Raw genomic sequence first — 54,956 nt, 5'->3', positions numbered from 1 at the left:
AGACGCGTGAGCACATCCTGCTTGCCCGTCAGGTTGGTGTTCCTGCTCTGGTAGTGTTCCTGAACAAAGTTGATCAGGTTGATGACGAAGAGCTGCTTGAGCTTGTTGAAATGGAAGTTCGCGAACTGCTGGATTCTTACGAGTTCCCAGGCGACGATATTCCTATCGTAAAAGGTTCTGCTCTTGCTGCTGTTGAGAACCGTGACGCTGCAATCGGCCGTGAAGCAATCATGGAACTGATGGCTGCTGTTGACGATTATATCCCAACTCCAGAGCGTCCAAAGGATCTGCCATTCCTGCTGCCTATCGAAGATGTATTCTCCATCTCTGGTCGTGGTACTGTGGTAACCGGTCGTGTTGAGCGTGGCGTGATCAATGTTGGTGACGAGATTGAGATCGTCGGTATCAAAGACACCCAGAAAACCACCTGTACCGGTGTTGAAATGTTCCGCAAGCTGCTTGATAGCGGTGAAGCTGGTGACAATGTTGGTGTTCTCCTGCGTGGTACCAAGCGTGAAGATGTCGAGCGTGGCCAGGTTCTGTGTGCACCAGCTTCCGTTACTCCACACACCAAGTTCAAAGCAGAAGCTTACATCCTGACGAAAGAAGAAGGCGGTCGTCATACTCCGTTCTTCACCAACTATCGTCCACAATTCTATTTCCGTACCACTGACGTGACGGGTGTTGTTACCCTGAACGAAGGTACCGAGATGGTTATGCCTGGCGATAACGTCGAGATGAATGTTGAGCTGATCGTGCCAATCGCTATGGAAGAAAAGCTGCGCTTCGCTATCCGCGAAGGTGGCCGTACCGTAGGTGCCGGCATCGTCGGTTCTATCGTCGAGTAATCATTAGGGCAGGGGTGCATAAGGATGCATCCAGATGCACCCCGGTCTTTTGAGGATTAAATTATGAACGGTCAGAATATTCGAATCCGCCTCAAGGCATTCGACCACCGCATTCTTGATACTTCGGCTAAGGAAATTGTTTCCACTGCGAAACGTACCGGCGCCAATGTTCGCGGCCCGGTTCCGCTGCCAACACGGATCGAGAAGTTCACTGTCAACCGTTCGCCGCACGTAAATAAGAAAAGCCGTGAGCAGTTCGAGATCCGCACGCATAAGCGTCTTCTCGATATTATCGACCCGACCCCGCAGACGGTTGATGCCCTCATGAAGCTTGATCTTGCGGCCGGTGTGGACGTTGAAATTAAGCTCTAACTTGAGCGAAAGGCGAGAGTAGCCATGCGTTCTGGTGTGATCGCACAGAAGTTGGGAATGACCCGCATTTATACCGAAACTGGTGAACATGTACCAGTGACGGTTCTCAAAGTTGAGAATTGCCAGGTTGTTGCTCAGCGAACTGTAGAAAAAAATGGTTATACTGCACTTCAGTTGGGTGTAGGTAAAGCCAAAGTTAAAAACGTTTCGAAGCAGATGCGCGGCCACTTTGCAGTGGCTAAAGTTGAGCCGAAACGTAAAGTGGCTGAGTTCCGTGTAAGCGAAGACAACCTCATTGAGGTTGGTTCCGAGCTGACTGCGGATCATTATGTAGCTGGTCAGCATGTGGATGTTGTTGGTACTTCTATCGGTAAAGGTTTTGCCGGTTCCATGAAGCGTCACAACTTTGGTGGTGGTCGTGCAACGCACGGTAACTCCATCTCCCACCGTGCTCACGGTTCTACCGGTCAGTGTCAGGATCCTGGTAAGGTCTTCAAAGGTAAGAAGATGGCCGGTCACATGGGTGCTACCCGTGTCACCACCCAGAACCTGAAGGTCGTCAAGACCGACGCTGAGCGTGGTCTGGTTTTGGTTCAGGGCGCTGTTCCTGGTTCCAAAGGCGGCTGGATCCTGATCAAGGATGCGGTAAAACGTGCGCGTCCTGCCGAGGCACCTGTTCCTGGCGCTGTCCGTGCAGCTGAAGCTGCTGCTAAGGAGGGCGAAGAATAATGGAACTGCAAGTTAAAACCCTCGATGGTAAGGATGCGGGTTCTGTATCCGTTTCTGATGAAGTCTTTGGTCTTGAGCCACGTGCCGATATTCTGGCCCGTATGGTTCGTTATCAACAGATGAAACGGATGTCCGGCACCCATAAGACCAAGACACGTGCTGAAATCACTGGCACCACCAAGAAGTACCTTCGCCAGAAGGGCTCCGGTGGCGCTCGTCACGGCAACAAGAAAGTGCCTCAGTTCCGTGGTGGTGGTCGTGCCTTTGGTCCAGTTGTTCGCGATCATGCGATTGCGCTGCCAAAGAAAGTTCGTGCGCTGGCGCTGAAACATGCTCTGTCTTCCAAGTTGAAGAATGAATCTCTGATCATTCTTGATGATGTGAAGGCTGATGCACCTAAGACTGCTGCAGTTTCTGCACAGGTTAAAGGTCTTGGCATCGAGAACGCATTGTTCATTGCTGGTCAGGAAGTCGATAGCAACTTTGCTAAAGCTGCTCGCAATATCGTCGGTATCGATGTGTTGCCAGTTCAGGGCATCAATGTTCTTGATGTTCTGCGTCGCGACACTCTGGTTCTGACCAAGGCCGCAGTCGATGCTCTGGAGGAACGGTTCAAATGACCAACCTTCGTCATTACGATATCATCCGCAGCCCAGTGATTACTGAGAAGGCAACCATTCAGTCCGAACAGGACAAGGTTGTTTTCAATGTATCCCAGGATGCGACTAAACCAGAAATCAAGGCCGCTGTTGAAGCGCTGTTTTCTGTCAAAGTCAAAAGCGTTAACACTTTGGTCCGTAAGGGTAAAGTGAAGCGTTTCAAAGGCATTGTCGGCAAGCAGGTAGACGTGAAAAAAGCGATTGTGACCCTCGAAGATGGTCAGTCAATCGACGTCACGACTGGTCTTTAAGGAATTTTGGGATAGGCTGAAGTCATGGCACTCAAGACCTTTAAACCCACTAGCCCTGGACAGCGCCAATTGGTGATTGTTGATCGTTCTGGCCTTTGGAAGGGCAAGCCGGTCAAGAAACTCACTGAAGGTTTGACCAAGTCTGGTGGCCGCAACAACACAGGTCGTATTACGTCCCGCCGCCGCGGCGGTGGTCATAAACGTACCTACCGCATGATCGACTTCAAGCGTCGCAAGTTTGACGTAGAAGGCACGATTGAGCGTCTGGAATATGATCCTAACCGTTCTGCATTCATCGCACTGGTGAATTATGCAGATGGTGAGCAGGCATACATTCTGGCTCCACAGCGTATTGCTGCAGGGGACAAGGTGATTGCCAGCGAATCTGCTGACATCAAGCCGGGCAACGCAATGCCTTTGGCGAACATGCCAGTTGGCACGATCATCCACAATGTCGAGCTGAAGCCTGGTAAAGGTGGTCAGATCGCCCGTTCTGCCGGGGCTTATGCACAGTTGGTGGGTCGTGATCAGGGTTATGCGATCATTCGTTTGAACTCCGGGGAGACAAGATTGGTACTTGGCACTTGCATGGCAAGCGTCGGTGCTGTATCCAACCCCGAGCATTCGAACATTAATCACGGTAAAGCTGGTCGTTCCCGCTGGTTGGGTAAACGTCCAGAGGTGCGTGGTGTTGCTATGAACCCAGTAGATCACCCACATGGTGGTGGTGAAGGCCGTACTTCTGGTGGCCGTCATCCTGTTTCTCCATGGGGTAAGCCTACCAAGGGTAAGCGTACTCGCAGCAACAAGACGACCGACAAGTTTATTGTTCGTAGTCGTCATCAGCGCAAGAAATAAGGGTTAACCGATGGCACGTTCTGTTTGGAAAGGTCCGTTTGTAGACGGATACCTTCTGAAGAAGGCAGACAAGGTTCGCGCTTCCGGCCGCAACGAAGTGATCAAAACGTGGAGCCGTCGCTCTACCATTTTGCCTCACTTCGTTGGACTCACCTTTGGTGTGTATAACGGCCAGAAACATGTACCTGTCCTCATCTCTGAAGAGATGGTGGGACACAAGTTCGGTGAATTTTCTCCATCCCGCACCTACTACGGTCATGGTGCTGATAAAAAGGCTCGGAGGAAATAATGGGTAAGGCAAAACGCGCACGCGTATTGAAAGACAATGAAGCAAAGGCAGTAAGCCGTATGCTTCGTGTTTCTCCCCAGAAACTGAACCTTGTCGCTGCAATGATTCGCGGTAAGAAAGTCGATACAGCTCTGGCTGATTTGACTTTCTCATCCAAGCGCATTGCTCGTGATGTTAAGAAATGTTTGGAATCTGCGATTGCTAATGCTGAAAACAACCACGAGTTGGATGTTGATGCATTGGTTGTTGCAGAAGCCTATGTTGGTAAGGCTTTGGTCATGAAACGCTGGCAGCCACGTGCTCGTGGTCGTGTTGGCAAGATCCTCAAGCCTTTCTCCAACCTGACGATCGTTGTTCGTGAAGTCGAGGAGACAGCCTGATGGGTCATAAGGTAAATCCGATTGGTCTTCGTCTGGGCATCAACCGGACTTGGGATTCTCGCTGGTATGCTGGTAAAACCGAATATGGTGCTCTTCTTCATGAAGATTACGCTATTCGGAACATGCTGTCCGAGCTTCTCAAGCAGGCTGCTGTTTCCAAGATCGTGATCGAACGCCCACATAAGAAGTGCCGTGTGACCATTCACTCTGCACGTCCGGGCATCGTTATCGGCCGTAAAGGCGCTGATATTGAGAAACTTCGTCGCAAGGTTGGCAAACTGACGGACTCTGATGTGCATATCAACATTGTTGAAGTGCGCAAGCCAGAGACCGATGCAAACCTGGTTGCTCAGTCTATTGCTCAGCAGCTGGAGCGTCGTGTCGCATTCCGTCGTGCTATGAAGCGTGCCGTTCAGTCTGCAATGCGTATGGGTGCCGAAGGCATTCGTATCAATTGCGCTGGCCGTTTGGGTGGAGCAGAAATCGCTCGTACCGAATGGTATCGTGAAGGCCGCGTACCGCTTCATACTCTGCGTGCCGATATCGATTACGGTACTGCAGAAGCTCTGACGGCTTACGGCATTTCCGGCATTAAAGTGTGGATCTACAAAGGCGAAATCATGGAACACGATCCCATGGCGTCTGAGAAGCGTGCACTTGCGGGCCAGGAAGGTGGCAACAACAACCAGCGTCGGCGTAATAAGCCCGCTGCTTGATTTGTACCAGCTGAGGTAAGAGAGAAAATCAATGCTGCAACCAAAGCGCACAAAATATCGCAAGCAGCACAAGGGCCGCATTCATGGCGTTGCAAAAGGGGGCTTCGAGCTCAATTTTGGCGCCTACGGCCTGAAGGCTCAAGAGCCTGCGCGTATCACCGCTCGTCAGATCGAGGCTGCGCGTCGTGCTATGACCCGTCACATGAAACGTGCCGGTCGCGTGTGGATCCGCATCTTCCCTGATGTGCCTGTATCCAAGAAACCTACCGAAGTCCGCATGGGTAAAGGTAAAGGTTCTCCTGAATATTGGGCAGCTCGTGTGAAGCCGGGCCGCATTATGTTTGAAATTGATGGCGTACCGAACGATGTTGCTCGGGAAGCCATGCGGCTTGCTGCTGCGAAGTTGCCTATCAAGACACGCTTCGTACAGCGCATCGCCGACTAAGGTGTGAAGGGATAAACCCATGAAAGCATCAGATGTCCGCGCGATGACGTCGGACCAGATCGCTGATGAGTTGGTAAAGCTGAAGAAAGAGCAGTTCAATCTGCGCTTTCAGGCTGCAACCGGTCAGTTGGAAAACACCGTGCGTGTACGACAGGTTCGTCGTGACATTGCACGCCTGATGACCATTGCACGTGAGAAGCGTGCAGCGGCAGCAGAATAAGGAGGACGAGATGCCTAAACGAGTATTGCAAGGTCTCGTCGTCAGCGACAAGCAGGATAAGACCGTTGTTGTGAAGGTAGAGCGCCGTTTTACGCACCCGCTTCTGAAGAAGACTGTGCGTCGCTCCAAGCGCTACCAGGCTCATGACGAAGGTAATTCCTTCAAAGTAGGTGACCAGATTTTCATTCAGGAAACTGCACCTATTTCTAAGTCGAAACGCTGGATTGTAGTTGGCAAGGACGCTCCTGCCTCTTAATCCCTCTTGAATTTGGACGTAAGCCCGTCGCAGTGATGCGGTCGGGAAAATAAAAAAGGCGGCCAGTCATGATTCAGATGCAAACAAACCTTGACGTCGCGGATAACTCCGGCGCACGTCGTGTCATGTGCATCAAAGTGCTCGGCGGCTCCAAGCGGAAATATGCTGGCGTAGGCGACATCATTGTCGTTTCCGTCAAGGAAGCTATTCCTCGTGGACGCGTGAAAAAGGGCGATGTGATGAAAGCTGTTGTGGTTCGTACCGCAAAAGCAATCCGTCGTCCGGATGGCTCTGTCATCCGTTTTGATCGTAATGCTGCTGTTCTGGTGAACAACAATAAGGAACCCGTAGGTACTCGTATCTTCGGCCCGGTTCCTCGTGAGCTGCGTGCTCACAACCATATGAAAATCATTTCCCTTGCTCCGGAGGTGCTGTAATGGCTGCGAAACTCAAGAAGGGTGATCGCGTCATTGTTCTTGCCGGTAAAGACAAGGGCAAGAGCGGTGAGATCGTTCAGGTCTTGCCTGCTGAAGAGCGGGCAATCGTTCGAGGCGTTAATTTGGTCAAGCGTCATCAGCGTCAGACCCAGGGACAAGAGGGTGGCATCATTACCAAGGAAGCCGCTATTCATCTGTCCAATCTGGCTCTGGCCGATCCAAAGGATAACAAGCCAACTCGCGTTGGTTTCAAAATCCAGGAAGACGGTGCCAAAGTACGCGTGGCAAAACGTTCAGGAGATGTGATTGATGGCTGAGGCTGCTTACACTCCGCGTCTGAAGACGCAGTACGAAGACGTTATCCGCGCCAAGATGCAGGAAAAATTCCAGTACAGCAATCCTATGCGGATGCCTAAACTGGAAAAGATCGTTCTTAACATGGGCGTTGGCGAAGCCGTCGGCGATTCCAAGAAGATCAAATCTGCACTGGGTGATTTGGAACAGATCGCTGGTCAGAAACCAGTAATCACCAAAGCTCGTAAGTCTATTGCGACTTTCAAGCTGCGTGAAGGCATGCCAATCGGTGTGAAGGTTACCCTTCGTGGCGAGCGCATGTATGAATTTCTTGATCGTCTGATCACGATTGCACTGCCTCGTGTACGTGACTTCCGTGGTTTGAATGGGAAAAGCTTCGACGGCAATGGCAACTTCGCCATGGGCCTGAAAGAGCATATCGTTTTCCCTGAAATCGATTATGATAAAGTTGATCAGATCTGGGGCATGGATATCATCGTTTGCACCTCTGCAAACAATGATGATGAAGCACGCGCCCTGCTGACCGAATTCAACTTCCCGTTCAGCCGTTAAGGCCCTGCGGAAAGTACGAGGAAAGAACAATGGCTAAAAAGAGCGCTGTTGAGAAGAACAAAGCTCGTGACCGCCTGGTTTCAAAGTACGCTGCAAAGCGTGCAACATTGAAAGCAATGGCGAAAGATGAGTCTCTGTCGCTTGAAGAGCGGTTTAAGGCTCGCTTGAAGCTTGCCGAGCTTCCGCGCAACTCCGCATCGATCCGCGTCCGCAACCGCTGTGAAGTAACTGGCCGTCCACGCGGTTACTATCGCAAGTTGAAGATGTCACGTATTTCTCTTCGTGAACTGGGTAATCAGGGCAAGATCCCTGGCCTGGTAAAATCGAGCTGGTAAGGAGCGCGGTATCATGGTAATGACTGATCCTCTTGGGGATATGCTCACCCGTATCCGCAATGCGCAGATGCGTAGCAAAGTAAAAGTTTCCACTCCTGCTTCCAAATTGCGTCAACGTGTACTTGACGTTTTGGCTTCAGAAGGGTACATCCGCGGCTACACCACCGTCGAATTCGAAGGCGGCAAGTCCGAGCTCGAGATCGAGCTGAAATACTTCGATGGAGAGCCGGTGATCCGTGAAATCCAGCGTGTATCCAAGCCTGGTCGTCGTGTGTATGCGTCTGTGAAGAATATTCCACGCGTCAACAATGGTCTTGGTATTTCGATCGTCTCCACACCAAAAGGTGTGATGGCCGATCATGATGCACGTGAGAACAACGTGGGTGGTGAGGTTCTGTGCCGCGTCTTCTGACGCGGCCTCCTTGTTGCTCTAGATCCGGACAGGTTAGTCTTATGTCAAGAATTGGCAAAAAGCCTGTTGCAGTGCCTGCGGGCGTTACTGCGACAATCGATGGCAAGACCGTCAAAGTAAAAGGCCCAAAGGGTGAACTCTCTTTCGTGCTTTCTGACGATGTCGATGCTAAAATGACGGATGATGGTATTCTGGTAGAGCCACGCGGTAAATCCAAGACCGCTCGCTCATTGTGGGGTATGTCTCGCACCCAGATTCTCAACATCCTTACCGGTGTTTCTGCCGGATTTGAGAAGAAGCTGGCTATCAACGGTGTTGGTTACCGCGCGCAAATGAAGGGCACAGACCTTCAACTTGCACTTGGTTTCTCGCACGATGTTGTTTATGAAGTGCCTGCAGGTGTTACTGTTGCTTGTCCAAAGCCAACAGAGATCACTGTAAGCGGCATTGATAAGCAAGCTGTTGGCCAGGTTGCTGCTGAAATCCGCAAGTACCGCCCACCCGAGCCTTACAAAGGCAAAGGTGTTAAATATGTTGACGAATATATCTTCCGCAAGGAAGGTAAGAAGAAGTAACGGAAAAAAACTATGGCGAAGGCATTATCTCAGTTTGAGCGTCGTCGTGCTCGTGTACGGCGCGCGCTGAAAAAGACTGCCAACGGCCGTCCGCGTTTGAGTATAAACCGGTCTTCCAAGCATATTTACGCACAGATCATCGATGACGTGCAGGGTGTGACCCTGGCTTCTGCGTCTTCTATCGAGAAATCTCTGCGTGATACGCTGAAAACCGGCGCGGATGTAGCCGCCGCTTCTGAAGTTGGCAAGCTCATTGCTGAACGAGCTGTTGCTGCTGGCGTGAAGGACGTGGTCTTTGATCGTGGTGGATATATCTACCATGGACGCATCAAATCACTCGCAGATGCTGCGCGTGAAGGCGGATTGAATTTCTAATGCGTCGGGCAACCGATTGCTCAGACGAGAGAAAAATATATCATGACCAAGAAAAATGATCGTGAAGAGCGCGAAAGCGAATTCGTCGACCGACTAGTCCATATTAACCGCGTCGCTAAAGTGGTTAAGGGTGGTCGTCGCTTCGGTTTTGCAGCGCTTGTAGTAATTGGTGACCAAAAGGGCCGTGTAGGCTTTGGTCACGGTAAAGCTCGTGAGGTTCCAGAAGCCATTCGCAAGGCTTCTGAAGCTGCCAAACGCAACATGATCCGTGTTCCTCTGCGTGAGGGTCGCACTTTGCATCATGACGTTGCTGGTCGTCACGGCGCTGGTAAAGTTGTATTGCGTGCGGCGCCTCCAGGTACTGGTATCATTGCCGGTGGTCCAATGCGTGCAGTATTTGAGACCCTTGGTGTGCAGGACGTTGTTGCCAAGTCCATCGGGACTTCCAACCCTTACAACATGATCCGTGCAACTTTTGATGCTCTGAAAGCAGAAGACAGCCCACGTGGTGTTGCTGCTCGTCGTGGCCTCAAGGTTTCCACGCTTCAGGCTCGTCGTCGCGTATCTGACGGAGGCCGCGCTGAAGCTTAAGGCTTGAAGCGCAGTCTTGTCATACCTAGATAAGAGGAGCCCGACATGGCTAATAAGGAACAGGGCACTGTTACTGTAGAACAGATCGGCAGCCCACTTCGTCGGCCGAAAGATCAGCGTGCTACGCTGGTTGGTCTTGGCCTCAACAAGTTGCATCGTCGTCGTACGCTGAAGGATACTCCTGAAGTTCGCGGCATGATCCGTAAAGTCTCTCATCTCGTTCGCGTAGTGGACGAAGCTTAAGGGGCGAGGAAGAGTATTATGAAGCTCAACGAAATTCGCGATAACGACGGCGCTACGCATTCTCGCAAGCGCGTTGGTCGCGGCATCGGTTCGGGCATCGGTAAAACCGGTGGCCGTGGTGTCAAAGGTCAGAAATCCCGCTCTGGTGTTGCTATCAAAGGCTTTGAAGGCGGTCAGATGCCCTTGCATCGTCGTCTTCCAAAGCGTGGCTTTAACAACATCTTTGCGAAGAATTTCAACGCAGTATCTGTTGGTCGCATTCAGCAGGCCATCGATGCCGGTAAACTGGATGCTTCCGCGACAGTTACTGTAGCTTCCCTGAAAGAGGCTGGCGTGGTTCGTCGCATTCTGGATGGTGTTCGTCTGCTGAGCGATGGTGAAATTTCTGCCAAGGTTTCCTTCGAGATTGAAGGTGCTTCCAAAGCAGCAATTGAAGCCGTTGAAAAAGCCGGTGGTACCGTCAAGATTGTTGGTGAAGAGTAAGCCAAAAAGATTATAAGAGTGAGGGCTCCCGAGCCCTCCTTTTTTGATTCCAGTAGATGGGGTAGAAGATGGCATCGGCAGCTGAACAACTCGCGGCCAATATTAATTTTGGTGCTTTTGCCAAGGCAGAAGAGCTTAAGAAACGCATCTGGTTCACGCTGGGTGCTTTGTTGGTTTATCGCCTAGGTACTTACATTCCATTGCCTGGAATCAATCCAGAAGCTCTGGCACAGGCCTTCAACCAGGCGCAGACCGGTATCATCGGTCTGTTCAATATGTTCTCCGGTGGTGCGGTAGGACGTATGGCCATCTTCGCTCTGGGCATCATGCCCTATATTTCCGCCTCCATTATCATTCAGCTTATGACTACAGTGTCTCCAACACTGGAACAGCTGAAGAAGGATGGTGAGCGTGGCCGTAAGGTTATCAACCAATATACTCGCTATGGTACGGTTTTCCTCGCTACCTTGCAGGCATATGGTATTTCGGTCGGGCTGGAAGGCTCTACCGATATTGTGACCGATCCGGGCCTGTTTTTCCGTTTCTCCGCCGTTCTGACCTTGGTTGGTGGCACCATGTTCCTGATGTGGCTTGGCGAGCAGATCACTGCGCGTGGCATCGGTAACGGTATTTCCCTGATCATCTTCGCAGGCATCGTTGCAGAGTTGCCGACAGCTATCGCGGGTACCCTTGAACTTGGTCGTCAGGGCGCTTTGTCCACACCTCTGATTCTCGGTGTGATCATTCTTGCCATCGTTGTGATTGCGTTCATTGTCTTCATGGAGCGTGCTCAACGTCGTCTGATCATTCAATATCCGAAGCGTCAGGTAGGGAACAAAATGTTCCAGGGTGATTCGTCCCATCTGCCGTTGAAGCTGAATACCGCCGGTGTTATTCCGCCGATCTTTGCCTCATCGCTTCTTCTCCTCCCGGTAACTGTGGCTAACTTTGCCTCAGGGCAGGGGCCTGAATGGCTGACCACTGTGACTGCGCTGCTTGGTCACGGGCAACCTCTGTATATGATTCTTTATGCTGCCTTGATTGTCTTCTTTGTTTTCTTCTACACAGCTATTGTGTTCAATCCGCAAGAGACTGCGGATAACCTGAAGAAGCATGGTGGTTTCATTCCCGGTATCAGACCTGGGCAGCGGACTGCAGAATATATTGATCGTATCCTGACCCGAATTTCTGTTCTTGGTGCGATTTATCTTGTTCTTGTTTGCCTTTTGCCTGAGTTTCTTATTTCTGCAACCGGTGTACCATTCTATTTTGGGGGCACATCCTTGCTGATCGTTGTATCAGTAACCATGGATACTGTGTCTCAAATTCAGGGACATCTGCTTGCCCATCAGTATGAAGGGCTGGTCAAGAAATCGAAACTGAGGGGGAAACGTCGGTGAGATTGATTCTGTTAGGGCCTCCGGGTGCAGGGAAGGGTACCCAGGCTGAACGCTTGGTCAATGACTTCAAGATTACTCAGCTTTCCACTGGTGATATGTTACGTGCGGCTGTTGCTGCCAAGACACCGGTTGGGTTGAAAGCGAAAGAGATCATGGAACGAGGTGAACTCGTTTCTGATGAGATTGTTTGTGCGATTATTTCTGATCGCATTGACGAGCCAGATTGTGCGAATGGTTTTATCCTTGATGGTTTTCCGCGTACAATCGCACAGGCCGAAGCTCTGACTGAGTTGCTGGCTGTTAAAAATCTGGAACTGGATGGCGTTGTCGAGATTCGTGTCGATGAAGGCATTCTGCTCTCCAGAATCGAAAAACGTGCTTTGGAAACTGTTGGAGGCCCCAGAGCCGACGACAACGCGGATGCCCTTAAAAAGCGTCTTGAAGTTTACAATGCACAGACCGCTCCATTGATCGATTTTTATGGCAAATCCGGCCAACTGAAGACAGTTGACGGCATGCAGGATATCGAAGCTGTGGCTGCGTCAATCAAAGAGGTCTTGTCCAAGTAATCTCGTTCCGTCGATTTTGGCTTGACTTTCCTTTGAAGAATCCGGTACTAACCGGCGCTAATTGCGGTTTTCCGTGATCGGTGTTCGGAGGCTTTGCCCTCGGACATCGTTTTTTGCGTTCTTTTGAAGAACAAAACATCTCTTTCCCTGTGTAATTCGTTACCGTGGAGGGGAGGGAGATTAAACGAGACAGGCAGAGGGCAGGATTGTCCATCTGTAAAAGGAGACACGAGCGTGGCACGTATTGCTGGCGTCAATATTCCGACGAATAAGCGCGTAGTTATTGCGCTTCAATATATCCATGGCATTGGTGCAAAATTTGCCCAGGATATTATTGAACAAGTCAATATCGCTCCAGAGCGTCGTGTGAATGAGCTGTCTGATGCCGAAGTCCTGAAAATCCGCGAAGTCATCGATGCTGGCTTTACGGTTGAAGGTGACCTTCGTCGTCAAACCGCAATGAACATCAAGCGTCTGATGGACCTTGGCTGCTACCGCGGCCTGCGTCATCGTCGTGGCTTGCCTGTTCGCGGTCAGCGCACTCATACGAATGCCCGCACCCGCAAGGGTCCGGCTAAAGCGATTGCTGGTAAGAAGAAATAATCCACGGTTTATCCGGTGGAGCCGCTGGTACTACGGCGGTGTAGAGATCGAGGTTATAAAATGGCAAAAGATGCCTCACGCGTTAAACGTCGCGAACGTAAGAATATTACGTCTGGCGTAGCGCATGTGAATTCGACCTTCAACAATACCATGATCACCATCTCTGACGCGCAGGGGAACACCATCTCCTGGTCTTCAGCAGGTGCTATGGGTTTCAAGGGCTCTCGTAAGTCCACCCCATTCGCTGCACAGATGGCTGGTGAAGATGCAGGTAAAAAAGCTGCAGAACATGGTATGAAGACTTTGGAAGTTGAAGTTCGCGGTCCTGGTTCAGGTCGTGAATCTGCCCTGCGTGCTTTGCAGGCAATCGGCTTCACCATCACTTCTATCCGTGATGTATCCCCAATTCCACATAATGGCTGTCGTCCGCGCAAGCGCCGTCGCGTCTAATTGGAAAATTGTCACCTGCTAGATCGTTCACTGCGATCTTTCTGGGTAATCATCCCGATAAAACGAAAGGGTTGAGACGTGATTCAAAAAAACTGGCAGGAACTTATCAAGCCAACCAAGCTCGAAATCACTCCGGGCGACGACGAGTTGCGTCTCGCTACAGTGGTTGCCGAGCCGCTTGAACGTGGTTTTGGTATGACACTGGGCAACGCCCTGCGTCGCGTTCTGCTGTCGTCTCTGCAGGGTGCTGCAGTGACTGCAATTCAGATTGAAGGCGTTCTGCACGAATTCTCTTCTATTTCCGGTGTTCGCGAAGATGTGACGGACTTGATCCTGAACGTCAAGGAAATCGCGTTGCGTATGGAAGGTGAAGGTCCAAAACGCATGGTTCTTCGTAAAGAAGGTCCAGGTGTCGTGCGTGCCGGCGACATTCAGGCTGTTGGCGATGTTGAAATTCTGAACCCGGAATTGCCTTTGTGCACTTTGGATGTTGGTGCAGAGTTGCGCATGGAATTTACCGTTGATAGCGGTAAGGGCTATGTGACTGCTACGCAAAATCGTCCTGAAGATGCTCCAATCGGCCTTATTCCGGTTGATAGCCTTTACTCTCCGGTCAAGCGTGTTGCTTACAAGGTTGAGAACACCCGTGAGGGTCAGGTTCTCGACTATGACAAGCTTATCATGAACATTGAGACTGATGGTTCCATCAAGCCTGATGATGCGGTGGCTTTTGCTGCTCGTATTTTGCAGGATCAGTTGTCCATCTTTGTCAATTTCGAAGAGCCAGAGAAAGAGGTTGTTCAGGAGCAGACACAGGAATTGGCATTCAACCCGGCACTGCTGAAGAAAGTAGACGAGCTGGAATTGTCTGTCCGTTCTGCGAACTGTTTGAAGAACGACAATATTGTTTACATCGGTGATCTTATTCAGAAGACGGAAGCGGAAATGCTTCGCACTCCGAACTTCGGTCGCAAGTCGCTCAACGAGATCAAAGAAGTCCTTGCTCAGATGGGTTTGCATCTAGGCATGGAAGTTCAGGCATGGCCGCCTGAGAACATTGATGATCTCGCCAAGCGCTACGAAGATCAGTATTAAGAAATTCACGCCAGCGGTGGGACGCCGCCGGATAGAATAAAGGAGAGGGCAATGCGTCACGGTAAGTCAGGTCGCAAGCTCAATCGTACAGCATCTCATCGCAAAGCAATGTTTGCCAACATGGCTGCTGCTTTGATCAAGCATGAGCAGATTGTTACCACTCTGCCTAAGGCGAAGGAACTTCGCCCGATTGCAGACAAACTCATCACTCTGGCCAAAAAAGGCGACCTTCACGCTCGCCGTCAGGCAATTTCCAAGATCCGTGACAAAGACATGGTGAAGAAGTTGTTTGAAGTTCTTGGTTCACGCTACGCAGAACGTAATGGTGGTTATACCCGTGTTCTGAAAGCTGGCTTCCGCTATGGCGATAATGCGCCAATGGCTGTGATCGAATTGGTTGACCGCGATGTTGAAGCTCGCGGTAAAGATTCTGGTCCTACCCAGGAAGTAGAGAGCGAAGAAGAAGCAGCATAAGCGCTTCTTGTCGCACGAAATCAAAAGGGGTGGCCTTCATTGGCTGCCCCTTTTTTCATTGGTAGATATGTTTTTGAGTTTGGGATGTTGTTGTGTGCAGATCACAGCTTGTCGGTTTATGTCTTCGCATTGCAGGGTTTTATCTCATCTTGTCTGTTTGGACGACTATTGGCCTTGATGAATATCAGCGTCATTGATGTAAGTATGTTGGACGCTGCCACATTTGTTGAAGTTATTGTTGGTGGCTCCAAACTTGGTCTGGGACTGTATCTCGTGCTATTGCCGATGCATGCAGTCAAGGTGCTTACCTCTGGGGCTCTTTGGGAGAAAGATCTGGAGGTGGGATTGGCTTATAATGATCTGCAGGCTTTGGCATTTGTCTGTCTTGGGTTATTCTTTTTGGTGCCGTCGGCGCTATCACTCACAAGTTCGCTTTACACATTCACTGCTCAGGGTTTGGAACTGAGTGGCTTCAGTGATTTGCAGAATTTGTTCTATCTGCTTTTGCATCCGCTCATCATGACGCTAATTGGAATCTGGTTGATTTTCGGCGGCAAGGGCCTGATGAATCCTGTGAGAAGATTGCGCACCATCGCTCAAAGTTCCTAATTTTGCCCCGACTTGGTTTATGATGCTCAAAGAAAGATTGTTTTGAAAGGTTCGTCATGCGCGTTCGAGAGCTAATGTTCGCTGCCATTCTGGTACTTTGTGCGATGTCAAATGGGCAGGCACAAGACAGAGTTCCAACCAGTAAGACAGAGATGCAACTGAGCTTTGCCCCCTTGGTGGAGGCGACAGCTCCGTCTGTAGTGAATGTTTACGCTACAAAGACGGTTCAAAGCCGATCACGCTCACCTTTCTTTGATGATCCTTTTTTTCAACGTTTCTTTGGTGGCAATGGATTTGGTGCGCCTAGCAAGCGCATTGAGCGCTCTCTTGGTTCTGGCGTGATTGTTGCTGAAAGTGGTGTCGTGGTGACCAATCATCATGTGATTGCTGGTGCAACGGAAGTCCGGGTAGCGCTTGCCAATAGGCAGGAGTTTGACGCCAAAGTCATTCTGACTGATGAAAAGACGGATCTGGCCATCCTAAAGATCAATGAAAAACGAAAGTTTCCCGCGCTTACTTTTGCCAATAGCGATGACTTGAAAGTTGGTGATCTGGTTCTGGCGATCGGAAATCCGTTTGGTGTCGGTCAGACAGTGACCAGTGGTATTGTTTCTGCGCTTGCCCGCACACAAGTTGGTATTTCAGACTATCAGTTCTTCATTCAAACTGATGCAGCGATTAATCCGGGCAATTCCGGTGGTGCTTTGGTGAATATGCGTGGTGAACTGGTTGGTGTGAATACAGCCATATTTTCGCGTTCAGGCGGTTCCAATGGTATTGGCTTTGCTATTCCAGCCAATATGGTTCGTCTGGTAGCGGAAGGTGCGATCTCGGGAAAAGGGGTACAGCGGGCTTGGTTGGGGGCTCAGCTGCAAGCCGTTACTTCCGATATAGCAGAGGGACTGGGATTGGAGCGACCGCAAGGTGTTCTGGTGACCGATGTGGTAGAAAAGGGACCGGCTGCCGCAGCCGGTCTGAAGGTTGGTGATTTGATTTTGAATGTTGGGCGGCATCCAGTGGATAGCCCTGACGGCTTTGGCTATCGTCTGGCGACCATTGGCCTTGGTAAGAGCGTGGATCTGACCTTGATACGGCGTGGCAAGCAGATCAGGTTGACCTTGCAAGCTACCGTTGCACCGGAAACGGTTCCTCGTGACCAGCGGAGAATTGAAGGCTATTCGCCATTCTCAGGGACAAATGTTCTCAACCTTTCTCCTGCTGTTGCACAAGAACTTGGTTTGCCAACGGATCTGACCGGTGTTGTAATTTTTAAGGTGGTGCCAGGAAGCCGGGCAGCGCGCTTTGGTGTTCGTCGTGGTGATATCGTACGTGAGATCAATGGCGAGGCTATTACTTCGACCAAGGTGCTGGAAATTCTGTCCAAACAGGATTTCCGTATATGGCGCCTGAAAATTGAACGTGATGGTCAGTTAATTCGAACGGCGATAAGCGGCTGAAGCGGATGATTGGGGCGCAATGACAAGTTTGTTTGAAAGTGCTGGTCTCGAAGAACCAGAAGGAGAGGGTGGTATCGGTCGTCCTCTCGCAGATCAATTGAGGCCTGCACATTTGAATGAGGTGGTAGGGCAGGATCATCTGGTTGGAGCAGATGGCACATTGACCCGCATGTTGAATTCCGGCTCGCTCGGTTGCCTTATTCTTTGGGGGCCGCCAGGAACAGGTAAAACCACCATAGCAAGATTGCTTGCGGATGGAACTGATCTGCATTTCGAACAGATATCGGCGATTTTTTCCGGTGTTGCCGATCTGAAGAAGGTTTTTGAAGCTGCCCGTACCCGTCGTCGCACCGGCAAGACGACTTTGTTGTTTGTCGATGAGATCCATCGCTTCAATCGTGCTCAACAGGATAGCTTTCTTCCTGTCATGGAAGATGGTACCGTCGTGCTTGTTGGGGCGACAACCGAGAATCCATCCTTTGAGCTCAATGCCGCTTTGTTATCACGCTCTCAGGTTCTGACTTTGAAGAGCCTTGATGAAGAGGCGATCAAGGAGCTGTTGCAGCGTGCCGAGATTGCTCTGGGTCGAAATTTGCCTTTGGACGAGGAAGCAAGACAAGCTCTTATTCGCATGGCGGATGGGGATGGTCGGTCATCGCTCACTTTGGCTCAAGAAGTCTGGCGAGCGGCCCATGAAGGCGAAATTTTCACGGCCGAGCAGTTGGGTGATATTCTCCAGCGTCGTGCTCCAATTTATGATAAATCCAAGGACGGTCACTACAATCTGATCTCAGCCTTGCATAAATCTATTCGCGGTTCGGATCCGGATGCGGCGCTTTATTATTTGTGCCGAATGCTGGATGCAGGTGAAGATCCAATGTTCTTGCTGCGTCGGATGACGGTTATCGCATCTGAGGATATTGGACTGGCTGATCCCAATGCACTGGTTCAAGCAAATGCTGCAAGACAAGCCTATGAGCTGATTGGCATGCCCGAAGCGATGTTTGCCTTATCACAATGCACGATCTATTTGGCGACAGCCCCCAAGTCCAATTCTGCGAAGATGGCATATATGGCAGCCATGAGATCTGCGAAAAAGGGCGGATCCCTCTCTCCACCAAAACATATCCTGAATGCGCCAACCAAGTTGATGGCCAATGAAGGCTATGGGGATGGCTATCTCTATGATCATGATCAGCCAGATGCTTTTTCCGGGCAGGACTATTTTCCGACGGATCTTGGTCGGCAGACCTATTATGAGCCGGTTGAACGCGGATTTGAACGTGACTTGCGCAAGAGATTGGATTATTGGTCGCGACTAAGGATGGAACGGAACAAATGAACCATTTTCTCTTGGTAGCGATTGGTGGTGCAGCTGGGGCCAGCTTACGCCATCTGGTTGGGCTTATGGCCTTGCGCGCGTTTGGCAGCGGATTTCCCTATGGAACGCTGATTTGCAATATTGGCGGCTCTTTTTTGATGGGATTGCTGATCGAATTGATGGCTTTGCGCTTTAATATGGGCACGGAGTTGCGCTTGCTCTTGACAACAGGCCTGCTTGGGGGCTTTACCACCTTTTCCACATTTTCGCTGGATGTGGTGTCGTTGACGGAGCGCGGGCAAAGCGGCCTTGCTCTGTTCTATATTGCGGTCTCACTGGCTGGCGCCATCGTTGCGCTCTTTGCCGGGCTGGCTGCTGCACGGGCGCTGGCATAGGGCACACTAGACATGGCTACAATTCAATTTCGCGAAGTAACCGGTGAAGAAGACGGCATGCGTCTGGATCGCTGGTTCAAGGAACATTATCCGGGCCTGTCTTTTGGTCAATTGCAAAAGCTTATGCGCACCGGACAGGTGCGTGTCGATGGCAAACGTGCGAAGACCAATAGCCGCGTGATCAAGGGCCAACAGGTTCGTATTCCACCATTGGCGACGGATGAGAAAAGCCAGAGTGCAGCGCCAAAGCGTGCCATGCCGCGCGTGGATGAGAATGACGCTGATTTCCTGCGCTCCATCCTGTTATATGAAGACAAGGATATCTATGTCTTCAACAAGCCTGCCGGTTTGGCTGTGCAGGCTGGTTCCGGACTGACACGTCACATGGATGGCATGCTGGAAGCACTGACAGACAAACACGGACAGAAACCGCGTTTGGTGCATCGTCTGGACCGCGATACGTCTGGCGTGCTTGTCGTGGCTCGTAAACGCTCTATAGCGACTGCGCTGACCAAGGCTTTCCGTGAACGCTCGACGCAGAAGACATATTGGGCACTGGTGCGTGGGGTTCCAAAACCAAAGCAGGCGCGTGTCTCGACTTATCTGGCCAAATATCAGGCGGAAGATGGGGATCGCATGCGCATTGCCCGTCACGGTGATAATGGTGCGCAGCATGCTGTAACCCATTATAGCGTGGTTGATCAGGTGGGGCAGAAACTCTCCTGGCTGACACTGAAGCCAGTGACAGGGCGAACCCATCAGTTACGCGTTCATACCGCTTATATGGAATGCCCGATCCTGGGCGATCCGAAATATTTCAATGTCGAGAATTGGGAGTTCCCAGGCGGCATTCAAAAGAAGTTGCATCTGCATGCGCGCCGAATTCGCATTCCCCATCCAAAGGGTGGCATTCTGGATGTTACAGCGCCGCTGCCACAACATATGCAACAGAGCTGGAACCTGCTTGGCTTTGATGTCAGCAATTATGATCCGGACATCGAAGAGGAATTGGGGGAGGAGTAATCCTCCTTCTTTATTTCATGGATCAATTGCTTGATTGGTCTTTTCTCATTTCATATGAAAGAAATCTTCATGACACCAAAGTTGTTCATCTTTGACTGTGATGGCACCATTGTTGATAGTCAGCATACCATTGTTGAATCCATGGATCATGCCTTTCGGGTGAATGATTTGACACCTCCCGGTAATGAAGCAACGCGCTCTATTATAGGATTGTCTCTTGCGCCGGCAGTCGCGAAATTGGATAAAACCCTTTCCAATGAAATGATTGATAAGGTTGTCGAGGACTACAAATCCTTCTGCATCGCAAAGCGCGAAAATGGTGAGGATGATGAGGCGCTCTATGATGGTGCCAAGCATGTGATTGAGAGTCTTGCCAAGGAAGATGATATCCTGCTGGGTATTGCAACAGGCAAGGCCTATCGCGGTGTTGTTCATCTTTTCAATTGTCATGATTGGCATGACCATTTCGTTACCGTGCAAACGGCTGATCGTGCACCCTCCAAGCCGCACCCGGGAATGATCTTGCAGGCCATGGGGGAGACTGGTGCGGAGCGCGAGGCAACCGTCATGATTGGCGATACCACTTATGACATGGACATGGCAGTGAATGCTGGGGTGATGGCCATTGGCGTGAGCTGGGGCTATCACAGCAAAGACATGCTTCACGCATCTGGTGCCCACCATATCGTTGATGATTATACCGCGCTGCATCAGCTGCTGAAAGAATTGTAAGGGAAGGGCCTGACCAATGGCAGATAACGACAAGAAAAACGGTATCGAGACTGAGGCTCTGTTTGGTGATTTTGTTCCTGGTAAACAAGACAGCACCGAGACGCCCATGATGCGTGCCAAGGAAATGATGAAGAATGATCTTCCCAAACGCTTCTATAAGGAAGTGAGCATTGGCGAAGAGGGCGGCTCTTTTCAGGTGTTGCTTGATGGTCGTTCTATCAAAAGTCCGGCCAAGAAGGTTGTTTCGGTGCCAAAGCGTGCCATTGCTGAAGTCTTGGTGGCGGAATGGGCGGCGCAGATTGACAAGATCGATCCGGCTACCATGCCGCTGACCCGTCTAGTCAATTCCATCATTGATGGCGTGGAAGATGCGCGTGAAGCAATGCTTGATGAAATTGTCTCTTATATGGGGAACGATTTTATCTGCTATCCGGCAAGTCACCCTGAGCGTCTGCTGGACCGTCAGAAAGAACATTGGCAACCTGTGCTGGATTGGGCGGGGGAGCTTTTGGGTGGCAAGTTCGTGCAAGCCAGTGGCATTTTGGCTGTCGAGCAAAGCCCGGTATTGGGTGAGAATTTGCGAAAAATTTGGTCTGATCTTGATATCTTCCAGCTTGGTGCAGTTCATTCTCTGATGACGCTGACGGGATCTGCTCTATTGCCGCTTGCTTATTGGAAGGGCTATCTGTCCCGAGATGCCATGTGGGCGGCTGCCATGGTGGATGAAGACTGGAATGTGGAGATGTGGGGCGAGGATGAAGAGGCGACCAAGCGCCGTGTCTATCGCCGAGCAGATTGTGATGCTGCTGGCTCAATCATTGATGCATTCTCTGCCAAATAAGAGTTTTGAGTGGACTTAACGCTCTTTTGAGATCGAAAAATTCAAAAAGTCGGGATATTTATCCCCGACTTAGCCTTTTCTCCCATAGGGTCCGTCCATCGACCAACTTTGTCGCCAGCCCGATCCGTGCTAACCAGCGTATCAACGATAAATCTATGAAGAAGGCTCTACCATGTCCAAAATCCTAGATGAGCTTGAAGAACGCCGGGCTCAAGCCCGTATCGGCGGTGGTCAGAAGCGTATTGATGCTCAGCACGCCAAAGGCAAATTGACGGCTCGTGAACGTATTGAAGCATTTCTCGACGAAGATTCTTTTGAAGAATTCGATATGTTCGTGCAGCATGGCTGTACTGATTTTGGTATGGAAAAGGTCAAGATGCCGGGTGATGGTGTTGTCACCGGTTGGGGTACCGTCAATGGCCGTACCGTCTATATCTTTGCCAAGGACTTCACGGTACTTGGTGGTTCCCTTTCCTGGACACACGCTCAGAAGATCATCAAAATCCAGGATATGGCGCTGAAAAATCGTGCGCCGATCATCGGTCTCTTTGATGCTGGTGGTGCTCGTATTCAGGAAGGTGTTGCAGCGCTTGGCGGTTATGGTGAAGTGTTCCAGCGCAATGTGTTGGCATCCGGTGTAATACCGCAGATCTCGGTGATCATGGGCCCATGTGCTGGTGGTGATGTTTATTCTCCTGCGATGACTGACTTCATCTTCATGGTTCGTGATCGTTCCTACATGTTCGTGACCGGTCCTGACGTTGTGAAAACCGTGACCAATGAAGAAGTGACTGCGGAAGAATTGGGTGGTGCTTCCATTCATACCACTAAATCTTCCATTGCTGATGGTGCTTATGACGATGATGTCGAAGCTCTGCTTCAGATGCGTCGTCTGATTGACTTCCTACCATCTTCCAATGTTGGCGAAGTGCCGGAAATCGAGACCTATGATCCGTGGGATCGTATTGAAGATTCTCTCGATACCTTGGTGCCGGAAAATCCGAACAAGCCATATGATATGAAAGAGTTGATCCTGAAGACTGTCGATGAAGGTGACTTCTTCGAAATTCAGGAATCCTTTGCTCAGAACATCATTACCGGTTTTGGTCGCATTGAAGGTCGTACAGTTGGTTTTGTCGCCAACCAGCCGATGGTTCTGGCGGGGGTGCTGGACTCTGATGCGTCCCGCAAAGCTGCTCGTTTTGTTCGTTTCTGCGATGCCTTTGATATTCCGGTTGTCACTTATGTTGATGTTCCTGGCTTTCTGCCTGGAACTGATCAGGAATATGGCGGCTTGATCAAGCATGGCGCGAAGCTTTTGTTTGCTTATGCTGAAGCGACTGTTCCAAAGGTGACCGTGATTACCCGTAAAGCCTATGGTGGTGCATATGATGTGATGGCGTCCAAGCATCTGCGTGGTGACGTAAACTATGCATGGCCTTCTGCGCAAATTGCGGTGATGGGTGCCAAGGGTGCTGTTGAGATTATCTTCCGTAAAGATATGGATGATCCAGAGAAGATTGCACAGCACACCGCTGATTATGAAGATCGCTTCCTGTCGCCTTTCGTGGCAGCAGAGCGTGGCTTTATTGATGAAGTGATCATGCCAAAATCCACACGTCGCCGTTTGGCACGCGCTCTTCGCATGCTGCGCAACAAACAGCTGGAGAATCCTTGGAAGAAGCACGACAATATTCCGCTCTAAGAAGAATAGTTTTGATCTTTTGAGATTTTGTCAGATTTTAAGAAAATCGCGCTTTGTTAACTGAAGCGCGATTTTTTTTGTCTAGGCTCATCTATGTAGGTGGTGAGTGAGGATATCGCGCCAGACAGATAGGGTGCTGATGGCTTTGGAAGATGGACGTATGTTATGTTATTGAGCTTGATCGTTGGCAGCTGTGTGATCGCCGTCTGCGTCTTCATACAGATTTTTGGTGTGATTGAGCTGAGTGTGCGGGTCAAAGCATTGGCACGCTTTGGTGCAAATATCACCATTCATTACAAGAAAATCTGGCTGATGGTAGCAACGGTTCTGGGTATTTTCGGGATCCATGCGTTTCAGATCTGGGTTTGGGCTTTTACCTATTGGTTGATCGGGGCACTGCCGGATTTTCAGATGTCGCTCTATTTCTCAACCGTCACTTTTTCCACGCTCGGCTATGGTGATGTCATTCTCGAGGAGAAATGGCGTATTCTGGGAGCGTTGGAAGGGATTGCGGGCTTCATTCATATCGGTTGGTCAACGGCCTATCTGATTACCGCCAGCACTCGTTATGGTCCCTTTACCGAAGGGGATCATTTCTGATCCCCTCTCATTTTGATTTCAAAGGCGCTTGATATCGCTGATATCGAGATGTGTCAGAGCCTGATCAATGCTCTGTCCCTTCATTGTGAATTCTGGAGCGATGTCCTTTAGTGGCACCAGTACGAAAGCGCGTTCCATCATGTAGGGGTGAGGAACAGAGAGGTTATCTTGCTGAATTCTTTCATCCCCATAGGTCAGGATATCGATGTCGATGATCCGAGGTCCCCAATGTTCAATTCGTTCTCGACCCATGTCATGCTCTGTTTGCAAACATTGAACCAAAAGCTCTTCCGCAGGCAGGGATGTTTCCACTTCTGCGCAAGCATTGACGAAAGGGGCCTGATTTTCATTTCCCCAGGGCGGAGTTTTATAGAAACCTGATAGAGCGGTCAGCTTGATATTCGGGTGCTCGTCCAATCGATCGACGGCATTGCGGATATTCTGGGCTGCGTCACCGATATTGCCGCCAAGGCTCAGAAAGGCGCGGATCATAGATTGTAATCCTTGCGTGCGCGGGTGATCTCCACCGCAATATCTTTGACAATTGCCGGGATTGGTGCTTCGGGCTTTCTTACCTTCAAGCGCAAGCTTTGCAGCTTGTCCATATTGCTCAGCAAATCCCTGGCCACCGCTTCTGCCAGAGCTTCGATCAGGTTGAACCGCTGCTTGGTGACGATTGTTTCCACGCGTTTGGCGATATGGTCATAGCGTACGGTCTGATGCTCATCGTCTGTCTCACCTGCCGGGCGTAGATCCAGATAGCAGTCGAGATCGAAGTAAAAGCGCTGGCCGAGATTGGCCTCTTCCTGATAAACGCCGTGATAGGCGAAGAAAGCCAGATCGCGCAGAATGATTCTATCCATTATGAGTCCTTTATTCGGCTTCTTGTTGCAGCTTCATTTGGCTTGTTGAATGGCTCGGGTGATTTTCAAGGCGTCCAGATGTGCTTCAACGTCATGCACACGGAAGATATGCGCGCCTTTCATCTGGGCAATCACGTTGGATGCTATGGTGCCGAAGAGGCGATCCTGAGGCTCTTTGTCCAACAGCTTGCCAATGAAACTCTTGCGAGAGGTGCCCATCAGCAACGGGTATCCCCAAGCGGCGATCTCTTCCAGACGATTGAGGATGACCAGATTATCCTCAAAGCTTTTGCCAAAGCCGATGCCGGGATCAAGGATGATATGACTATCATTCAAACCTGCCTTTAGGGCGATCTCGATTGAGCGATCGAAAAAACGTTTCATGGCCTCCAGCAGATCGACGTCGGCGGGAATGCTCTTTTCCCAATGATTGACGATGACCGGCGCCTGATGATCAGCCGCTGCTTTTGCAATATCCGGTTCACGCTGTAAACCCCAAACATCATTGACGATATGGGCACCAGATTTGAGGGCTGCATCCGCGACCTTGGCTTTGTAAGTGTCGATTGAGACGGCCGTACCAAGCTTTGCAGTTGCAATGGCTTCAATTGCGGGTTTGATACGGCTCAGTTCTTCGTCCAGTCCGACGACCTGTGCGCCCGGGCGAGTTGATTCGCCGCCAATATCGAGAATATGCGCACCTTCCCGGGCTAGTTGTCTGGCGTGGGAAAGAGCTTTGTCTTCTTCGTCAAACAAACCACCGTCGGAGAAAGAATCGGGTGTGACATTGATGATGCCCATGATCAAAGGCATGCTATCCGGTTGCCACTCAATTGGTCCCAATGGTCGGGGGGCAAGAGATTTGCTCACGATCACAACTCCTGTCGGTTTTGTTCAGATTGGACAGCGCTCCGGCTGTGTGTTTATCGCTTCTTTTTTGGGCTACCTATCGCCCTAAGATCAAGTGAAAGGCATCAAAAGCGACATCTGGGCTTAGTTATCCTCAAGCTGGGGCGGTCAAATGGTCCATTTTGACCCATAAAGGCTTAAACCAAAGGCGAATTTTTGCCCTTCCGTGCACAGATTTGCCTGTTTTTTGGCTACGTCCGCCGTTCGTCCGAGTTGTTTATCTGTTTGGCTCGTCCTACAACATGGGACCAGAAGAAAAACCAAACGCATGTGCAGGATTGTCATGTTCAAAAAGATTTTGATTGCTAACCGCGGGGAAATCGCCTGCCGCGTGATTAAGTCAGCTCAGCGGATGGGTATTAAAACCGTCGCTGTCTATTCCGACGCGGACCAGGACGCTCTGCATGTGAAAATGGCCGATGAAGCTGTTCATCTCGGCCCACCAGCAGCGGCAGAATCCTACCTGCTGGGTGACAAGATCATTCAGGCTTGTAAAGATACCGGTGCAGAAGCTGTTCACCCGGGTTATGGGTTCCTCTCCGAGAATGCTGATTTCTGTAAGGCGCTGGCAGAAGCCGGCATTGAATTCATTGGTCCACCTACTGGCGCGATCAAGGCCATGGGCGACAAGATTGAATCGAAGAAGTTCGCCAATGAAGCCGAAGTTTCCACCGTTCCCGGCCATATGGACGTGATCGAAGATGCCGAGCACGCGGTGCGCATCGCCAGGGATGTCGGTTTTCCTGTCATGATCAAGGCATCTGCTGGCGGCGGCGGTAAAGGCATGCGTATTGCCTGGGATGAAGATGAAGCCCGTGAAGGTTTCCAGCTGGCCAAGTCCGAGGCCAAATCATCCTTTGGTGATGATCGCTGCTTTATCGAAAAATTCGTTGTTGGCCCGCGCCATATCGAAATTCAGGTTCTGGCTGACAAGCATGGCAATGCTGTCTATCTGGGTGAGCGCGAGTGCTCCATTCAGCGCCGTAACCAGAAGGTGATTGAGGAAGCTCCATCGCCCTTTTTGGATGAGAAAACCCGCAAAGCCATGGGTGAACAGGCTGTGGCTCTGGCCAAAGCGGTGGATTATTGCTCTGCAGGCACCGTGGAATTCATTGTCGACAAGGACAAGAACTTTTATTTCCTGGAAATGAACACGCGTTTGCAGGTGGAGCATCCAGTTACCGAGCTGATCACCGGCGTTGATCTGGTCGAACAGATGATTCGCGTTGCCTATGGTGAGAAGCTGGAAATTGCGCAGGACGATGTGAAACTCAATGGTTGGGCTATTGAGAGCCGCATTTATGCTGAAGATCCGTTCCGCAACTTCCTGCCGTCCATCGGTCGTCTGGTGAATTACATGCCGCCACAAGAGGGTACTGTTGATGGCCTGACCATCCGCAATGATACCGGTGTGGTTTCGGGTTCTGAAATTTCCATGTTCTATGACCCGATGATCGCAAAACTTTGTACGCATGCAAATAGTCGCGAAGCTGCCATTGCTCATATGTCTACCGCTCTGGATGCATTCGTTGTGGATGGGATTGAACATAACGTGCCGTTCCTTGCCGCTCTGATGGATCATCCACGTTGGAAAGCTGGTAATTTGACCACTGCCTTCATTGATGAGGAATATCCTGACGGCTTTGAGGGCGTGTCGTTGAATGAAGAGAGCGAGAAAGCCTTGGCTGCTGTGGCTCTTTCCATGGAACTGGTTCGCAAGAATCGTCTGGACGACTTCATTGATCGCATGGCACCTCACTCTGGTGAGACCAGGCAGGAATGGGTTGTTGCGCTTTCCAAGGAAAATCGCGTTGCAGTGAATTTTGTCGCTGGTATGCCGTCGACGCCTATCGAGATGGATATGCGCTATGAAGATGGTTCGAAGGTTGCTGTGGTGTCTGACTGGGTGCCTGGAGCCAATCTCTGGACTGGTACTGTTGGCGGCAAGAAACTGACTGTGCAGGTTCGTGCTGGTCTTAATTCTTATCAACTGACCCATTCCGGTGTACAGGTTGATGCCAAGGTTATGCGCCCGAATGTTGCGGCCATGGAGGCCCTGATGCCGGTTCGCATTCCGCCAGATACATCCAATCTTCTGCTTTGCCCGATGCCCGGTTTGGTGGTGTCCATCGCCGTTCAGGAAGGTCAGCAGGTGCAGGCTGGTGAAGCTTTGGCGACCGTAGAAGCCATGAAAATGGAAAATATTTTGCGTGCTGAGCGTGATCTGGTTGTTTCAAAGATCAATGCTGTTCCTGGTGATAGCTTGGCCGTTGATGCCGTGATCATGGAGTTTGCATCTGGTGATGACGCGTAAAACTCAGATCAATTAAAAGTTCAAAAAACCCGGCCAGTTTGGCCGGGTTTTTTTATGCCTGCCAGCCCTTCGCTAGTGATGGCAGTAATACGCGCCTTGGGGGCAGAATAATTTCAGATAAATTGGAAGCGAGATTGAGATGAGCTTGAAAATCCAACCCTTTGAAAATGAAATGAAACTGTTATTGGGTTTGCGCTGGGTAAGTGAAATTGAAGCCATCTAAAATGCGTGATTGTATTTTTGTCGTCCAAATGAACGTCATGATGAGATTTTTTTAAAACTCTAATTGTTTGTTTTTGTTGATTATTATCTCGTGGCAATAGGAGTGAAATCTTGTTGACCATTTTATAGCCTTGCTTATGCTCAAAATTAGTATAAGTAAGTTAGGGAAGCAAAGGCGAAGCCCCCAAGCATTGTGACAAGGTTTGTTTGGAGGGAGGGCCGGGTGCTGCTCGAAGGACCCATACAGCATATAGCTGAGAAAAAGAGGAGGCATAGACCCCATGTTGTTGCCTGCACAAACTGTGACCGATTTTGCCACCCGCGATCTGTCAAAGGCGGCCTTGAATCGAGGTATCCTGCCAGCGCCGTCACTCGAATTTACGGACGAAATCGCCTCGGAGACCGCTCATGTCTATGAGAAGGTCAAGGATGTGATTCCACCGATAGAGTGGCCATTTCACGCGCCCTATATTTCCGCGATCAACCGGATCAAGAAAGAGCGCGGCGCCGTGATTCTCGCTCATAATTACCAAACACCGGAAATTTTTCATGGTGTTTCGGATTTCAAGGGTGACAGCCTGCAGCTGGCAATTGAGGCGGCGCGGTCAGACGCTGATCTGATTGTTCAGTGTGGCGTACACTTCATGGCGGAAACCTCAAAAATTCTATGTCCGGAAAAAACGGTACTCATCCCTGATGCGACAGCTGGCTGTTCGTTGGCCAGTTCCATCACTGCTGCCGATGTGAGGGCTCTGAGGGAACAATATCCCGGTGTTCCAATCATCACCTATGTGAACACGTCAGCGGATGTGAAAGCGGAATGTGATATTTGTTGTACATCTTCCAATGCGGTTCAAATCGTTGAAAGCATGGGAACGGATCGGGTGCTTCTGATTCCGGATCAATATCTGGCGCGCAATGTGGCCGCACAAACTGATGTGGAAGTTCTAACTTATGCTGGGTCCTGTGAAGTGCATGAACGGTTCACAGCTGAGGAATTGCAGAATTATCGCAAATCCATGCCTGATGTGCAGATTATTGCCCATCCCGAATGTCCGCCCGAAGTGGTGGCGGAAGCAGACTATTGTGGGTCTACAAAAGGCATGATCGATTGGGTCAAGAACAATCGTCCTGAAAAGGTGATGATGATCACCGAATGTTCCATGGCAGACAATGTGGCCAGTGAAACGCCGGATGTGAACTTTGTTCGGCCCTGTAATTTTTGTCCGCATATGAAAAAGATCACGCTGCCCAAAATTCTCGACAGTCTGCTCTATATGCAAGAAGAGGTGACGGTTGATCCGTTCGTGGCCGACAAAGCTCGCCGGGCGGTGGAACGTATGATCAATCTCAAGTCCTGAGACTGGTTGGCGGATAAGTTCCATGATTGCTTCCATTCCAAATACGACTCGACCAGCCAGATGGCCCCACAATGATGATGTCATCATTGTGGGTGGGGGACTTGCAGGCTTGTTCTGTGCTCTCAAGCTTGCTCCTATACCAGTGACGGTCCTGAGTGCAGCGCCAATAGGTGAGGGATCATCTTCTGTTTGGGCACAGGGTGGAATAGCTGCAGCTGTATCTGAAGGTGACAGTGTCGAAGCACATGTTGCCGATACGCTTAAGGCCGGGGCAGGCATCGTCGATGAGGAAATTGCCACTCTCATGAGCTCTCATGCTGCAGATCGCATCCTTGATCTGCTCGAAGTTGGTGTTCCGTTTGACAAGGATCTGGAAGGTAAGCTGTTATTGTCCCGCGAGGCGGCCCATTCGACACACAGGATCGTCCGGGTTTCTGGTGATCGTGCCGGTGCGGCTATCATGGAGGCCCTGAAACGACGTGTGCTGGGTACAAGATCCATCCGGCTGGTTTCAGGGTATCAGGCCGAAAGCCTGCATATGGGCGAGGGGCATGTGGTGGGTGTGATTGCCCGCAGACGAAGCGATGAAAACCGTTTAAGTGAAGCAGTGTTGTTTCCTGCACGCACAGTTGTTCTGGCTTCTGGCGGTGTCGGACATCTTTACAAGGTGACAACCAATCCGTCCGAGGCGAATGGTGATGGTATGGCAATGGCTGCCCGGGCAGGGGCCATGATTGCCGATCCGGAATTTGTACAATTTCACCCGACTGCACTTGATGTTGATAAGGATCCGGCTCCTTTGGCGACGGAAGCCTTGCGGGGGCATGGTGCGTATCTGATTGACAGGGATGGAAAGCGTTTCATGCTTGAAGAGCATGAGGATGCAGAACTTGCTCCACGTGATATTGTGGCTCGGGCTATCCATCGACAGGTCATATCTGGCAATGGTGCGTTTCTGGATTGTCGAGAAGCCGTCGGAAAGCATTTTGCAAGGGATTTTCCGACAGTCCATGGATATGCAGTTGATGCCGATCTGGACCCGATGACTGATCCGCTACCCGTTGTACCGGCAGCCCATTATCATATGGGTGGTGTGTTGACTGACGCCAGAGGGCGGACCAGTTTAGATGGTCTATGGGCTGCAGGTGAGGTGACTTCCACCGGAGCCCATGGAGCCAACAGGTTGGCATCCAATTCTCTTCTGGAAGCGGTGGTGTTTGCTTCCTGTGTGGCGGAGGACATAAATGGACAACTCCATGCATCGAACATAGTGAAATGGCCGGAATATGACGGGGAAGATCTGCTTCCTGATCAGGTCCAACCTTCAGAAGACGTGGATCTTCTGCGTAAAACAATGAGCCTCTATGTCGGTGTCGAGCGTAATGCCGAAGGGCTGAAAGAAGCATTGCAGGTCTTTGTTGATCTTGAAAAGAAGGCCGTCAGTCAGAGTTTTGTGAACCAGTTGACTGTCGCAAAAATGATCGCCGTTGCTGCCTGGTTGCGCCAGGAAAGCAGAGGGGGACATTATCGGATGGATTTCCCAAACTCTGAAGCGAATTGGCAACATCGGACATTCATCAATCTCCGGCAGGTTGATGAGGCCATCGCTGACATTCTGGCACCGTCTTCTCTTTCCACGCCGGCCCAAAAATCCAAGAAAAGAGTGTGATATGACCATCCAATCCGGCACTTTTGCTGCGGATAATCTCTATCTGCCACGCCCGCTTGTTGATGCGGCGGTTCAGGCTGCCCTTGTTGAGGATCTTGGTCGGGCTGGAGACATTACCACGCTGGCGACGATTCCGGATGCTGCCAATGCACAAGCAGTTATTGCCGCACGCCACAAGGGGATCATATCCGGCCTGCCCGTTGCTGAAAGAGCATTCAAGCTGATTGGAGATCGACGGGGCGAGGAACTACATTTTGAACCGGTTGTTGAGGATGGGGTAAGCGTTCAGCAAGGTGATGTGATTGCCAGGATTGCGGGCCCGGCTCGCTTGCTTCTCTCGGCTGAAAGGGTCGCGCTGAACTATATGGGGCGTATGTCAGGAGTTGCGACAGCGACCCGAACATTTGTCGATCTGATTGAGGGTACCGGTGCCAAAGTTACCTGCACACGCAAAACAACTCCTGGCTTGCGAGCATTTGAAAAATATGCGGTGCGATGTGGAGGCGGCTCCAATCATCGCTTTGGCCTAGATGACGCCGTTCTTATCAAGGATAACCATATTGCCGTAACAGGATCTGTTGCAGGCGCAATAAGACAAGCGCGGGATTTTGTCGGGCATCTGGTCAAGATCGAAGTGGAAGTCGATACGCTGGAACAATTGGCTGAGGCTCTCACTGCGAGTCCTGACGTTGTTCTGCTTGATAATATGGAGCCAGACAAGCTGCGTGAGGCGGTTACGATGTTGGAGGGAAGTGGTGTTATTGCAGAAGCATCTGGTGGTATCACTCCGGATTCAGTGCGTTCTATCGCTGAAACAGGAATTGACTATATTTCTACCGGCTTCGTCACGCATTCATCTCCTGTTTTTGATCTCGGGCTGGATATCAACGTTTCCTGAGCGGGTTTTCATGTCAGTTTTCAGAAGATGCCGGGGATCTCATCGCTTGCTATCTGGCAACACCATCAAGAGCATCGCTGATTCTTTCGAAGAAATTGATCACGATGTCTTTGGTTTCGGTGGCGACTGGATAGGCGATGCCAACACCCAGTGACATCATGAGTGCATATTCCAGAGCTGTGCTGGCGTCTTCGTCTGCCAGAAATTCTTTGCTTTTTGACAAGAAAGAACAAGAAGGGGGATCGAATTGTATCAACATGGATTTACTCATCAAGGATTGCATGAGGCGACTTTGCGCGTCACTTATGCTTAATGTCCAGTTAATAGATTTGTTTATTCGCAGATAGGTTCTGTTAAGCTTAAGCCTTAAGCATGATCTTCGCTCAAGCTTATGTATTGATACATATGTCCCAATTGTTGCTCGGCAAAAAAACAGATCGCATTCGTATTTTGTTCTGAGCGAATACAAAAGCTGGGGTAATTGTGATGGGAATGCGAGCAGATTTTTTGAAGCACTTGGGACAGGTTGGAATTATGGCCGCAGGAGTGCTCCTTGGTCTCTCCTTATCTGCCAACGTGAAGGCTGGTCGGTAGGGCAGGGAAAACTGAAGGGTATCGGAGCTGATTATGCCAGCGGAACTGTTCAGCACGGAAATACAATCTTCTCTCTCAGCTGTAGATCCGATTTTCAGGATATCACCGCCAATTTCATGGATCTTCCCATGCCAAAAGCAACTTTGATGGATGGAGCGGGCCATCCGTAAACATTGCTTCCCAAATGTTTGCTAGTTCAGGCCAGGCGTTTTTTGTTTGGCCTTACCCTTGCTGTGTCGGGCCAAACAGCTTTTCGAACTCTTCACGCAAGGTCATATCCACCTCAGGCATGGTGATGGGATAGCCCAGGTCCACAAAAGAAGTAACGCCGTGTTTTTCGATTCCACAGGGCACGATACCGCTATAGTGAGATAGGTCAGGTTCTACATTCAGGCTGATGCCGTGGAACGTAACCCATTTGCGCAAGCGAATCCCGATTGCGGCGATCTTGTCTTCTATGCCTTGGCCCTTTTCCGGGCGTTCTACCCATACTCCAACGCGATCTTCTCGGCGCTCACCTTTGATATTATGAGCTTCCAGTGTGTTGATGATCCACTCTTCCAATGTGGCGACGAAAAGACGCACATCTTGAGAGCGGCGTTTTAAGTCTAGCATGACATAGGCAATACGCTGTCCTGGGCCGTGATAGGTATATTCTCCACCGCGGCCGGTCTCGAAGACATCGAATCTGTCAGGAGCGATCAGATCGGCAGGATTGGCGCTGGTGCCTGCTGTGTATAAGGGCGGATGTTCCAGCAGCCAGACGCATTCTGGAGCGGTTCCGTTCGCGATTTGCTTGATCCGTTCCTCCATGAAGCTCTGAGCCTCTGGATAGGGGACAAGAGAATCGGTTATGCGCCACTCCACAGGCTCGTTGTGGTTTGACAGCATGGAGTGGCCTGCAATTGTGGAACGGTCGGTGGTCATGGTCGATTGGAGCTCTTTTGTTAAGACTTCATTTACCAGATGGGGTAACACTCTATTAACAACTGACATAAGCGATCCGTGAGGTTCACGGAAGGGATAATCGTGACAAATCTCGACAATATTGCAATCAACATTTCCGTGCAGCTGGGAGAAACCATGATTCCCATCCATCAATTGCTGCGTATGGGCCGTGGGGCGGTGATCGAGCTCGATGCCTTTGAAGAAGATGATTGTCTGATTTTGGCCAATGATGTGCCGGTTGCTCATGGGCAGGTCATATTGCGTGGTGAGAAAGTTGGTGTTTCCATTACCAGAGTCCTGACACGCAGCCCGTCCTGGCGTCCTTTACGGGGTATCAACAGAGTAGAAGCGGGATAGTCATTTCTTTTTCACAAAGCTGTTGATCTGATACTTAAATACTTGTGCGATCTCAAACAGTTTGCTAGTTACACGCCACCAACAAGACGACATGTCTTGACGCATTGCGGATTAGCGGCCGTGGCGGAATTGGTAGACGCGCAGCGTTGAGGTCGCTGTGGGGTAACTCCCGTGGAAGTTCGAGTCTTCTCGGCCGCACCATATCAAAAAGCTCTCAAGGCACAGCCTTGAGAGCTTTTTTGTTATTATAATAGCTCTTTTGAAAATGACGATTTGGCTCTGGACAGGCCGGAAGGATGTTTCTTGTGACTGGATTTGCTGAACTGGGATTGGACACGGCTTTGCTCAAGGGAGTGGAAGCTGCGGGTTACAGTGCTCCAAGCCCCATTCAGGAGCAAGCTATTCCCGTTGTTCTGAAGGGTGGGGATGTACTTGGCTTGGCACAAACGGGCACCGGTAAGACGGCTGCTTTTGGCCTTCCTCTTATTCAGAAACTGACCGCGTTAGACACAGATCTAAGTGAGCGACAGGTTCGCTCTCTTATCTTGGCACCTACACGTGAATTGGTCCTTCAGATAGCAGAAGCGCTGAAAAGCTATGCCCAGGGCTCAGATTTGCGCATTCTGAGTGTGGTCGGTGGCGCGTCCATCAATGTGCAGATTAAGTTTCTGCTCAAAGGGACTGACATACTGGTAGCGACTCCGGGTCGGTTGATGGATCTGTATGAGCGTGAAGCTCTTTTCCTGGATGGTGTGGATACCCTGATTTTGGATGAAGCGGACCAGATGTTGGATCTTGGTTTCATTCATGTGTTGCGACATTTGACAAAGATATTGACTGCTCCTCGTCAGACGCTGTTATTTTCTGCGACCATGCCAGCACCAATTGCCAGGCTATCACGAGATTTTCAAAACGATCCCGTACGGATCGAGGTGGCTCCTGCGGGTCGAACGGCCGATAAAATTACTCAATGGGTGCATTATATTGGCACACAAAATCGGGTGGACTTCCTCAAAAATTGTCTTGCTGAGCATATGGATGGTGTCAGTGTTGTGTTTGCACGTACCAAGCGTGGTACGGAAAAGCTGAAGAATGTGCTGGTTGATGAGGGTTTTGCCGCCGAATCTGTACATGGCAATAAAAGTCAGGCGCAACGAGACAAGGCCATTCGAGATTTTAAATCGGGTAAGGCCAATATTTTGGTGGCGACAGATGTTGCTGCACGCGGAATTGATATCTCCGGTGTCAGCCATGTCTACAATTATGATCTCCCAGACGTTCCTGAAATTTATGTGCACCGTATTGGTCGCACTGCACGCGCTGGTGCTGAAGGGGAAGCGATAAGTTTTTGCCGTCCGGTCGATCTGCATTTGTTGGCCGAGATTGAAAAGCTTTTGGGCAAGCGGCTTCCTGTTGCCTCTGGTGAGCGTCCAACAGCTGAGGAAATCAGAAAATATGGTGCCAAACCTGTAAAAAAGACGTCTGGGAAGAGCGGACGCGGCACATCTAACGCAAAGGTACAGGCTGTCAATGACGGATCTTCTTCTCGTTCTGGTCCCTTATCCGCGAAAACCAAGACGGCAACCTTACAGGTTGAAAACTGGAACCCGTTGGAAAGTGAAAAGCCAACCAAAAAACGACGCCCCAAAAAAAGTGCTAATGAAGTAGAGCAAGGGACAGCGTTTGTAGAGCGCTCGGCTCCAGCCAAGAAGGGGAAGCAAGCAAAAAAAGCTTCTGCCAAGCGCTCTGCCTCTCGACGCAAAGCTGCGGCCAAGAGAGCGTTGCGACGCACCTGACTGTTTTCAACTCGTACAGATAATTGAACCAGGCCCTGTGAATTCATGAATCACTGTGTCACGGATTGTATGCGTAATGAGATACCTATCCCATCAATCTGATCATGTGAGGTTCGGTATCGCTTTTTTCATCTCATCTTCTTTGAAATTTTCCCGTCTTGATTGTGAAATTGGGTTGGCAGAAAACTGCCGTTTTCTCTCAATAATGCGGTTATATTTTACAGTGTTTTTCTCTGCTTGACGATCATCAAGGGGACTTTGGGCAACATGAACAATATTTAATCTGCCTGGTCCGTTTGTCGGGGAGAACGACATGAACCCTAAGTCATTTATGAGAAAAACAGCTCTGCTTTCTGCTGTTGCTCTTCCATTCGCTGCTTCTTTTGCGCTTCCTGGCGCTGCTCTGGCTGAAGAGCCAAAGCTTTCCAAAGAAGCATATGAAAGCTCCAAAACTCTTTACTTCCAGCGCTGCGCGGGTTGTCATGGTGTTCTGCGTAAAGGTGCTACCGGTAAAAACCTTGAGCCAGAAGCTACCCGCAAGCTGGGTCAAGAGCGTCTTGAGAAAATCATCACCCTCGGTACCGAAGGTGGCATGAACAACTTTGACGATATCATGACCGAGCAGCAGATCAAGGATATGGCTACCTATATCCAGCTCGAAGCTCCGAAACCACCAGAGATGGATATCACTCTGATGAAGGACCGCATGAAAGTTTATGTGGATCCTAAAGATTATCCAACAAAGCCTCTGCATGGCCGCAACTGGGAAAACTTCTTCGTTGTGATCGAGCGTGACGCTGGTAAAGTTGCTATCGTTGACGGTGACAAGCACGAAATCGTTGCTCATTTGGATACCGGTTATGCTGTGCACGTGATCAAAGGCACCGAAAAATCCACTATGGAAGGTGCAGCTAAAGATCCGGGCCGCTTCTGGTACACCATGGGTCGTGATGGCAAGTTGACCAAAATCGATCTGTGGCAGACACCTGATAAAATGCGCGTAGCTGAAGTTCAGGTTGCTTACGATGCTCGTGACGTTGCTGTTTCTGGCGATGGCAAATACATCGTTGGCGGTGGTTATTGGCCTCCACACTTCGTTATCGTTGACGCAGAAACCATGGAGCCGAAGAAAGTTGTTTCTTCCCGCGGTGTGAACGTTGACGGCGACTATGTTGAAGAGTCCCGTGTCGCTGCTATCTATGCTGTGCCTAACACCAATGACGTTCTGGTTTCCATGAAGGAGCTGGGTCAGATGTGGCAGGTCAATCTGGATGATGTTGCAAACCTTGCAATCACCCAGATGGATACTTCCAAGTTCCTGCATGACGGTTTCTTCGACCCAACTTCCCAGTACTTCCAGATTGCTGCAAACGCTTCCAACCAGATGGTTGTGGTTGATGCGAAAACAGCTAAGCATGAAGCGACCATTGATGTTGGCAAGCTGCCTCATCCGGGTCCTGGTGCTAACTGGAATGATAAAGAATGTGGCCCAGTTGGTGGCACCACTCACCTTGGTGAAGGTACTGTCACTGTATGGGGTAACGACCCTAAAGGTCATCCAGATCAAGCTTGGAAAGTCTGCTACACTGTAGAAACCGACGGTCCTGGCCTGTTCATTCGTACCCATCCGAAGAGCAAGTATGTATGGGCTGATCAGACCAAGCATCCGGATCCAGAAGTACAACAGTCCATCCAGGTTATCTCTAAAGATACCCGTGAAATCGTGAAAACAATGCAGCTGACCGACAAGCCTGGTTATGCTGTGGTTCACTCCGAGTTCAACGCTGATGGCTCTGAAGTATGGGTATCCATCTGGAACCGTTCTACCAGCCTTGAGCCAAATGGTGAGATCGTTGTTTTTGATGCGGAAACTCTTGAAGAGAAAACCCGCATTAAAGGCTTCTTCGCACCAACTGGTAAGTTCAACGTTTACAACCGTGCTCACCACGTAACGTAAGCTGAACATATCCCATTGAGAAGGCGGGGATTTCCCCGCCTTCTTTATCTCAGCTCATTTCCATTGAAATGAGAAAAGGGCCGTCGGCTCTTTCAGGATCAGGAGACCTGTCCCCGCAAATTTCGGATCAAAGGTTGAACCTGAAGGACCGCTAAAGGACGCGGAGGACGTGATGTCTGACAATTCCGAAAACACCACACAAGATGCTAAAGGCAAAGGCATGAGTGCCTGGCTGAAGCGCACCCTGATTTTCGGCGTTCCGCTGACCGGGGCCGCTATTTTCTTTGTTTTCGGTATTATTTTCTGGGGTGGCTTCAACACTGCGATGGAAGCGACCAATACGATGACTTTCTGCATCTCATGTCATGAGATGGAGAATAACGTATACGAAGAATATAAGCCAACAATTCACCATCAGAACCGTACCGGTGTGCGTGCGACCTGTTCTGACTGTCACGTGCCTGATCCCTGGATCCATAAAATGGTTCGTAAGGTAGAAGCCTCCAAGGAAGTTTGGGGCAAGATCACTGGCACGATCAATACTAAAGAGAAGTTTGAAGCCAAACGTCTCTATCTCGCCAAGCGTGTCTGGAACACCATGAAGAACACTGACAGTCGCGAATGCCGCAACTGTCATAACTTCGAAAGCATGGCTCCTGAATTCCAGAAACCACGTGCGCGTAAACAGCATTTGAATGCCTTCAAGACTGGCCAGACTTGTATCGATTGTCACAAAGGGATCGCGCATAAGAATATTCGTGATCTGTTGACCGATGAAGAACTGGAAGCTCTGGAAGCTCCAAATCCTGATTTCATTCGTGAAGTGCCAGAAACCTATCTCGCTAGTCTGAAGAAAATTGAAGAGATCGAGGCCGCGCAGACCAAAGCAGAAGAAGAAGCCAAGAAAGCTGCTGCTGACGCAATGAAAGCCAAGATTGCCAAGGCTGTTGAAGCTGCTGTTGCCAAGGAACAGGCAAAAGCTGCTGCCGCTGCTTCTGGTGGATCCAGCGATAGCGCTGCCGCTCCATCATCAGGTGATAGCATTGCCGGCAACGTTGACTGGAATGCCGTTGATGAGAAGAGCATGACACTCTTCTACCCTGGTCAGGCTTCTTTCGAGTGGGTCCAGTATGGTAAAAACCATGGTGGTGCTCGTCCTGTGACCAAAGCAGGTGATCGCTGCACGACCTGTCATGCCAAAGAGCTGAAGGATATGGGTGCCAAGATCGTCTCTGGCGAGAAGGCGGAAGAAACTCCAATCCCAGGCAAACGTGGTCATATCGACATGACTTTGCAGGCAACCCACGATAAGGAAAATCTCTATATCCGCATGCAGTGGGAAAATGGCCCTCATAATCCGGTACCATTTGTCGACGGTGGCAAAATGGATCCTGAGAATGAAGTCAAGGTCGCCATGATGATTGCTGGTAACGACATCAAGCTTGTAGAGCAAGCTGGTTGCTGGGCTACCTGTCACCATGACAGCCGCTATATGCCACACGCTCCTGCCGGTGAAGACATTGCCAAGTTCCCAGAAGTGGGTGAGCGGATCGATGTCAAAGATGGTGTGACCAAATATCTGGCCGAATCCCGGACCAAGGTTGAAGTCAAAGGTCGTCGCGGCAAAAAACGCGGTGGTTGGGAAAAGCTGAAAGACCAGGGCGATCTGGATGGACAGCTGGCCAACGGTGCCTTCATGGATCTGATGCGTTATATTCCGAAAGTTGGTGGTGTTAACAGCTCCATTCTTACGGAACGCAAGATGGATGAAGCCAAGAGCGTCATGGCTGAAGGCAAGCTGGAAGGGGACACCTGGACAGTGGTTCTGAAGCGTCCTTTGAAAGCTTCCGGTCCTGGCGATATCGCATTGGAGCCCGGCAAGACCTATACTGTTGGTTTTGCGATCCATGATGATTACACCAATGCTCGCTTCCATCATGTCTCTCTGGAATACAAGCTGGCGCTTGATAATCCGGAAGCTGAGATCAATGTGGTTGGCAAGTAAGCTCAATGATAATCAAGAAAATGGCCGGGGATTTCTCCGGCCATTTTGCGTTCTGGGCATGTAGGTTTTGACAGAATTTTGGCACACTATGGAATTAGGGTTCTGACACAATCCGAATATTCCTTATATAGCGGGAGTTGATCATGACGTTTGAAATGATTTCGAAATGGATGGTTGCGTCATTGGCTGGAATGGTTGTTTTGATTGGCAATTCCATCAGTGGTAATGCCAGTGATATGCGCCTTGAATCCAAGCGTGATCCGGCCAAGATCGCCAAGATTTGCGGTAAGGCAGAAGCGCGCTATGAGAAGCTCTATGGCAAGAAGCCGTCAGACGAAGATGTGCATGTTGTCATGATGTACAAATACACTTTCTGTCCCGAAGTGATTGACGTGAAGCTGGGTGACACCGTTCGCTGGGTAAATGTCGATAAACGCACCAGCCATTCCACCTGGTTCAAGGACGCAGGCAAAGAGGAAGATGCTCGTCTATTCCCGGAAGAGAAGCTTGAGATGACCTTTGACTTTGCGACCGGTGAGTTTCCCTATCTATGTGGTCCGCATTGGGAAAGCGATGATATGATCGGCCGGGTGATTGTTTCCAAATGATGCTTCTCTCCAAAGTCTTGAAATTGAGTGCGTGTATGCTTGTTTTTCTGGCAGGGCTTGGTGTCCTGCCATACGCGGCATTGGCGTCTGATAATTATTCTGTTGGCTCGTTGGCAAAGGGAGATGATCTCTTTGCCTGTCGAACTGAAAAGCTGGCTCTGAAAATTCAGAAATCAGGATTGGCGCCTGAGAATTTGGGGGCAGCGATTGAGAATAATGATTGCTTCTTTCTGGATCGTTTTGATCATATTCCTCAGCGCTTGATTCTGAGGGCCAATGAACTATCAGTTTATGAGACGCTGGCATTAGGTAAGAATGAGAAACTTGGTTCTCTTTATATCGTTGTTCCCTGATCTTGTTATACTCCGTAACAACTTGTTCTGATACTCACCAGTCAAATCGATTGTTGACGAGGTCATCTGGTCGCATGGTTGTCATAAGGGCTCCATAAACAGTGCTGATGAGTGGAGCGCCTTGCTTTCCTTCATGAATATGGGCTTGAATGGAAATCGGGCTTGCAGTTGGCCCTTGCTTTCAGGCACAACAAGGAAGCAATCGATTCACCATTGAGATCAATAGGAGGGCAGGATGAGAAGTGACAATCCAGCAGAGATTGCCCTGTCCAATGATCTTGAAGTGCGTGATGAGCGTGGCCTGATTGCTCAAGATTACTTTGATCAGGTTGAAGCTGCGATTGAGCAACGTGATCGCGAGCTTCTTCTTGAACTGACCCAGGATCTGCATGAAGCGGACATGGGGGATTTGATTGAGGCCTTTGGCCCGCGTGATCGTCAGGATTTTCTCGACCTTCTTGCTGAAGATTTTGATTTCTCTGCTCTGACCGAGCTGGATGATTCTCTGCGTTTGAAGATCGTGGATGCCCTGCCCAATGAGGTAGTGGCCGAAGGGGTTAAAGAGCTCGATTCAGATGATGCGGTTATCATTCTGGAAGACATGGAAGAGGAGGATCGCGAAGAGATTCTCGCCCAACTTCCGGTTATGGATCGCATTCAGCTGAAACGTTCCTTGGATTTCCCGGAAGACTCTGCTGGTCGGCGTATGCAGACCGAGTTCATTGCAGTCGCTCCGTTCTGGACCGTCGGTCAGACCATTGATTATATGCGTGAGACCATCGATCTGCCGGATGAGTTCAACCAGATTTTCGTGATTGATCCTGCCCATAGGCTGTTGGGGTCGGTCTCTCTGGATACATTGCTGCGTTCTCGCCGACCGACCAAGATTACCGAGATCATGGATGAGACGCGTCACTATGTGACCGCGGAAGAGGATCAGGAAGAAGTTTCTCGCCTGTTTGAACGCTATGATTTGCTGTCTGCTGCTGTGGTGGATGAGAGTGAGCGTTTGGTCGGTGTTCTGACCATTGATGACATCGTTGATGTGATTCACGAAGAGGCTGAAGAAGACATCAAACGCCTTGGTGGTGTGGGTGATGAAGAAATTACCGATACGGTGATCGAGACAGTTCGATCTCGTTTTACATGGCTTGCAGTCAATTTGCTGACAGCCATTCTGGCATCCTGGGTGATTGCTCTGTTCGATTCCACGATTGAGCAAATGGTCGCTCTAGCGGTTTTGATGCCGATTGTTGCCTCTATGGGCGGCAATGCTGCGACTCAAACCATGACTGTGGCTGTTCGAGCCTTGGCAACCCAGGAGATTGACAGCTTCAACATGATGCGCGTTGTCTCGCGTGAGGTATTGGTGGCGTTGCTAAATGGTGCGGCTTTCGCAGTGCTTGTCGGAGCGATAGCCGGGTTCTGGTTTGAGAATTTCGATCTTGGCCTGGTAATTGGAGCAGCTTTGGTCATCAATCTGTTTTTTGCAGGTTTATCCGGTATTCTGATTCCTTTGGGGCTTGAGAAACTCGGTGCAGATCCAGCCGTGGCCTCCAGTGTTTTTATTACCACTGTTACCGATGTGGTTGGCTTCTTTGCTTTTCTTGGCCTTGCTGCGTGGTGGTTCGGTCTAGTCTGATCCTTTCCTATTATTTTGTCAGAGTATTTAGGCAGTCTTGCTCATCGTGAGTAAGATAGATCTTCCCTTTACGTTGCTGTCTTTTGATTTTGTGTTTACTATCAAAGGTTAGTGCTACTCCCATTGGCTAATGGCTCTGTATGAAAAGTCAGAGTTATAGATAGGAGGGGCATCCGTGCAACGAGGTGAGATGAGAATGCCTGAGATCATTGGAGTGTTGGAAACACCAGTCTATGTGGATGACATGGCTGTGGCTAAAGACTTTTATGCTGGCATTCTTGGGCTTCCTGTGATGGTAGAAAGCAGTCGCATTTGTGCGTTTGATGTTGCACCCTCCCAGGTTCTCATCACCTTTCTTCGTGGTGTCTGTGATCAGGATGCGCTTGTGAATGATGATGTTGTTCCGGGTCATAGAATGGACGGAGCTGGGCATTTCGCATTTCGTATCAAGACTGATGAACTGGATGTGTGGAGTGCATATCTGAATGAACATGAGATCGTAATCGATAGTCATGTTCAATGGCCCGGAGGAGGGGAGAGCCTCTATTTCCGGGACCCGTTTGATAATGTTGTTGAACTGGCAACGCCAGGGATCTGGGCGAATGATCGTTTCTGATTCTAATATGTAAGTCATTTTTGATATAATTTATTGATTTTTATTGATAAATTTATCTTTATTGACTTTTACGTAAAACGTATATTTAATCAAGGTCGGAGGTTGAATGGCTGACTATCTTACAATCACGGAATTGACCAACGAGTTTGGACTGACCACGCGAACCTTACGGTTTTATGAAGATGAAGGGCTGATAAAGCCCGTGCGCAGAGGGCGCCAGCGTCTTTATCGACCAAGTGATCGCACGCGATTGAAACTGATTTTACGTGGCAAGCGATTGGGTTTGTCGCTTGGTGAAATTAGCGAAGTGATTGATATGTATCGCCAGCCTCCTGGCGAAGCAGGACAGCTTGCCATGTTGATGGAAAAGATTGACGCGAGGCGAAAGGATTTGCGCCAGAAGCTGGTCGATATTGAAGAGACAATTGCTGAATTGGATGCGGTGGAAGAATCCTGCCGGGTGCGTTTGACGGAATTGGGCGATTTAAAAGGCTGATGGGGCAAGTTCTTGGGAGGGGACTTGGTACAATTTGAAACAAGGGCGGAGAATTACCAGGAACGGGTTTTGTCCAGTTTTGGCAAACAGAGCTTCTTGGAAACCCTCGGCGGAACCATTACCCATCTTGCGCCAGGAGAGGTGGATATCACCTTGGAGGCGAAAAAGGGGCTGCAGCAACAGCACGGATTTTTCCATGCCGGTGTGACCACGTCGATTATGGATTCGGCGGCCGGTTATGCAGCTTTCTCGCTCTTTGGCGCCGGAGATGGCGTTCTTACCAGTGAATTCAAAGCGAATTTGTTGAACCCTGCGCGTGGTGAAAAGCTGATTGCGAAGGGAAGGGTCATCAAACCCGGCAGGACGCTGACCGTTTGCCAGGGTGATGTGTATAGCTATCTGGATGGCAATGAGATCCATGTGGCGACAGGACTTTTTACCATGGTGCGAGCAGAAGGTCTGGAGCCATGAGGGCATATGTCCTGGCGATCTGTATCCATGTGAAGGATGATTTGATGGCGCACCTTCGGGCAGGGCGTCTTTAAGACTTACGGAGAATAAGATGAGTGGTCTGATGTTCAATTTCAATCTGGGTGAAACAGCTGACATGCTGCGCGATGCGGTGGCTGCTTTTGCTGCGGATGAGCTGGCGCCAATTGCTGCTGATATCGATAAGAACGACGCCTTTCCACGGGAATTGTGGAATAAAATGGGCGATATGGGCTTGTTGGGAATAACCGTACCAGAAGAGTTTGGTGGCGCAGGCATGGGGTATCTTGAGCATGTGATCGCTGTGGAGGAAATTTCCCGCGCGTCTGCTTCCGTTGGCCTGTCTTATGGCGCACATTCCAATTTGTGCGTGAACCAGCTGAACCGCAATGGTACCAAAGAGCAGAAAGAGAAATATCTGCCAAAGCTGATTTCCGGTGAGCATGTTGGGTCGTTGGCAATGTCTGAGCCTGGTGCCGGGTCTGATGTTGTGTCCATGAAGTTGCGGGCCGAGAAAAAGGACGATCACTATGTTCTGAACGGTTCCAAGATGTGGATCACCAATGCGCCTGATGCGGACATCCTGCTGGTCTATGCCAAGACTGATCCGGCAGCTGGTCCAAAAGGTATCACGACCTTTCTGATTGAGAAGGATATGCCGGGTTTCAAGGTGGCGCAGAAGCTGGACAAGCTTGGTATGCGCGGCTCCTCTACCGGTGAACTGGTTTTTGAGAACTGCGAAGTGCCGGTTGAAAATGTTGTTGGCGAGGTCAATAAAGGCGTTCGTGTGTTGATGTCCGGTCTTGATTATGAGCGTACGGTTCTTTCAGGTGGCCCGCTTGGTATCATGCAGGCTTGTATGGATATTGCCATGCCATATGTGCATGAACGTGAACAGTTCGGAAAACCAATCGGCACCTTCCAGCTGATGCAGGGCAAGATTGCGGACATGTATGTGAATATGAATGCGTGCCGTGCTTATGTTTATCAGGTGGCACAAGCTTGTGATCGCCGCGAAACGACCCGCCAGGATGCAGCTGGCGCAATCCTGATTTCCGCAGAAAAGGCAACACAAATGGCTTTGGAGGCGATTCAGATTCTGGGTGGCAATGGGTATATCAATGAATATGCCACAGGCCGACTGCTTCGTGATGCCAAGCTTTATGAGATTGGTGCGGGCACGTCCGAGATTCGCCGTATGTTGATTGGTCGTGAACTCTTCAATGCGACTGCATAAGAATATGAGAAAGGCCTGTGTTTTGTGCGGGCTTTTTCAAACAACCATTCAAAGAAATATGTCCCCCAATAAGGATATATGTTCCTCCTCCCTTAAAGGCCGGCTTGTCCGGCCTTTCTTTCTTGGGTAGCCTTGCCTTTCGTCGGGATACGAGAGACGAACAGGCCGGTCACAATCAAGGCCAGAGCGCCCCAAACCTCCAATGGTACTGTTTCGGATAGAACGATGGCACCCAGTATGATTCCGAAGACAGGAATTAGGTTCAATCCCAGCGAGAAGAAGCTTGCGCCAATGGTATTGATGAGGCGATAGCGCAATATCGTTGCGACGCCAGTTGGCAGAAGGCCGAGGAAAATAAGGCTGAACCAACCTTTGTCGTCAATTCGGGTAAAGTCGGGCAGTCCTTCATGGAATGCCAGAGCGAGTAGCTGAATACTGCAAAGACCCAAGACCAACGTCGCCAGACGTGTTGGTGGAATATCAGTGATCTTGCGTACCAGTGCGCCGGATAGAGCATAGCAGAATGAGGCTGCCAGCACGGCAAGCAGAGAGAGAAGGGCGGTGTCGCCTACGTCATCAAGGGCTTGGCCTCCAACTACCAGCGCTACCCCTGTAAAGCCGAAAGCTATGCCGAGAAGTTTTGGCCAACTGATCTTGTCATCCTGAGTGGTGAAGTGCGCAAGAACCAATGCAAGCAATGGGCCGCTTCCAAGCAACAGAGAGGTGATGCCTGCGCTGATGGTCAGTTCCGCCCAGGAGATGAGCAGGAATGGCAGGGTGACATTGATCAGGGAGAAAAAGATCAAAAGACTCCAGTTCCGCATGCCTATGGGTAAGATAATACCTCGATAGAGCATCCATGGAAGCAGGACAACAAAACCGATGAGAACGCGGATCGTGGCCAGCCAGATCGGACCTGTTTGTGGAACTGCCACTTTGATCGCCAGAAAGGCGGAAGACCAGATGAACGTCAGGAAAAGCAGACTGGCTAGATCCAGAGCTGTTGGCTTGCGGATGGCGTGAGACATATGGGTATGGGACTATTGGTTGGGTCGTGAAAAAGGGCCGGTGGGCAACCGGATGGGGAAGGAATTGTCGCAAAGGTTATTCTTCTACCAGTCTGGAAGCAAGTTTGCTGGAACGGGAGAGGAATTGGCGTCTGGTGAGTACCAGCGCAATATAGGTTGTTGTTCCGATGAATAACAAGGGATGTATAAACCAGGCAAAAAGACCAAGTGAGAAGAAGAAGGCACGAAGACCCCGGTTGAAATGACGTCCGGCAAGAGAGTTGGCTTCCGAAGCCTGATGAATCGCTTCACTCATCTCGATTGACTCTATTTTGTCGGGTGGAGGAAATGCACCAATCAAGATGGACGTATAATTGAATAATCGGTAGGCCCAACCGAATTTGAAAAAGGCATAAATGTAGAGCGTGATGAGGGCGAGAACCTTAACTTCCCAGAGGCCACGACTGACTTCTACTGGCAGGTTGAGGTCGTAGGAGATCTGAAGGGCGAGATCCGTAGAGTTCAGTAGGGCAAAGCCCGCACCTATGGCCAGGAGTGATGTCGAAGCAAAAAAAGCGGTGCCATTTTGCAGCCCTGTAATAATGGCTGTATCCACCATTCGCATTTCCCGCTCGGCCAATGCTTGCATCCAGCGCAGTCTGTGCTGGTTCATATGATATGAGAGGGATTTCTTGCGCAAGGGACTTGTATCAACAATCAACGAAAAGCCGCCCCACATTAAAATGAACCAGCTCAGGGCAGCCAGATCCAGTGTTGAGAGCTGATTCATTTTGGCACTCCATTGAATATTGTTTGGAAGTGCCCAAAGGGAATGTGGCAGCTTCATCCAATTGTGTTCAACTTAACCCACAGAATTATTCGTTGGTAGGATATTGATAAACAATCATACTCGCCCTGTGCATGGCTGCATTGCAAACTTTGCATGCCTTAATTGTTGCCTAAATCTTTACGAGCCGTTAACAAGGGGTTTCTAGCGCCGACAGCGTGTTTTTGATTTCTCGGCTAACAATCGTCCTGGACGAACGAGGTTACATGGACAACGAATTGGAAGTTTCTTGTTGGGGGGTAACAATGAAAGCCGTGCTGGCACTGGGTGCTATTCTGGCAATTGTTTACCTGTTTGGGGCATTCGAGACTGCAGCGATTGCTGCCTCTTAAAGTTTCTGCCCCATTGGGGTGTGACAACGACAAGATCAAGCGTGGGTTTGACCCGCGCTTTTTTTTGCCTTGGATTCTGGATTTGTGTTCATGAGATCTGAATGATCAACTCGTTTAGTTATTCTACTATAACTTTTTGAAAATCTCATGATATCGATTTGATTGGTAAAAGGCTTGATTTTAGCGCCTTGGCCGGACCATTCTCATCTATATCCGTAACCCGGAGATGGAGGATGACAGGGTGAGCCAGACGATCAAATTAGGATATAAGCAATTGCTTGTTGAGGCAGAGCGGGAGATCGAGACACTCACCGCAGCCGAGGCCATGCCCTTGTTGGGAGATGATCTGCATATCTTTATTGATATCCGTGATATTCGTGAGCTGGATCAGGTTGGGCGGATACCGGGTGCCATTCATGCACCACGCGGTATGTTGGAATTTTGGGTTGATCCTGAAAGTCCTTATCATCGTGAAATTTTCAGTGAGACCAAGAAGTTCATTTTCTTTTGCGCTGGAGGATGGCGCAGTGCATTGGCTGCCCAACAACTTCAACGCATGGGGCTGACACCTGTTGCTCACATCGAGGGAGGATATGGCGCCTGGCTGGAAGCAGGAGGCCCGACAGAGATCACTGATGTGGGTATGGTGAAGGGTGGCTCAGAATAGGGCCAACGGCCCGGGCAATATCACATATCTCAAAATCGGAGCAAATGATGTATTCAAGCAAGTAAGCTTGGGGATAAATCGCCTCATTCAACTAAAGCAGTTAACGTAAGATGCGTTAAAATTCTTTATTCTTTTCCGTAAGTTGTGTATAGTCGCTTTAAGAAATGATAAGAGAGTGGTCGCATTTTTCCTATTGTGACCGGTTAAGTGATTGAAAGAGGGGGCGTTATGGCTGTTCTCAAGTCTGAAATCAGATCTGATTCTGCTGACTTCGCTAAAAACGAAAAAGAAATGCAGGAACTGATGGATGATCTCAATGCCAAGCGGTCTGAAGCTGCGCTTGGTGGCAACGAGAGAGCGCGCCAGCGTCATTTGTCACGCGGGAAGTTGTTGCCCCGTGATCGGGTGATGAAACTGATTGACCCTGGTGCTCCTTTTCTCGAATTATCTCCCCTCGCTGCCAACCAAATGTATGATGCCGCCATTCATGGGGCTGGTTTGATAACTGGTATCGGCCGGGTGGAGGGTCGTGAATGCATGATCGTTTGCAATGATGCTACCATCAAGGGTGGCACTTATTATCCAATGACGGTCAAGAAACATCTGCGGGCTCAGGAAGTGGCCAAAGAGAACAATCTGCCGTGTATCTATCTGGTGGATTCCGGTGGGGCTAATCTTCCTCAGCAAACGGAAGTTTTTCCAGATAAAGAGCATTTTGGCCGAATTTTCTTCAATCAGGCTACCATGTCTTCCATGGGTATTCCTCAAATTGCCGTTGTAATGGGTTCTTGCACCGCAGGTGGTGCTTATGTACCTGCCATGTCGGATGAGACCATCATCGTCAAGCAGCAGGGCACCATCTTTCTGGCGGGACCTCCGCTCGTGAAAGCAGCGACTGGTGAAGTTGTATCTGCGGAGGATTTGGGTGGTGCAGACGTTCACACCAAGACATCAGGTGTTGCTGACCACTATGCATTGAATGATAGCCACGCGCTTGAGATTGCGCGCTCCGTTGTGAGCAATTTGAATCGTCGCAAAGATGTTGACATTGAGTTGCGTGAGCCCAAGGAGCCGCTTTATGCACCTGAGAGCCTGTCTGGTGTCGTACCTGCGGATCTCAAGAAACAATATGACATTCGCGAAGTGATTGCCCGCCTGGTCGATGGTTCTGAATTTGATGAGTTCAAAGCCCGTTATGGCACCACGTTGGTGACCGGATTTGCTCATATTTTTGGTATTCCGGTGGGGATCATTGCCAATAATGGCATTCTGTTTTCCGAAAGTGCGCAGAAAGGTGCGCATTTTGTTGAACTTTGCTGTCAGCGTCGTATCCCATTGTTATTCTTGCAGAATATTACCGGGTTCATGGTTGGTCGGGATTACGAGGCTGGCGGCATCGCCAAAGATGGTGCCAAGTTGGTCACAGCGGTTGCTTGTGCCAATGTTCCAAAAATCACAGTTTTGGTTGGTGGCTCATATGGGGCAGGAAACTATGGTATGTGCGGTCGTGCTTATAGCCCTCGTTTCCTTTTTTCCTGGCCAAATAGTCGTATTTCCGTGATGGGGGGTGAGCAGGCAGCCAACGTTCTGGCTACTGTTCGACGTGATAATATTGAGTCGGATGGTGGCGAATGGTCCGCTGCTGATGAGGCAGACTTCAAAGCACCTATTCAGGCAAAGTATGAAGAAGAAGGCCATCCTTATTATGCAACGGCGCGTTTGTGGGATGATGGCATCATTACACCAAATGAGACACGTCGCGTTTTGGGACTTGCATTCTCGGCTGCTATCAATGCTCCGGTGCCGGAAACCAAGTTCGGTGTCTTCCGCATGTAGAGGCATGACAAAAAGAAGAGATTCACGAGGGAGGCATTTTGTCTCCCTTTTTTGTTGTGTGTCTCTTCTTTCGTTGGCTCAGCTTGGCAGCATTGACAGGGGAATTTCGAAATGGCTTAGTGTCGGCTCGTCTTTTTTGAGGAGCGGATATGATTGATCCTATCATTTTGCTGAACTATTCACTGATCGTGCTTGGCTTTGTGTTCATTCCCGGACCTGCGACTTTGTTTACTGTTGCGCGGGCGACCAGCTCCGGTGCGAAAGTGGGGATCGCGACCGGGGTGGGGATTGCTCTTGGCGATATCATCCACACGCTCATGGCAGTGATTGGGATTTCGGCGATCATTGCCACCTCAGCTCTCTTATTCAGCATCATCAAATATGCCGGCGCGGCCTATCTGATCTATCTGGGGATTCGAGCAATTTTGCAAAAGGCACCGATTGATCTTTCCAATGGGGCATTGCCTGTTTCTGCTGGGGAAGCTTTTCGACAGGGAATTTTATCTGAAGTTCTAAATCCGAAGACTGCCTTGTTCTTTCTGGCTTTTTTGCCGCAATTTGTTCAGCCAGAAAATGGAATGGTTGCGCTTCAGTTGATCATTCTGGGAACTGTGTTCGTAGCATTGGGACTGTTTAGCAATATCGTGTTTGCGCTCGGCTCGGGTGGGCTTGGCAAATTCTTGCGCCGTAACCCTGCTGTTTTAAAATGGCAGGGGAAAGTGGTCGGTTCCATCTATTGCGCCCTTGGTGCGCGCCTTACCTTTCTCGATCGCTGACTTGCCACGGTTTAGACCAACAGGGAGGCAAATGCCTCCATTTTTGAATGCCTTGAGCTTCAAAGGCCGGGCAGATTGCCCGTTGCCCAGCCAACGAGCAAAAGCAGGCCTGCGCCAATTCCGAAAATTTTGAACATGCCGCTGCCCTCTGTCTTCACTCCCATGCGGGAAAGGGCGTGAACACCTCCCACCAGCATATAGGCATCGCAATCAACACATTGTGCGAGTTGCATGGCGTAAGAGTTGGTTCGAGCACCGGAGGCGCAGAAGAAAATAGCAGCGTTGGCGCCTTTGGTGTCAATTGGGCCTTTGATCCCGGACAGAGGATGGTGAAGTGCACTTGGTACTTTCTTTGCCATCAACTCCATGTCTTCGCGCACATCAACCAAAATAGCGCCATTCTCTATCAATTGCCTGGCTTCATCATAATTGACCTGACGGACAATCTGTTTCTTTCTCATTGTGTATTTCCTTTGTTCCATCTGCGCCTTTATTGCAGAGGAATAGCCCGTGAAAAGGGGACGTACTTGTATGCTTGGCGTCAGTGTGATCCGGGGTCTGCTGGCTCTGTGTTGCTCGGCGTGCAATAGATGTCTTTCAGCACAGCCATTACTTTTTCCGCATTGGTATTGGAAAGTGAATAATAGATGGTTTGTGCGTCTCGTCGTCCTGCTACCAGACCATCTTCGCGCATTTTTGCGAGATGTTGGGACAAGGCGCTTTGACTCAGTTTCAATATCTCCGCCAGATGATTGACGGGTTTTTCCCGCCCGTCGGCTAATTGGCAAAGAATACGCAGCCGATTGCCATTGCCGAGCAATTTGAGCAATCGGGCTACTTCGTCGGCCTTATCGGCAAGTGCTTCAATAGAAGGGTCCAAAACTCACTACCCGTTTATATTGTGAGGCCTTTGATCAGCTTTCGTGGGTTTGGCTGGTCGATGAATGATCCGAATTAGAAATATCTAATTTAATACATTCGAATATTTACCTCAAGATGCATAAAGGATAAGCAAATGTTGTTGTGGATCGGTAGTGCGAGAGGCAGGAACGATAAAGGGAAGGATGGGAGCGTTGAAATTGGGACCCTTGGCAATTGATGCATTGGCTGTATGGGTATTTGATTTTTGATCGCTTCGTGATGATTGGGTGGATGGTGTTTGTAAAATCTACCTTAAATGTTGCTCAAGACCAATTGATGATTGACTTTTACGTAAAAGGTCTTCAAATTCTAGCGGAAATTTAGTATCTTAGACATGATTGAGGGTCTTCTTTATTACTTGCATTTAAATATGTTGACCAAGTCATGGCAAGAGAATGAAACTGACACTCGATAGGAATTAGCTGGAAACGGCCAAACAGATTGTAAGCAGGGGAGTGAGCTTTCATGATCGACAGTGTTTTGATAGCCAACCGCGGAGAGATTGCCTGTCGGGTGATTGCTACAGCAAAGGCTGAAGGCCTGCGTACGATAGCTGTATATTCTGATGCTGATGCAAATGCCCGCCATGTGAGATTGGCGGATGAAGCGCATCGTTTGGGACCAGCGCCCGCCGCAGAGAGTTATCTCAAGGCTGATCTGATTTTGGAGATTGCCAAGAAAACCGGTGCACAGTCCATTCACCCAGGTTACGGTTTCCTATCCGAGAATGCCGATTTCTCCCAAGCTTGCGAAGATGCGGGAATCGTCTTTGTTGGACCGGGTGCCAATGCCATTCGCGCCATGGGTTTGAAAGACAAGGCCAAAGCACTGATGGATGATGCCGGTGTGCCTGTTGTTCCTGGTTATCACGGTGATAATCAGGATGCGACTTTCTTGAATGAAGAGGCGCGTCGGATTGGTTATCCGGTCTTGATCAAGGCTGTTTCTGGTGGTGGCGGTAAAGGCATGCGTTTGGTCGAACGTGATGAAGATTTCCTCGCTTCACTGGAATCTGCTCAGCGCGAAGGTCAAAACGCTTTCGGTGATCCAAATGTGCTGATTGAACGTTTCGTTCAGAACCCGCGTCATGTCGAAATTCAGGTCTTCGCCGATAGTCACGGCAATGCTGTGCATTTGCACGAGCGCGATTGTTCGTTGCAACGTCGCCATCAGAAGGTGATCGAGGAAGCGCCTGCTCCTGGCATGGCACCCGCTGTGCGTGCTGCCATGGGCAATGCTGCGGTTAAGGCTGCCTTGGCTGTGGGTTATCGTGGTGCCGGTACCGTGGAGTTCATTGTCGATGGTTCCGATGGTCTCAAGGAAGATGGCTTCTTCTTCATGGAGATGAATACCCGCCTCCAGGTGGAGCATCCTGTGACTGAAGCGATTACGGGGCAAGATCTTGTCTCCTGGCAGCTTGCGATTGCGAATGGCAAGACACTGCCAATGGCACAAGCAGAGATTCCGCTTTCCGGTCACGCTGTTGAAGCGCGTCTCTATGCCGAAGATCCTGAGAATGAGTTCCTGCCATCAACCGGTAAACTCTGGGGGCTTGAACTGGCGGTCGAAGAGGGGGTGCGCATTGATACCGGTGTGGAAGAGGGAGATGAAGTCTCTCCATTCTATGATCCAATGATTGCCAAGGTGATTGTGCATGAAGCGACACGCGAGGAAGCGATGGCCAAATTGGCCCGTGTTCTCAAAAAGGCTGTGGTTGCGGGACCGAAGACCAACGCTGCCTTCCTTGCAGCTCTGGCAAGCCATGAGGATTTTCTGTCAGAAGATTTCGATACCAGCTTTATTGACCAGCGCCTCGTTGCTTTGACTGCACGACCTGAGGGGCAACAGGAAAAAGCCATGGTGGCTGGATTAGTGCATCTCATCAATGATCAGCAGATGGCAGTCACGGACAAGAAATCAGAGCGATCCAACGAATATTGGTCAGCTTGGGATTATATGGACGGTTTCCAGCTTGGTGGGGAGCGTGTTCTTGATCAGCAGGTTGTCGTTGATGGCGAGACCATGGATGTTCAGGTTGCCTTTGATGAGGATGGTGTGCATGTGAATGGTCTGCGCCCAGATCTGGATGCTGTCAGTATCGTTCGTGCGCCAAATGGTGTTTATGCCGTCAGTGGTGGACGCCAGACTTTGGTCGCTATGCCAGAATATGCTCATGATGATGAAGGTGGAGCTGGCCATATCGGTGCGCCGATGCATGGCAAAGTGATTGCTGTCTTTGTAGAGCAAGGCCAGCAGGTTGCCAAGGGCGAGCGTCTCTTTATCGTCGAAGCGATGAAAATGGAGCATAGCGTTGTTGCTCCAATTGATGGCACTGTCAGCGTGGTCAATGCCAACGTTGGTGATCAGGTTGAGGAAGGCTTTGCTGTGGTCGACCTGGAGGCCGAAGAGGTTGAGTAATTGCTCTTAGAAGAAGTTCATGGGGCGAAATGCAGATTTGCCTCCTAAAAGGAAAGACCGGGCTTCGGCCCGGTCTTTCTGATTCTTGAATGTGAAGGCGCAGCTCCGTCCTATAGGCAGTCAGCCACCATCTTCTCGACGCTGTCAAAAGCAGGTTCCCAATTCAGGGTATCCTTTGCACGATCAGCTTCCATGCGTTGGGAGCGGCCAAGACCTGCTGCCCAATCACCATATTGTTCAATTGCATTTTCAAGCGGCTGAACCGCGACCTTATAGGCCAGCCCGGTCTGTTCTGCTACAGTTTTGGCAATCTCTTCCAATGATGCGCTTTTGAAACCGGAGGCATTGAGCAGCAATCCCGACTGCCCTGCCTGAATAGCCCGACGATAGAGATCGCCCAAATCATCGGCATGGACCAGTGGGTAATGGGTGTCCAGGCTGCCGACAATGGTCATTTGACCGGATTGGCGAATCTGCTCGACCAGACCACAGATCAGGCCGCGATCTTTTGCGACAACGATTCCAGGATGAATGACCGTCAGATTGAAGTTGGAGCAAGCATGAAGGTGCTCAATGCTATCTAGCATCCATTCAAAGGCGGGTAGCGGATCCAGAACATGGCGCTCAGTGATCGGAATGACCGGGGCTTCTGGATAGAGCCAGCAACCACCAGTGTAAATCAGATTGATCTTGGTATCAGCAGGTAGGTTTGAGGCGTGTTCGACAAGGTTATTGACCATTGCGATATCGGTATCGCCCATATTGGATTCGAAGGTGGCAGCGGCGTGAATGATGCCTTCATGCTCCAGAGCAGCAGGTATCCATTTAGTTGGATCCGTAAGATCACCCCGCATTGGAGTGGCGCCCATTTGACTGAGTTGTTCGGCTTTTTCCTCTGAACGGGCGAGTGCGGTTACATCATGTCCATGATCGAGCAATGCTTTGAGTGCTGCGGATCCGACCAGACCAGTACCACCTGTGATGAAAATGCGCATTCCAATATTCCTGTCTATCGAGGCCACAACGCCTCTGATTGCAGATAGATTAAATCAAAATGTGAATAAATCTATGGCGATGCCAATGAGAATTTTGCCATGCTTTATTGTCGATTAACAGCGTGTTATGGACGGCCATGGTCGTACATATGATTAAATTGAGTGTCGGAACTGAATCTGTTGACAGTTTGCAGGCATGGGTTGAGGA

68 protein-coding genes and 1 tRNA gene (2 of these 69 only partly in view) are annotated in these 54,956 nt (G+C 50.1%); 59 read left to right on the top strand and 10 right to left on the bottom strand.

Annotated elements, in window-relative coordinates:
- The 37 genes from tuf to CRO57_RS07835 all read left to right on the top strand — a co-directional run.
- On the top strand, positions 1–848 hold the 3' portion of the coding sequence (tuf, locus tag CRO57_RS08015) for an elongation factor Tu (RefSeq protein ID WP_097152753.1). The gene continues 343 nt to the left of window position 1, outside the view; 848 of the gene's 1,191 nt are visible here — the last part of the coding sequence; its start codon lies off the left edge, out of view; the stop codon is at positions 846–848.
- Positions 849–911: 63 nt separating this feature from the next.
- A complete protein-coding gene (gene rpsJ, locus CRO57_RS08010) occupies positions 912–1,220 on the top strand; it encodes a 30S ribosomal protein S10 (protein WP_097152752.1) in 309 nt (102 codons plus the stop codon).
- A 24-nt stretch (positions 1,221–1,244) separates the two neighbouring features.
- Complete coding sequence (gene rplC, locus CRO57_RS08005) at positions 1,245–1,949, top strand: 50S ribosomal protein L3 (protein ID WP_097152751.1); 705 nt, start codon at positions 1,245–1,247, stop codon at positions 1,947–1,949.
- A complete protein-coding gene (gene rplD / locus CRO57_RS08000; RefSeq protein ID WP_097152750.1) occupies positions 1,949–2,569 on the top strand; it encodes a 50S ribosomal protein L4 in 621 nt (206 codons plus the stop codon). The genes rplC and rplD overlap by 1 nt, the downstream gene beginning before the upstream one ends.
- Positions 2,566–2,859: a 50S ribosomal protein L23 gene (locus CRO57_RS07995; RefSeq protein ID WP_097152749.1), complete on the top strand. Its 294-nt coding sequence runs from the start codon at positions 2,566–2,568 to the stop codon at positions 2,857–2,859. The genes rplD and CRO57_RS07995 overlap by 4 nt, the downstream gene beginning before the upstream one ends.
- 24 nt (positions 2,860–2,883) lie before the next feature.
- Positions 2,884–3,717, top strand: coding sequence for a 50S ribosomal protein L2 (gene rplB, locus CRO57_RS07990; protein ID WP_097152748.1), 834 nt, complete (start codon positions 2,884–2,886; stop codon positions 3,715–3,717).
- A gap of 10 nt (positions 3,718–3,727) precedes the next feature.
- Complete coding sequence (rpsS, locus tag CRO57_RS07985; protein WP_097152747.1) at positions 3,728–4,006, top strand: 30S ribosomal protein S19; 279 nt, start codon at positions 3,728–3,730, stop codon at positions 4,004–4,006.
- Positions 4,006–4,386 carry a 50S ribosomal protein L22 gene (gene rplV, locus CRO57_RS07980; RefSeq protein WP_097152746.1) on the top strand — a complete coding sequence of 127 codons (381 nt, stop codon included), beginning with the start codon at positions 4,006–4,008 and terminating at the stop codon, positions 4,384–4,386. Before rpsS ends, rplV begins: the two co-directional genes overlap by 1 nt.
- Complete coding sequence (rpsC, locus tag CRO57_RS07975) at positions 4,386–5,102, top strand: 30S ribosomal protein S3 (protein ID WP_097152745.1); 717 nt, start codon at positions 4,386–4,388, stop codon at positions 5,100–5,102. Before rplV ends, rpsC begins: the two co-directional genes overlap by 1 nt.
- Positions 5,103–5,133: 31 nt before the next feature.
- Positions 5,134–5,547, top strand: a complete 414-nt coding sequence (gene rplP, locus CRO57_RS07970) for a 50S ribosomal protein L16 (RefSeq protein ID WP_097152744.1) — start codon at positions 5,134–5,136, stop codon at positions 5,545–5,547.
- A gap of 19 nt (positions 5,548–5,566) precedes the next feature.
- The gene (gene rpmC / locus CRO57_RS07965) at positions 5,567–5,767 is read left to right on the top strand and encodes a 50S ribosomal protein L29 (RefSeq protein ID WP_097152743.1); all 201 of its coding nucleotides are present in this window, start codon (positions 5,567–5,569) and stop codon (positions 5,765–5,767) included.
- A gap of 10 nt (positions 5,768–5,777) precedes the next feature.
- On the top strand, positions 5,778–6,023 hold the full coding sequence (gene rpsQ / locus CRO57_RS07960) for a 30S ribosomal protein S17 (RefSeq protein ID WP_097152742.1): 246 nt from the start codon (positions 5,778–5,780) through the stop codon (positions 6,021–6,023).
- Positions 6,024–6,091: 68 nt separating this feature from the next.
- Complete coding sequence (gene rplN, locus CRO57_RS07955) at positions 6,092–6,460, top strand: 50S ribosomal protein L14 (protein ID WP_097152741.1); 369 nt, start codon at positions 6,092–6,094, stop codon at positions 6,458–6,460.
- The gene (gene rplX / locus CRO57_RS07950; protein ID WP_097152740.1) at positions 6,460–6,777 is read left to right on the top strand and encodes a 50S ribosomal protein L24; all 318 of its coding nucleotides are present in this window, start codon (positions 6,460–6,462) and stop codon (positions 6,775–6,777) included. Before rplN ends, rplX begins: the two co-directional genes overlap by 1 nt.
- Positions 6,770–7,327 (top strand): 50S ribosomal protein L5, encoded by a 558-nt coding sequence (rplE, locus tag CRO57_RS07945; protein WP_097152739.1) that lies wholly within the window; start codon positions 6,770–6,772, stop codon positions 7,325–7,327. The genes rplX and rplE overlap by 8 nt, the downstream gene beginning before the upstream one ends.
- 29 nt (positions 7,328–7,356) lie before the next feature.
- The gene (rpsN, locus tag CRO57_RS07940; RefSeq protein ID WP_097152738.1) at positions 7,357–7,662 is read left to right on the top strand and encodes a 30S ribosomal protein S14; all 306 of its coding nucleotides are present in this window, start codon (positions 7,357–7,359) and stop codon (positions 7,660–7,662) included.
- Positions 7,663–7,675: 13 nt separating this feature from the next.
- Positions 7,676–8,074, top strand: a complete 399-nt coding sequence (rpsH, locus tag CRO57_RS07935; RefSeq protein WP_097152737.1) for a 30S ribosomal protein S8 — start codon at positions 7,676–7,678, stop codon at positions 8,072–8,074.
- Positions 8,075–8,115: 41 nt separating this feature from the next.
- A complete protein-coding gene (gene rplF / locus CRO57_RS07930) occupies positions 8,116–8,649 on the top strand; it encodes a 50S ribosomal protein L6 (RefSeq protein WP_097152736.1) in 534 nt (177 codons plus the stop codon).
- A gap of 12 nt (positions 8,650–8,661) precedes the next feature.
- A complete protein-coding gene (gene rplR / locus CRO57_RS07925) occupies positions 8,662–9,024 on the top strand; it encodes a 50S ribosomal protein L18 (protein ID WP_097152735.1) in 363 nt (120 codons plus the stop codon).
- A gap of 42 nt (positions 9,025–9,066) precedes the next feature.
- A complete protein-coding gene (rpsE, locus tag CRO57_RS07920) occupies positions 9,067–9,615 on the top strand; it encodes a 30S ribosomal protein S5 (RefSeq protein ID WP_097152734.1) in 549 nt (182 codons plus the stop codon).
- 45 nt (positions 9,616–9,660) lie between these two features.
- The gene (rpmD, locus tag CRO57_RS07915; RefSeq protein WP_097152733.1) at positions 9,661–9,858 is read left to right on the top strand and encodes a 50S ribosomal protein L30; all 198 of its coding nucleotides are present in this window, start codon (positions 9,661–9,663) and stop codon (positions 9,856–9,858) included.
- 18 nt (positions 9,859–9,876) lie between these two features.
- Positions 9,877–10,341, top strand: a complete 465-nt coding sequence (gene rplO / locus CRO57_RS07910; protein ID WP_097152732.1) for a 50S ribosomal protein L15 — start codon at positions 9,877–9,879, stop codon at positions 10,339–10,341.
- A 68-nt stretch (positions 10,342–10,409) separates the two neighbouring features.
- Complete coding sequence (secY, locus tag CRO57_RS07905) at positions 10,410–11,741, top strand: preprotein translocase subunit SecY (RefSeq protein WP_097152731.1); 1,332 nt, start codon at positions 10,410–10,412, stop codon at positions 11,739–11,741.
- Positions 11,738–12,310, top strand: coding sequence for an adenylate kinase (locus CRO57_RS07900; protein WP_097152730.1), 573 nt, complete (start codon positions 11,738–11,740; stop codon positions 12,308–12,310). The genes secY and CRO57_RS07900 overlap by 4 nt, the downstream gene beginning before the upstream one ends.
- 234 nt (positions 12,311–12,544) lie before the next feature.
- Positions 12,545–12,913 (top strand): 30S ribosomal protein S13, encoded by a 369-nt coding sequence (gene rpsM / locus CRO57_RS07895; RefSeq protein ID WP_097152729.1) that lies wholly within the window; start codon positions 12,545–12,547, stop codon positions 12,911–12,913.
- A gap of 60 nt (positions 12,914–12,973) precedes the next feature.
- Positions 12,974–13,363, top strand: a complete 390-nt coding sequence (gene rpsK / locus CRO57_RS07890) for a 30S ribosomal protein S11 (protein WP_097152728.1) — start codon at positions 12,974–12,976, stop codon at positions 13,361–13,363.
- Positions 13,364–13,441: 78 nt separating this feature from the next.
- Positions 13,442–14,458: a DNA-directed RNA polymerase subunit alpha gene (locus CRO57_RS07885; RefSeq protein ID WP_097152727.1), complete on the top strand. Its 1,017-nt coding sequence runs from the start codon at positions 13,442–13,444 to the stop codon at positions 14,456–14,458.
- Positions 14,459–14,509: 51 nt separating this feature from the next.
- Complete coding sequence (gene rplQ, locus CRO57_RS07880; RefSeq protein WP_097152726.1) at positions 14,510–14,932, top strand: 50S ribosomal protein L17; 423 nt, start codon at positions 14,510–14,512, stop codon at positions 14,930–14,932.
- Between the two features lie 84 nt (positions 14,933–15,016).
- On the top strand, positions 15,017–15,541 hold the full coding sequence (locus CRO57_RS07875) for a hypothetical protein (protein ID WP_097152725.1): 525 nt from the start codon (positions 15,017–15,019) through the stop codon (positions 15,539–15,541).
- Between the two features lie 56 nt (positions 15,542–15,597).
- The gene (locus CRO57_RS07870) at positions 15,598–16,998 is read left to right on the top strand and encodes a DegQ family serine endoprotease (protein WP_097152724.1); all 1,401 of its coding nucleotides are present in this window, start codon (positions 15,598–15,600) and stop codon (positions 16,996–16,998) included.
- Between the two features lie 19 nt (positions 16,999–17,017).
- Positions 17,018–18,340, top strand: a complete 1,323-nt coding sequence (locus tag CRO57_RS07865) for a replication-associated recombination protein A (RefSeq protein WP_097152723.1) — start codon at positions 17,018–17,020, stop codon at positions 18,338–18,340.
- Positions 18,337–18,714: a fluoride efflux transporter CrcB gene (gene crcB, locus CRO57_RS07860; RefSeq protein WP_097152722.1), complete on the top strand. Its 378-nt coding sequence runs from the start codon at positions 18,337–18,339 to the stop codon at positions 18,712–18,714. The genes CRO57_RS07865 and crcB overlap by 4 nt, the downstream gene beginning before the upstream one ends.
- Positions 18,715–18,726: 12 nt before the next feature.
- Entirely contained in the window at positions 18,727–19,737 is a 1,011-nt protein-coding gene (locus CRO57_RS07855; protein WP_097152721.1) for an RluA family pseudouridine synthase, read from the top strand.
- Positions 19,738–19,806: 69 nt separating this feature from the next.
- Positions 19,807–20,469 carry an HAD-IA family hydrolase gene (locus tag CRO57_RS07850; RefSeq protein ID WP_097153288.1) on the top strand — a complete coding sequence of 221 codons (663 nt, stop codon included), beginning with the start codon at positions 19,807–19,809 and terminating at the stop codon, positions 20,467–20,469.
- Positions 20,470–20,485: 16 nt separating this feature from the next.
- The gene (locus tag CRO57_RS07845; protein ID WP_097152720.1) at positions 20,486–21,310 is read left to right on the top strand and encodes an ATP12 family chaperone protein; all 825 of its coding nucleotides are present in this window, start codon (positions 20,486–20,488) and stop codon (positions 21,308–21,310) included.
- A 172-nt stretch (positions 21,311–21,482) separates the two neighbouring features.
- Positions 21,483–23,015: an acyl-CoA carboxylase subunit beta gene (locus tag CRO57_RS07840; RefSeq protein WP_097152719.1), complete on the top strand. Its 1,533-nt coding sequence runs from the start codon at positions 21,483–21,485 to the stop codon at positions 23,013–23,015.
- 165 nt (positions 23,016–23,180) lie between these two features.
- The gene (locus tag CRO57_RS07835) at positions 23,181–23,615 is read left to right on the top strand and encodes an ion channel (RefSeq protein WP_097152718.1); all 435 of its coding nucleotides are present in this window, start codon (positions 23,181–23,183) and stop codon (positions 23,613–23,615) included.
- Positions 23,616–23,633: 18 nt separating this feature from the next.
- On the opposite strand, the gene folK is transcribed toward CRO57_RS07835, so the two are convergent.
- From folK to folP, 3 genes are read right to left on the bottom strand one after another with little or no spacing between them, the layout of a single operon-like run.
- Positions 23,634–24,107 (bottom strand): 2-amino-4-hydroxy-6-hydroxymethyldihydropteridine diphosphokinase, encoded by a 474-nt coding sequence (gene folK / locus CRO57_RS07830; protein WP_097152717.1) that lies wholly within the window; start codon positions 24,105–24,107, stop codon positions 23,634–23,636.
- Positions 24,104–24,478 (bottom strand): dihydroneopterin aldolase, encoded by a 375-nt coding sequence (gene folB, locus CRO57_RS07825; protein ID WP_342068272.1) that lies wholly within the window; start codon positions 24,476–24,478, stop codon positions 24,104–24,106. The genes folK and folB overlap by 4 nt, the downstream gene beginning before the upstream one ends.
- Positions 24,479–24,511: 33 nt before the next feature.
- Positions 24,512–25,348 carry a dihydropteroate synthase gene (gene folP / locus CRO57_RS07820; protein WP_244580031.1) on the bottom strand — a complete coding sequence of 279 codons (837 nt, stop codon included), beginning with the start codon at positions 25,346–25,348 and terminating at the stop codon, positions 24,512–24,514.
- A 322-nt stretch (positions 25,349–25,670) separates the two neighbouring features.
- On the opposite strand from folP, the gene CRO57_RS07815 reads away from it, so the two are divergent.
- The 4 genes from CRO57_RS07815 (at position 25,671) to nadC (ending at position 31,851) form a co-directional block, all read left to right on the top strand.
- Complete coding sequence (locus tag CRO57_RS07815; protein WP_097152714.1) at positions 25,671–27,701, top strand: acetyl-CoA carboxylase biotin carboxylase subunit; 2,031 nt, start codon at positions 25,671–25,673, stop codon at positions 27,699–27,701.
- A 503-nt stretch (positions 27,702–28,204) separates the two neighbouring features.
- Positions 28,205–29,284 (top strand): quinolinate synthase NadA, encoded by a 1,080-nt coding sequence (gene nadA / locus CRO57_RS07810; protein ID WP_097152713.1) that lies wholly within the window; start codon positions 28,205–28,207, stop codon positions 29,282–29,284.
- 22 nt (positions 29,285–29,306) lie between these two features.
- Positions 29,307–30,953 carry an L-aspartate oxidase gene (locus tag CRO57_RS07805; protein ID WP_097152712.1) on the top strand — a complete coding sequence of 549 codons (1,647 nt, stop codon included), beginning with the start codon at positions 29,307–29,309 and terminating at the stop codon, positions 30,951–30,953.
- 1 nt (position 30,954) lies between these two features.
- Positions 30,955–31,851: a carboxylating nicotinate-nucleotide diphosphorylase gene (gene nadC / locus CRO57_RS07800; RefSeq protein WP_097152711.1), complete on the top strand. Its 897-nt coding sequence runs from the start codon at positions 30,955–30,957 to the stop codon at positions 31,849–31,851.
- A 49-nt stretch (positions 31,852–31,900) separates the two neighbouring features.
- Here nadC and CRO57_RS07795 read toward each other — a convergent pair whose 3' ends face one another.
- The gene (locus tag CRO57_RS07795) at positions 31,901–32,110 is read right to left on the bottom strand and encodes a Flp family type IVb pilin (RefSeq protein WP_141401203.1); all 210 of its coding nucleotides are present in this window, start codon (positions 32,108–32,110) and stop codon (positions 31,901–31,903) included.
- 557 nt (positions 32,111–32,667) lie between these two features.
- Complete coding sequence (gene lipB / locus CRO57_RS07785; RefSeq protein ID WP_097152708.1) at positions 32,668–33,372, bottom strand: lipoyl(octanoyl) transferase LipB; 705 nt, start codon at positions 33,370–33,372, stop codon at positions 32,668–32,670.
- Positions 33,373–33,474: 102 nt separating this feature from the next.
- Here lipB and CRO57_RS07780 point away from each other — a divergent pair, with 102 nt between their 5' ends.
- The 12 genes from CRO57_RS07780 (at position 33,475) to CRO57_RS07720 (ending at position 44,949) form a co-directional block, all read left to right on the top strand.
- Positions 33,475–33,750 (top strand): FliM/FliN family flagellar motor switch protein, encoded by a 276-nt coding sequence (locus tag CRO57_RS07780; RefSeq protein WP_097152707.1) that lies wholly within the window; start codon positions 33,475–33,477, stop codon positions 33,748–33,750.
- 114 nt (positions 33,751–33,864) lie between these two features.
- Positions 33,865–33,951: transfer RNA gene (locus tag CRO57_RS07775), tRNA-Leu, on the top strand.
- Positions 33,952–34,055: 104 nt separating this feature from the next.
- A complete protein-coding gene (locus tag CRO57_RS07770; protein WP_210200783.1) occupies positions 34,056–35,546 on the top strand; it encodes a DEAD/DEAH box helicase in 1,491 nt (496 codons plus the stop codon).
- A gap of 313 nt (positions 35,547–35,859) precedes the next feature.
- Positions 35,860–37,503, top strand: a complete 1,644-nt coding sequence (locus tag CRO57_RS07760) for a nitrite reductase (protein WP_210200782.1) — start codon at positions 35,860–35,862, stop codon at positions 37,501–37,503.
- 172 nt (positions 37,504–37,675) lie between these two features.
- A complete protein-coding gene (locus CRO57_RS25360) occupies positions 37,676–39,508 on the top strand; it encodes a NapC/NirT family cytochrome c (RefSeq protein ID WP_097152703.1) in 1,833 nt (610 codons plus the stop codon).
- Positions 39,509–39,651: 143 nt separating this feature from the next.
- Positions 39,652–40,116, top strand: a complete 465-nt coding sequence (locus CRO57_RS07750; protein WP_210200781.1) for a cupredoxin domain-containing protein — start codon at positions 39,652–39,654, stop codon at positions 40,114–40,116.
- Positions 40,117–40,151: 35 nt separating this feature from the next.
- A complete protein-coding gene (locus CRO57_RS07745) occupies positions 40,152–40,469 on the top strand; it encodes a hypothetical protein (protein WP_141401202.1) in 318 nt (105 codons plus the stop codon).
- A 235-nt stretch (positions 40,470–40,704) separates the two neighbouring features.
- Positions 40,705–42,111 carry a magnesium transporter gene (gene mgtE / locus CRO57_RS07740; protein ID WP_097152701.1) on the top strand — a complete coding sequence of 469 codons (1,407 nt, stop codon included), beginning with the start codon at positions 40,705–40,707 and terminating at the stop codon, positions 42,109–42,111.
- Between the two features lie 196 nt (positions 42,112–42,307).
- Positions 42,308–42,727, top strand: coding sequence for a VOC family protein (locus CRO57_RS07735; RefSeq protein ID WP_210200780.1), 420 nt, complete (start codon positions 42,308–42,310; stop codon positions 42,725–42,727).
- Between the two features lie 106 nt (positions 42,728–42,833).
- Positions 42,834–43,223, top strand: coding sequence for a MerR family transcriptional regulator (locus CRO57_RS07730; RefSeq protein ID WP_097152699.1), 390 nt, complete (start codon positions 42,834–42,836; stop codon positions 43,221–43,223).
- A 24-nt stretch (positions 43,224–43,247) separates the two neighbouring features.
- Positions 43,248–43,694, top strand: a complete 447-nt coding sequence (locus CRO57_RS07725) for a PaaI family thioesterase (RefSeq protein ID WP_097152698.1) — start codon at positions 43,248–43,250, stop codon at positions 43,692–43,694.
- 91 nt (positions 43,695–43,785) lie between these two features.
- Positions 43,786–44,949: an isovaleryl-CoA dehydrogenase gene (locus tag CRO57_RS07720; protein WP_097152697.1), complete on the top strand. Its 1,164-nt coding sequence runs from the start codon at positions 43,786–43,788 to the stop codon at positions 44,947–44,949.
- Positions 44,950–45,041: 92 nt separating this feature from the next.
- Here the strand turns inward: CRO57_RS07720 and CRO57_RS07715 are convergent, their stop codons facing one another.
- Both CRO57_RS07715 and CRO57_RS07710 read right to left on the bottom strand, forming a co-directional pair.
- Positions 45,042–45,977: a DMT family transporter gene (locus tag CRO57_RS07715; protein ID WP_097152696.1), complete on the bottom strand. Its 936-nt coding sequence runs from the start codon at positions 45,975–45,977 to the stop codon at positions 45,042–45,044.
- Positions 45,978–46,053: 76 nt separating this feature from the next.
- Positions 46,054–46,746, bottom strand: a complete 693-nt coding sequence (locus CRO57_RS07710; RefSeq protein WP_097153286.1) for a DUF599 domain-containing protein — start codon at positions 46,744–46,746, stop codon at positions 46,054–46,056.
- Between the two features lie 263 nt (positions 46,747–47,009).
- Here CRO57_RS07710 and CRO57_RS25235 point away from each other — a divergent pair, with 263 nt between their 5' ends.
- The 4 genes from CRO57_RS25235 (at position 47,010) to CRO57_RS07695 (ending at position 50,414) form a co-directional block, all read left to right on the top strand.
- Positions 47,010–47,135 (top strand): hypothetical protein, encoded by a 126-nt coding sequence (locus CRO57_RS25235; RefSeq protein WP_280176167.1) that lies wholly within the window; start codon positions 47,010–47,012, stop codon positions 47,133–47,135.
- A 241-nt stretch (positions 47,136–47,376) separates the two neighbouring features.
- Positions 47,377–47,802 carry a rhodanese-like domain-containing protein gene (locus CRO57_RS07705; protein WP_097152695.1) on the top strand — a complete coding sequence of 142 codons (426 nt, stop codon included), beginning with the start codon at positions 47,377–47,379 and terminating at the stop codon, positions 47,800–47,802.
- Positions 47,803–48,030: 228 nt separating this feature from the next.
- Entirely contained in the window at positions 48,031–49,638 is a 1,608-nt protein-coding gene (locus CRO57_RS07700) for a carboxyl transferase domain-containing protein (RefSeq protein ID WP_097152694.1), read from the top strand.
- Positions 49,639–49,787: 149 nt separating this feature from the next.
- Positions 49,788–50,414, top strand: coding sequence for a LysE family translocator (locus CRO57_RS07695; RefSeq protein WP_097152693.1), 627 nt, complete (start codon positions 49,788–49,790; stop codon positions 50,412–50,414).
- Between the two features lie 59 nt (positions 50,415–50,473).
- Here CRO57_RS07695 and CRO57_RS07690 read toward each other — a convergent pair whose 3' ends face one another.
- Together CRO57_RS07690 and CRO57_RS07685 are read right to left on the bottom strand one after the other, a co-directional pair.
- Positions 50,474–50,875 (bottom strand): rhodanese-like domain-containing protein, encoded by a 402-nt coding sequence (locus tag CRO57_RS07690; RefSeq protein ID WP_097152692.1) that lies wholly within the window; start codon positions 50,873–50,875, stop codon positions 50,474–50,476.
- A gap of 80 nt (positions 50,876–50,955) precedes the next feature.
- Positions 50,956–51,294, bottom strand: a complete 339-nt coding sequence (locus CRO57_RS07685; RefSeq protein WP_097152691.1) for an ArsR/SmtB family transcription factor — start codon at positions 51,292–51,294, stop codon at positions 50,956–50,958.
- A 506-nt stretch (positions 51,295–51,800) separates the two neighbouring features.
- On the opposite strand from CRO57_RS07685, the gene CRO57_RS07680 reads away from it, so the two are divergent.
- Entirely contained in the window at positions 51,801–53,753 is a 1,953-nt protein-coding gene (locus CRO57_RS07680; protein WP_097152690.1) for an acetyl/propionyl/methylcrotonyl-CoA carboxylase subunit alpha, read from the top strand.
- A 110-nt stretch (positions 53,754–53,863) separates the two neighbouring features.
- Here CRO57_RS07680 and CRO57_RS07675 read toward each other — a convergent pair whose 3' ends face one another.
- Complete coding sequence (locus CRO57_RS07675) at positions 53,864–54,748, bottom strand: NAD-dependent epimerase/dehydratase family protein (protein WP_097152689.1); 885 nt, start codon at positions 54,746–54,748, stop codon at positions 53,864–53,866.
- 137 nt (positions 54,749–54,885) lie between these two features.
- Here CRO57_RS07675 and CRO57_RS07670 point away from each other — a divergent pair, with 137 nt between their 5' ends.
- Positions 54,886–54,956, top strand: partial view of a DUF1489 family protein gene (locus CRO57_RS07670; RefSeq protein WP_097153285.1) — the 5' portion only. Its footprint extends 364 nt past the window's final position; only the first 71 of its 435 coding nucleotides appear in the window; it begins with the start codon at positions 54,886–54,888; its stop codon lies beyond the right edge, outside the window.

Origin of the sequence: Cohaesibacter gelatinilyticus, from assembly GCF_900215605.1 — a bacterium.
Lineage (GTDB): Bacteria > Pseudomonadota > Alphaproteobacteria > Rhizobiales > Cohaesibacteraceae > Cohaesibacter > Cohaesibacter gelatinilyticus.
Note: the sequence above shows the minus strand (reverse complement) of the source record. Positions and strands in the feature narration are given on the sequence as shown.

Excerpts from the sequence above, each read along its gene's own strand:
- rpsJ (WP_097152752.1), top strand. The coding sequence starts at position 912 with ATGAACGGTCAGAATATTCGAATCCGCCTCAAGGCATTCGACCACCGC.
- rplC (WP_097152751.1), top strand. The coding sequence starts at position 1,245 with ATGCGTTCTGGTGTGATCGCACAGAAGTTGGGAATGACCCGCATTTAT.
- rplD (WP_097152750.1), top strand. The coding sequence starts at position 1,949 with ATGGAACTGCAAGTTAAAACCCTCGATGGTAAGGATGCGGGTTCTGTA.
- CRO57_RS07995 (WP_097152749.1), top strand. The coding sequence starts at position 2,566 with ATGACCAACCTTCGTCATTACGATATCATCCGCAGCCCAGTGATTACT.
- rplB (WP_097152748.1), top strand. The coding sequence starts at position 2,884 with ATGGCACTCAAGACCTTTAAACCCACTAGCCCTGGACAGCGCCAATTG.
- rpsS (WP_097152747.1), top strand. The coding sequence starts at position 3,728 with ATGGCACGTTCTGTTTGGAAAGGTCCGTTTGTAGACGGATACCTTCTG.
- rplV (WP_097152746.1), top strand. The coding sequence starts at position 4,006 with ATGGGTAAGGCAAAACGCGCACGCGTATTGAAAGACAATGAAGCAAAG.
- rpsC (WP_097152745.1), top strand. The coding sequence starts at position 4,386 with ATGGGTCATAAGGTAAATCCGATTGGTCTTCGTCTGGGCATCAACCGG.
- rplP (WP_097152744.1), top strand. The coding sequence starts at position 5,134 with ATGCTGCAACCAAAGCGCACAAAATATCGCAAGCAGCACAAGGGCCGC.
- rpmC (WP_097152743.1), top strand. The coding sequence starts at position 5,567 with ATGAAAGCATCAGATGTCCGCGCGATGACGTCGGACCAGATCGCTGAT.
- rpsQ (WP_097152742.1), top strand. The coding sequence starts at position 5,778 with ATGCCTAAACGAGTATTGCAAGGTCTCGTCGTCAGCGACAAGCAGGAT.
- rplN (WP_097152741.1), top strand. The coding sequence starts at position 6,092 with ATGATTCAGATGCAAACAAACCTTGACGTCGCGGATAACTCCGGCGCA.
- rplX (WP_097152740.1), top strand. The coding sequence starts at position 6,460 with ATGGCTGCGAAACTCAAGAAGGGTGATCGCGTCATTGTTCTTGCCGGT.
- rplE (WP_097152739.1), top strand. The coding sequence starts at position 6,770 with ATGGCTGAGGCTGCTTACACTCCGCGTCTGAAGACGCAGTACGAAGAC.
- rpsN (WP_097152738.1), top strand. The coding sequence starts at position 7,357 with ATGGCTAAAAAGAGCGCTGTTGAGAAGAACAAAGCTCGTGACCGCCTG.
- rpsH (WP_097152737.1), top strand. The coding sequence starts at position 7,676 with ATGGTAATGACTGATCCTCTTGGGGATATGCTCACCCGTATCCGCAAT.
- rplF (WP_097152736.1), top strand. The coding sequence starts at position 8,116 with ATGTCAAGAATTGGCAAAAAGCCTGTTGCAGTGCCTGCGGGCGTTACT.
- rplR (WP_097152735.1), top strand. The coding sequence starts at position 8,662 with ATGGCGAAGGCATTATCTCAGTTTGAGCGTCGTCGTGCTCGTGTACGG.
- rpsE (WP_097152734.1), top strand. The coding sequence starts at position 9,067 with ATGACCAAGAAAAATGATCGTGAAGAGCGCGAAAGCGAATTCGTCGAC.
- rpmD (WP_097152733.1), top strand. The coding sequence starts at position 9,661 with ATGGCTAATAAGGAACAGGGCACTGTTACTGTAGAACAGATCGGCAGC.
- rplO (WP_097152732.1), top strand. The coding sequence starts at position 9,877 with ATGAAGCTCAACGAAATTCGCGATAACGACGGCGCTACGCATTCTCGC.
- secY (WP_097152731.1), top strand. The coding sequence starts at position 10,410 with ATGGCATCGGCAGCTGAACAACTCGCGGCCAATATTAATTTTGGTGCT.
- rpsK (WP_097152728.1), top strand. The coding sequence starts at position 12,974 with ATGGCAAAAGATGCCTCACGCGTTAAACGTCGCGAACGTAAGAATATT.
- rplQ (WP_097152726.1), top strand. The coding sequence starts at position 14,510 with ATGCGTCACGGTAAGTCAGGTCGCAAGCTCAATCGTACAGCATCTCAT.
- CRO57_RS07875 (WP_097152725.1), top strand. The coding sequence starts at position 15,017 with ATGTTGTTGTGTGCAGATCACAGCTTGTCGGTTTATGTCTTCGCATTG.
- CRO57_RS07870 (WP_097152724.1), top strand. The coding sequence starts at position 15,598 with ATGCGCGTTCGAGAGCTAATGTTCGCTGCCATTCTGGTACTTTGTGCG.
- CRO57_RS07865 (WP_097152723.1), top strand. The coding sequence starts at position 17,018 with ATGACAAGTTTGTTTGAAAGTGCTGGTCTCGAAGAACCAGAAGGAGAG.
- crcB (WP_097152722.1), top strand. The coding sequence starts at position 18,337 with ATGAACCATTTTCTCTTGGTAGCGATTGGTGGTGCAGCTGGGGCCAGC.
- CRO57_RS07855 (WP_097152721.1), top strand. The coding sequence starts at position 18,727 with ATGGCTACAATTCAATTTCGCGAAGTAACCGGTGAAGAAGACGGCATG.
- CRO57_RS07850 (WP_097153288.1), top strand. The coding sequence starts at position 19,807 with ATGACACCAAAGTTGTTCATCTTTGACTGTGATGGCACCATTGTTGAT.
- CRO57_RS07845 (WP_097152720.1), top strand. The coding sequence starts at position 20,486 with ATGGCAGATAACGACAAGAAAAACGGTATCGAGACTGAGGCTCTGTTT.
- CRO57_RS07840 (WP_097152719.1), top strand. The coding sequence starts at position 21,483 with ATGTCCAAAATCCTAGATGAGCTTGAAGAACGCCGGGCTCAAGCCCGT.
- CRO57_RS07835 (WP_097152718.1), top strand. The coding sequence starts at position 23,181 with ATGTTATTGAGCTTGATCGTTGGCAGCTGTGTGATCGCCGTCTGCGTC.
- folK (WP_097152717.1), bottom strand. The coding sequence starts at position 24,107 with ATGATCCGCGCCTTTCTGAGCCTTGGCGGCAATATCGGTGACGCAGCC.
- folB (WP_342068272.1), bottom strand. The coding sequence starts at position 24,478 with ATGGATAGAATCATTCTGCGCGATCTGGCTTTCTTCGCCTATCACGGC.
- CRO57_RS07815 (WP_097152714.1), top strand. The coding sequence starts at position 25,671 with ATGTTCAAAAAGATTTTGATTGCTAACCGCGGGGAAATCGCCTGCCGC.
- nadA (WP_097152713.1), top strand. The coding sequence starts at position 28,205 with ATGTTGTTGCCTGCACAAACTGTGACCGATTTTGCCACCCGCGATCTG.
- CRO57_RS07805 (WP_097152712.1), top strand. The coding sequence starts at position 29,307 with ATGATTGCTTCCATTCCAAATACGACTCGACCAGCCAGATGGCCCCAC.
- nadC (WP_097152711.1), top strand. The coding sequence starts at position 30,955 with ATGACCATCCAATCCGGCACTTTTGCTGCGGATAATCTCTATCTGCCA.
- CRO57_RS07795 (WP_141401203.1), bottom strand. The coding sequence starts at position 32,110 with ATGTTGATACAATTCGATCCCCCTTCTTGTTCTTTCTTGTCAAAAAGC.
- lipB (WP_097152708.1), bottom strand. The coding sequence starts at position 33,372 with ATGACCACCGACCGTTCCACAATTGCAGGCCACTCCATGCTGTCAAAC.
- CRO57_RS07760 (WP_210200782.1), top strand. The coding sequence starts at position 35,860 with ATGAACCCTAAGTCATTTATGAGAAAAACAGCTCTGCTTTCTGCTGTT.
- CRO57_RS25360 (WP_097152703.1), top strand. The coding sequence starts at position 37,676 with ATGTCTGACAATTCCGAAAACACCACACAAGATGCTAAAGGCAAAGGC.
- CRO57_RS07750 (WP_210200781.1), top strand. The coding sequence starts at position 39,652 with ATGACGTTTGAAATGATTTCGAAATGGATGGTTGCGTCATTGGCTGGA.
- CRO57_RS07745 (WP_141401202.1), top strand. The coding sequence starts at position 40,152 with ATGCTTGTTTTTCTGGCAGGGCTTGGTGTCCTGCCATACGCGGCATTG.
- mgtE (WP_097152701.1), top strand. The coding sequence starts at position 40,705 with ATGAGAAGTGACAATCCAGCAGAGATTGCCCTGTCCAATGATCTTGAA.
- CRO57_RS07735 (WP_210200780.1), top strand. The coding sequence starts at position 42,308 with ATGCCTGAGATCATTGGAGTGTTGGAAACACCAGTCTATGTGGATGAC.
- CRO57_RS07730 (WP_097152699.1), top strand. The coding sequence starts at position 42,834 with ATGGCTGACTATCTTACAATCACGGAATTGACCAACGAGTTTGGACTG.
- CRO57_RS07720 (WP_097152697.1), top strand. The coding sequence starts at position 43,786 with ATGAGTGGTCTGATGTTCAATTTCAATCTGGGTGAAACAGCTGACATG.
- CRO57_RS07715 (WP_097152696.1), bottom strand. The coding sequence starts at position 45,977 with ATGTCTCACGCCATCCGCAAGCCAACAGCTCTGGATCTAGCCAGTCTG.
- CRO57_RS07710 (WP_097153286.1), bottom strand. The coding sequence starts at position 46,746 with ATGAATCAGCTCTCAACACTGGATCTGGCTGCCCTGAGCTGGTTCATT.
- CRO57_RS25235 (WP_280176167.1), top strand. The coding sequence starts at position 47,010 with ATGGACAACGAATTGGAAGTTTCTTGTTGGGGGGTAACAATGAAAGCC.
- CRO57_RS07700 (WP_097152694.1), top strand. The coding sequence starts at position 48,031 with ATGGCTGTTCTCAAGTCTGAAATCAGATCTGATTCTGCTGACTTCGCT.
- CRO57_RS07695 (WP_097152693.1), top strand. The coding sequence starts at position 49,788 with ATGATTGATCCTATCATTTTGCTGAACTATTCACTGATCGTGCTTGGC.
- CRO57_RS07690 (WP_097152692.1), bottom strand. The coding sequence starts at position 50,875 with ATGAGAAAGAAACAGATTGTCCGTCAGGTCAATTATGATGAAGCCAGG.
- CRO57_RS07680 (WP_097152690.1), top strand. The coding sequence starts at position 51,801 with ATGATCGACAGTGTTTTGATAGCCAACCGCGGAGAGATTGCCTGTCGG.
- CRO57_RS07675 (WP_097152689.1), bottom strand. The coding sequence starts at position 54,748 with ATGCGCATTTTCATCACAGGTGGTACTGGTCTGGTCGGATCCGCAGCA.